The sequence below is a fragment of the Helicovermis profundi genome, assembly GCF_033097505.1.
Lineage (GTDB): Bacteria > Bacillota > Clostridia > Peptostreptococcales > Acidaminobacteraceae > Helicovermis > Helicovermis profundi.
The window spans coordinates 519,044-576,714 of the sequence record NZ_AP028654.1; the positions used below are offsets into that span (position 1 = coordinate 519,044).

61 protein-coding genes, 3 pseudogenes and 1 riboswitch (2 of these 65 running past the window's edge) are annotated in these 57,671 nt (G+C 27.3%); of the genes and pseudogenes, 46 read left to right on the top strand and 18 right to left on the bottom strand.

Going from position 1 to position 57,671, the window contains the following annotated elements:
* Together rlmN and AACH12_RS02205 are read left to right on the top strand one after the other, a co-directional pair.
* A protein-coding gene (gene rlmN, locus AACH12_RS02200) for a dual-specificity RNA methyltransferase RlmN (RefSeq protein ID WP_338536448.1) crosses the window boundary here: on the top strand, positions 1 to 203 show its 3' end. It extends 853 nt beyond the left edge of the window; 203 of the gene's 1,056 nt are visible here — the last part of the coding sequence; its start codon lies beyond the left edge, outside the window; it ends in the stop codon at positions 201 to 203.
* A gap of 134 nt (positions 204 to 337) precedes the next feature.
* Entirely contained in the window at positions 338 to 709 is a 372-nt protein-coding gene (locus AACH12_RS02205; protein ID WP_338536449.1) for a twitching motility protein PilT, read from the top strand.
* 22 nt (positions 710 to 731) lie between these two features.
* Here the strand turns inward: AACH12_RS02205 and AACH12_RS02210 are convergent, their stop codons facing one another.
* A complete protein-coding gene (locus AACH12_RS02210) occupies positions 732 to 971 on the bottom strand; it encodes a hypothetical protein (protein ID WP_338536450.1) in 240 nt (79 codons plus the stop codon).
* 246 nt (positions 972 to 1,217) lie between these two features.
* Here AACH12_RS02210 and AACH12_RS02215 point away from each other — a divergent pair, with 246 nt between their 5' ends.
* The 15 genes from AACH12_RS02215 to AACH12_RS02285 all read left to right on the top strand — a co-directional run bounded on the left by AACH12_RS02215 (position 1,218) and on the right by AACH12_RS02285 (position 11,310).
* The gene (locus AACH12_RS02215) at positions 1,218 to 1,625 is read left to right on the top strand and encodes a universal stress protein (RefSeq protein ID WP_338536451.1); all 408 of its coding nucleotides are present in this window, start codon (positions 1,218 to 1,220) and stop codon (positions 1,623 to 1,625) included.
* Between the two features lie 256 nt (positions 1,626 to 1,881).
* Positions 1,882 to 2,847, top strand: coding sequence for a 5'-nucleotidase, lipoprotein e(P4) family (locus AACH12_RS02220; protein WP_338536452.1), 966 nt, complete (start codon positions 1,882 to 1,884; stop codon positions 2,845 to 2,847).
* Positions 2,848 to 2,928: 81 nt separating this feature from the next.
* Entirely contained in the window at positions 2,929 to 3,876 is a 948-nt protein-coding gene (gene mnmL / locus AACH12_RS02225) for a tRNA modification radical SAM protein MnmL/YtqA (protein WP_338536453.1), read from the top strand.
* 111 nt (positions 3,877 to 3,987) lie between these two features.
* Positions 3,988 to 4,803 (top strand): GTP pyrophosphokinase, encoded by an 816-nt coding sequence (locus AACH12_RS02230; RefSeq protein WP_338536454.1) that lies wholly within the window; start codon positions 3,988 to 3,990, stop codon positions 4,801 to 4,803.
* A gap of 24 nt (positions 4,804 to 4,827) precedes the next feature.
* Positions 4,828 to 5,517, top strand: coding sequence for a metallophosphoesterase (locus AACH12_RS02235; RefSeq protein ID WP_338536455.1), 690 nt, complete (start codon positions 4,828 to 4,830; stop codon positions 5,515 to 5,517).
* Between the two features lie 13 nt (positions 5,518 to 5,530).
* Complete coding sequence (locus AACH12_RS02240; RefSeq protein WP_338536456.1) at positions 5,531 to 6,085, top strand: DUF6648 family protein; 555 nt, start codon at positions 5,531 to 5,533, stop codon at positions 6,083 to 6,085.
* Positions 6,086 to 6,262: 177 nt separating this feature from the next.
* The gene (locus tag AACH12_RS02245) at positions 6,263 to 6,688 is read left to right on the top strand and encodes a thioesterase family protein (protein WP_338536457.1); all 426 of its coding nucleotides are present in this window, start codon (positions 6,263 to 6,265) and stop codon (positions 6,686 to 6,688) included.
* Between the two features lie 52 nt (positions 6,689 to 6,740).
* Complete coding sequence (locus AACH12_RS02250) at positions 6,741 to 7,229, top strand: Na+/H+ antiporter subunit E (RefSeq protein ID WP_338536458.1); 489 nt, start codon at positions 6,741 to 6,743, stop codon at positions 7,227 to 7,229.
* Between the two features lie 59 nt (positions 7,230 to 7,288).
* Positions 7,289 to 7,543, top strand: coding sequence for an MrpF/PhaF family protein (locus tag AACH12_RS02255; protein ID WP_338536459.1), 255 nt, complete (start codon positions 7,289 to 7,291; stop codon positions 7,541 to 7,543).
* 34 nt (positions 7,544 to 7,577) lie between these two features.
* Positions 7,578 to 7,862 carry a cation:proton antiporter gene (locus AACH12_RS02260; protein ID WP_338536460.1) on the top strand — a complete coding sequence of 95 codons (285 nt, stop codon included), beginning with the start codon at positions 7,578 to 7,580 and terminating at the stop codon, positions 7,860 to 7,862.
* Position 7,863: 1 nt separating this feature from the next.
* Positions 7,864 to 8,397, top strand: a complete 534-nt coding sequence (locus AACH12_RS02265; protein WP_338536461.1) for a Na(+)/H(+) antiporter subunit B — start codon at positions 7,864 to 7,866, stop codon at positions 8,395 to 8,397.
* Between the two features lie 26 nt (positions 8,398 to 8,423).
* Entirely contained in the window at positions 8,424 to 8,696 is a 273-nt protein-coding gene (locus tag AACH12_RS02270) for a hypothetical protein (RefSeq protein ID WP_338536462.1), read from the top strand.
* Positions 8,697 to 8,918: 222 nt separating this feature from the next.
* A complete protein-coding gene (locus AACH12_RS02275; RefSeq protein ID WP_338536463.1) occupies positions 8,919 to 9,326 on the top strand; it encodes an MnhB domain-containing protein in 408 nt (135 codons plus the stop codon).
* Positions 9,323 to 9,667 carry a sodium:proton antiporter gene (locus AACH12_RS02280; protein ID WP_338536464.1) on the top strand — a complete coding sequence of 115 codons (345 nt, stop codon included), beginning with the start codon at positions 9,323 to 9,325 and terminating at the stop codon, positions 9,665 to 9,667. The genes AACH12_RS02275 and AACH12_RS02280 overlap by 4 nt, the downstream gene beginning before the upstream one ends.
* Positions 9,668 to 9,801: 134 nt before the next feature.
* Complete coding sequence (locus tag AACH12_RS02285; protein ID WP_338536465.1) at positions 9,802 to 11,310, top strand: complex I subunit 5 family protein; 1,509 nt, start codon at positions 9,802 to 9,804, stop codon at positions 11,308 to 11,310.
* Between the two features lie 63 nt (positions 11,311 to 11,373).
* Here AACH12_RS02285 and AACH12_RS02290 read toward each other — a convergent pair whose 3' ends face one another.
* Together AACH12_RS02290 and AACH12_RS02295 are read right to left on the bottom strand one after the other, a co-directional pair.
* Positions 11,374 to 12,054 (bottom strand): DUF554 domain-containing protein, encoded by a 681-nt coding sequence (locus AACH12_RS02290; protein WP_338536466.1) that lies wholly within the window; start codon positions 12,052 to 12,054, stop codon positions 11,374 to 11,376.
* A 95-nt stretch (positions 12,055 to 12,149) separates the two neighbouring features.
* Entirely contained in the window at positions 12,150 to 12,875 is a 726-nt protein-coding gene (locus tag AACH12_RS02295) for a YaaA family protein (protein ID WP_338536467.1), read from the bottom strand.
* 131 nt (positions 12,876 to 13,006) lie between these two features.
* Between AACH12_RS02295 and rlmD the strand changes: the two genes are divergently transcribed.
* From rlmD to AACH12_RS02310, 3 genes and pseudogenes are all read left to right on the top strand, one after another.
* Positions 13,007 to 14,371 carry a 23S rRNA (uracil(1939)-C(5))-methyltransferase RlmD gene (gene rlmD, locus AACH12_RS02300; RefSeq protein ID WP_338536468.1) on the top strand — a complete coding sequence of 455 codons (1,365 nt, stop codon included), beginning with the start codon at positions 13,007 to 13,009 and terminating at the stop codon, positions 14,369 to 14,371.
* Positions 14,372 to 15,080: 709 nt separating this feature from the next.
* Complete coding sequence (locus AACH12_RS02305; RefSeq protein WP_338536469.1) at positions 15,081 to 16,082, top strand: virulence RhuM family protein; 1,002 nt, start codon at positions 15,081 to 15,083, stop codon at positions 16,080 to 16,082.
* 78 nt (positions 16,083 to 16,160) lie between these two features.
* Positions 16,161 to 17,324 (top strand): annotated as a pseudogene (locus AACH12_RS02310) (IS3 family transposase).
* Between the two features lie 613 nt (positions 17,325 to 17,937).
* On the opposite strand, the gene AACH12_RS02315 reads toward AACH12_RS02310, so the two are convergent.
* From AACH12_RS02315 to dgt, 6 genes are all read right to left on the bottom strand, one after another.
* Positions 17,938 to 18,372 (bottom strand): GNAT family N-acetyltransferase, encoded by a 435-nt coding sequence (locus AACH12_RS02315; protein ID WP_338536470.1) that lies wholly within the window; start codon positions 18,370 to 18,372, stop codon positions 17,938 to 17,940.
* A 157-nt stretch (positions 18,373 to 18,529) separates the two neighbouring features.
* The gene (locus AACH12_RS02320; RefSeq protein WP_338534919.1) at positions 18,530 to 19,333 is read right to left on the bottom strand and encodes an ExeA family protein; all 804 of its coding nucleotides are present in this window, start codon (positions 19,331 to 19,333) and stop codon (positions 18,530 to 18,532) included.
* Positions 19,333 to 20,577 carry a DDE-type integrase/transposase/recombinase gene (locus AACH12_RS02325; protein WP_338534918.1) on the bottom strand — a complete coding sequence of 415 codons (1,245 nt, stop codon included), beginning with the start codon at positions 20,575 to 20,577 and terminating at the stop codon, positions 19,333 to 19,335. Before AACH12_RS02325 ends, AACH12_RS02320 begins: the two co-directional genes overlap by 1 nt.
* Before the next feature lie 64 nt (positions 20,578 to 20,641).
* Positions 20,642 to 21,109: a DUF6431 domain-containing protein gene (locus AACH12_RS02330; RefSeq protein ID WP_338534917.1), complete on the bottom strand. Its 468-nt coding sequence runs from the start codon at positions 21,107 to 21,109 to the stop codon at positions 20,642 to 20,644.
* Between the two features lie 290 nt (positions 21,110 to 21,399).
* Positions 21,400 to 21,843 (bottom strand): GNAT family N-acetyltransferase, encoded by a 444-nt coding sequence (locus tag AACH12_RS02335; protein ID WP_338536471.1) that lies wholly within the window; start codon positions 21,841 to 21,843, stop codon positions 21,400 to 21,402.
* A 150-nt stretch (positions 21,844 to 21,993) separates the two neighbouring features.
* Positions 21,994 to 23,070 carry a dGTP triphosphohydrolase gene (gene dgt / locus AACH12_RS02340; RefSeq protein ID WP_338536472.1) on the bottom strand — a complete coding sequence of 359 codons (1,077 nt, stop codon included), beginning with the start codon at positions 23,068 to 23,070 and terminating at the stop codon, positions 21,994 to 21,996.
* Positions 23,071 to 24,145: 1,075 nt separating this feature from the next.
* Here dgt and AACH12_RS02345 point away from each other — a divergent pair.
* The 12 genes and pseudogenes from AACH12_RS02345 (at position 24,146) to AACH12_RS02400 (ending at position 36,837) form a co-directional block, all read left to right on the top strand.
* Positions 24,146 to 25,093 carry an ABC transporter permease gene (locus AACH12_RS02345; RefSeq protein ID WP_338536473.1) on the top strand — a complete coding sequence of 316 codons (948 nt, stop codon included), beginning with the start codon at positions 24,146 to 24,148 and terminating at the stop codon, positions 25,091 to 25,093.
* 1 nt (position 25,094) lies between these two features.
* Complete coding sequence (locus tag AACH12_RS02350) at positions 25,095 to 25,922, top strand: ABC transporter permease (RefSeq protein WP_338536474.1); 828 nt, start codon at positions 25,095 to 25,097, stop codon at positions 25,920 to 25,922.
* A 49-nt stretch (positions 25,923 to 25,971) separates the two neighbouring features.
* On the top strand, positions 25,972 to 26,892 hold the full coding sequence (locus AACH12_RS02355) for an ABC transporter ATP-binding protein (protein ID WP_338536475.1): 921 nt from the start codon (positions 25,972 to 25,974) through the stop codon (positions 26,890 to 26,892).
* A gap of 16 nt (positions 26,893 to 26,908) precedes the next feature.
* A complete protein-coding gene (locus AACH12_RS02360; protein ID WP_338536476.1) occupies positions 26,909 to 27,820 on the top strand; it encodes an ATP-binding cassette domain-containing protein in 912 nt (303 codons plus the stop codon).
* Between the two features lie 50 nt (positions 27,821 to 27,870).
* Entirely contained in the window at positions 27,871 to 29,502 is a 1,632-nt protein-coding gene (locus tag AACH12_RS02365; RefSeq protein WP_338536477.1) for an ABC transporter substrate-binding protein, read from the top strand.
* A gap of 4 nt (positions 29,503 to 29,506) precedes the next feature.
* On the top strand, positions 29,507 to 30,316 hold the full coding sequence (locus tag AACH12_RS02370) for a DUF169 domain-containing protein (protein WP_338536478.1): 810 nt from the start codon (positions 29,507 to 29,509) through the stop codon (positions 30,314 to 30,316).
* A gap of 152 nt (positions 30,317 to 30,468) precedes the next feature.
* Positions 30,469 to 30,585 (top strand): annotated as a pseudogene (locus AACH12_RS02375) (cysteine hydrolase family protein); the annotation flags it as partial.
* 464 nt (positions 30,586 to 31,049) lie between these two features.
* The gene (locus AACH12_RS02380; protein ID WP_338536479.1) at positions 31,050 to 31,517 is read left to right on the top strand and encodes a MarR family transcriptional regulator; all 468 of its coding nucleotides are present in this window, start codon (positions 31,050 to 31,052) and stop codon (positions 31,515 to 31,517) included.
* 36 nt (positions 31,518 to 31,553) lie between these two features.
* The gene (locus AACH12_RS02385) at positions 31,554 to 32,171 is read left to right on the top strand and encodes an L-2-amino-thiazoline-4-carboxylic acid hydrolase (protein ID WP_338536480.1); all 618 of its coding nucleotides are present in this window, start codon (positions 31,554 to 31,556) and stop codon (positions 32,169 to 32,171) included.
* Between the two features lie 1,077 nt (positions 32,172 to 33,248).
* Positions 33,249 to 34,727: a Na+/H+ antiporter NhaC family protein gene (locus AACH12_RS02390; protein WP_338536481.1), complete on the top strand. Its 1,479-nt coding sequence runs from the start codon at positions 33,249 to 33,251 to the stop codon at positions 34,725 to 34,727.
* 59 nt (positions 34,728 to 34,786) lie between these two features.
* Positions 34,787 to 35,992, top strand: a complete 1,206-nt coding sequence (locus AACH12_RS02395) for an aminotransferase class V-fold PLP-dependent enzyme (RefSeq protein ID WP_338536482.1) — start codon at positions 34,787 to 34,789, stop codon at positions 35,990 to 35,992.
* Between the two features lie 80 nt (positions 35,993 to 36,072).
* Positions 36,073 to 36,837, top strand: coding sequence for a sulfite exporter TauE/SafE family protein (locus AACH12_RS02400; RefSeq protein ID WP_338536483.1), 765 nt, complete (start codon positions 36,073 to 36,075; stop codon positions 36,835 to 36,837).
* A 90-nt stretch (positions 36,838 to 36,927) separates the two neighbouring features.
* Here the strand turns inward: AACH12_RS02400 and AACH12_RS02405 are convergent, their stop codons facing one another.
* The gene (locus AACH12_RS02405) at positions 36,928 to 37,278 is read right to left on the bottom strand and encodes an ArsR/SmtB family transcription factor (RefSeq protein ID WP_338536484.1); all 351 of its coding nucleotides are present in this window, start codon (positions 37,276 to 37,278) and stop codon (positions 36,928 to 36,930) included.
* A gap of 498 nt (positions 37,279 to 37,776) precedes the next feature.
* Complete coding sequence (locus AACH12_RS02410; protein WP_338536485.1) at positions 37,777 to 38,238, bottom strand: pyridoxamine 5'-phosphate oxidase family protein; 462 nt, start codon at positions 38,236 to 38,238, stop codon at positions 37,777 to 37,779.
* Positions 38,239 to 38,623: 385 nt separating this feature from the next.
* Here AACH12_RS02410 and AACH12_RS02415 point away from each other — a divergent pair, with 385 nt between their 5' ends.
* Entirely contained in the window at positions 38,624 to 39,622 is a 999-nt protein-coding gene (locus AACH12_RS02415) for a sensor domain-containing diguanylate cyclase (protein ID WP_338536486.1), read from the top strand.
* 75 nt (positions 39,623 to 39,697) lie between these two features.
* On the opposite strand, the gene AACH12_RS02420 is transcribed toward AACH12_RS02415, so the two are convergent.
* The 4 genes and pseudogenes from AACH12_RS02420 to AACH12_RS02435 form a co-directional block, all read right to left on the bottom strand.
* Positions 39,698 to 40,249 (bottom strand): nucleotidyltransferase family protein, encoded by a 552-nt coding sequence (locus tag AACH12_RS02420; RefSeq protein ID WP_338536487.1) that lies wholly within the window; start codon positions 40,247 to 40,249, stop codon positions 39,698 to 39,700.
* 72 nt (positions 40,250 to 40,321) lie between these two features.
* Positions 40,322 to 40,528, bottom strand: a pseudogene (locus AACH12_RS02425) (Rdx family protein); the annotation flags it as partial.
* A gap of 173 nt (positions 40,529 to 40,701) precedes the next feature.
* A complete protein-coding gene (locus AACH12_RS02430) occupies positions 40,702 to 42,060 on the bottom strand; it encodes a PFL family protein (protein ID WP_338536488.1) in 1,359 nt (452 codons plus the stop codon).
* Positions 42,061 to 42,070: 10 nt separating this feature from the next.
* The gene (locus tag AACH12_RS02435) at positions 42,071 to 42,340 is read right to left on the bottom strand and encodes an ACT domain-containing protein (RefSeq protein ID WP_338536489.1); all 270 of its coding nucleotides are present in this window, start codon (positions 42,338 to 42,340) and stop codon (positions 42,071 to 42,073) included.
* A 112-nt stretch (positions 42,341 to 42,452) separates the two neighbouring features.
* A riboswitch (glycine riboswitch) is annotated at positions 42,453 to 42,545 on the bottom strand.
* Positions 42,546 to 42,820: 275 nt separating this feature from the next.
* Between AACH12_RS02435 and AACH12_RS02440 the strand changes: the two genes are divergently transcribed.
* On the top strand, positions 42,821 to 44,035 hold the full coding sequence (locus AACH12_RS02440) for an HD domain-containing phosphohydrolase (protein ID WP_338536490.1): 1,215 nt from the start codon (positions 42,821 to 42,823) through the stop codon (positions 44,033 to 44,035).
* Between the two features lie 23 nt (positions 44,036 to 44,058).
* On the opposite strand, the gene AACH12_RS02445 is transcribed toward AACH12_RS02440, so the two are convergent.
* Positions 44,059 to 46,758: a DEAD/DEAH box helicase gene (locus AACH12_RS02445; protein WP_338536491.1), complete on the bottom strand. Its 2,700-nt coding sequence runs from the start codon at positions 46,756 to 46,758 to the stop codon at positions 44,059 to 44,061.
* An 813-nt stretch (positions 46,759 to 47,571) separates the two neighbouring features.
* Between AACH12_RS02445 and AACH12_RS02450 the strand changes: the two genes are divergently transcribed.
* The 9 genes from AACH12_RS02450 (at position 47,572) to AACH12_RS02490 (ending at position 52,557) form a co-directional block, all read left to right on the top strand.
* Complete coding sequence (locus tag AACH12_RS02450) at positions 47,572 to 48,012, top strand: VOC family protein (protein WP_338536492.1); 441 nt, start codon at positions 47,572 to 47,574, stop codon at positions 48,010 to 48,012.
* Positions 48,009 to 48,452, top strand: a complete 444-nt coding sequence (locus AACH12_RS02455) for a hypothetical protein (RefSeq protein ID WP_338536493.1) — start codon at positions 48,009 to 48,011, stop codon at positions 48,450 to 48,452. Before AACH12_RS02450 ends, AACH12_RS02455 begins: the two co-directional genes overlap by 4 nt.
* A gap of 213 nt (positions 48,453 to 48,665) precedes the next feature.
* Positions 48,666 to 49,196: a GNAT family N-acetyltransferase gene (locus AACH12_RS02460; protein WP_338536494.1), complete on the top strand. Its 531-nt coding sequence runs from the start codon at positions 48,666 to 48,668 to the stop codon at positions 49,194 to 49,196.
* Between the two features lie 521 nt (positions 49,197 to 49,717).
* Entirely contained in the window at positions 49,718 to 50,107 is a 390-nt protein-coding gene (locus tag AACH12_RS02465; protein WP_338536495.1) for a hypothetical protein, read from the top strand.
* A gap of 135 nt (positions 50,108 to 50,242) precedes the next feature.
* Positions 50,243 to 50,428, top strand: coding sequence for a hypothetical protein (locus AACH12_RS02470; RefSeq protein ID WP_338536496.1), 186 nt, complete (start codon positions 50,243 to 50,245; stop codon positions 50,426 to 50,428).
* Positions 50,429 to 50,785: 357 nt separating this feature from the next.
* Entirely contained in the window at positions 50,786 to 51,301 is a 516-nt protein-coding gene (locus AACH12_RS02475; protein ID WP_338536497.1) for a hypothetical protein, read from the top strand.
* Between the two features lie 74 nt (positions 51,302 to 51,375).
* Positions 51,376 to 51,699 carry a hypothetical protein gene (locus tag AACH12_RS02480; RefSeq protein WP_338536498.1) on the top strand — a complete coding sequence of 108 codons (324 nt, stop codon included), beginning with the start codon at positions 51,376 to 51,378 and terminating at the stop codon, positions 51,697 to 51,699.
* Between the two features lie 19 nt (positions 51,700 to 51,718).
* Positions 51,719 to 51,847 carry a hypothetical protein gene (locus tag AACH12_RS02485; RefSeq protein ID WP_338536499.1) on the top strand — a complete coding sequence of 43 codons (129 nt, stop codon included), beginning with the start codon at positions 51,719 to 51,721 and terminating at the stop codon, positions 51,845 to 51,847.
* 77 nt (positions 51,848 to 51,924) lie between these two features.
* Positions 51,925 to 52,557, top strand: coding sequence for a hypothetical protein (locus AACH12_RS02490; protein WP_338536500.1), 633 nt, complete (start codon positions 51,925 to 51,927; stop codon positions 52,555 to 52,557).
* 238 nt (positions 52,558 to 52,795) lie between these two features.
* Here AACH12_RS02490 and AACH12_RS02495 read toward each other — a convergent pair whose 3' ends face one another.
* Positions 52,796 to 54,100: an IS110 family RNA-guided transposase gene (locus AACH12_RS02495; protein ID WP_338534762.1), complete on the bottom strand. Its 1,305-nt coding sequence runs from the start codon at positions 54,098 to 54,100 to the stop codon at positions 52,796 to 52,798.
* 349 nt (positions 54,101 to 54,449) lie between these two features.
* Here AACH12_RS02495 and AACH12_RS02500 point away from each other — a divergent pair, with 349 nt between their 5' ends.
* Positions 54,450 to 54,986 (top strand): hypothetical protein, encoded by a 537-nt coding sequence (locus AACH12_RS02500; protein WP_338536501.1) that lies wholly within the window; start codon positions 54,450 to 54,452, stop codon positions 54,984 to 54,986.
* Between the two features lie 132 nt (positions 54,987 to 55,118).
* Here the strand turns inward: AACH12_RS02500 and AACH12_RS02505 are convergent, their stop codons facing one another.
* The gene (locus AACH12_RS02505; protein WP_338537333.1) at positions 55,119 to 56,189 is read right to left on the bottom strand and encodes an HD-GYP domain-containing protein; all 1,071 of its coding nucleotides are present in this window, start codon (positions 56,187 to 56,189) and stop codon (positions 55,119 to 55,121) included.
* 292 nt (positions 56,190 to 56,481) lie between these two features.
* Between AACH12_RS02505 and AACH12_RS02510 the strand changes: the two genes are divergently transcribed.
* On the top strand, positions 56,482 to 57,024 hold the full coding sequence (locus AACH12_RS02510) for a GNAT family N-acetyltransferase (RefSeq protein ID WP_338536502.1): 543 nt from the start codon (positions 56,482 to 56,484) through the stop codon (positions 57,022 to 57,024).
* Positions 57,025 to 57,139: 115 nt separating this feature from the next.
* A protein-coding gene (locus tag AACH12_RS02515; protein WP_338536503.1) for an ornithine carbamoyltransferase crosses the window boundary here: on the top strand, positions 57,140 to 57,671 show its 5' portion. The gene runs 323 nt beyond the window's last position; only the first 532 of its 855 coding nucleotides appear in the window; it begins with the start codon at positions 57,140 to 57,142; its stop codon lies beyond the right edge, outside the window.

The window sequence follows — 57,671 nt, forward strand, 5'->3', positions numbered from 1 at the left end:
ATGTGAATCTTATTCCAATTAATGCAGTTAAAGAAAGAGGCTTTAAACCAACCCAAAATAAAAATATAGTAAATTTTAAAAAAACGTTAGAAAAATACGGAATTACTGTTACTATTAGAAGAGAATTGGGTAGTGATATTAATGCAGCGTGTGGGCAGTTAAGAAAAGGTTTTATCGAAGAATTAAATATTGAGAATATTTAAAATTTCATGAGAAAAATAAAGGAATTAAGCAAATTTTGAAGAATTAAATATAATAGTAGCTTAATTTTTACTTATGAAAGATTAATAGATGTTGTGGTTTTTAGTTGTCTTCAATTATAAGGGGGTAGATTGAGATGTTCAATTTAATTTCAGGAAAAAAAGGTAGCGGAAAGACTAAAGAGTTGATAAAAATGGCTAATGAGGATGTGGTTACTTCTGATGGAAGTGTGATTTTTATAGATAGAGATAAAAGTCATATGTATAATTTAAAACATACCATGAGACTTATAAATATGAATGAATTTCCAGTAAAAACTAAAGATGAATTTTTTGGTTTTTTATGTGGACTTATCTCAAATAACTATGATATAGAGTCGATTTATATAGATGGACTTATGAAAGTTATGGATATTGAAAATTCAGAGGTAGAAGAATTTTCAGTTAAAACTAAAGAACTTGCAAATAAATATAAAATTAAAATCGTATCTACTTTAAGTGAAGACTAAAACACACATAAATATCTAGGGGTTATAAGAATTTTTTCCCTAGATATTTTTTTATGTCTTCTTTACTTGAGAAATCATCAATTAAAATTGTTTTATCAGTTTCTTCAAAGTAAACTTCAATTTCGCAATCACCTTTTTTAAAGAATTTTGCTACCGTATCTTCACTTAGTTCTCTAATTTTATTTTTGTGATGCTTTATTTTATAAAATTCTTTTATAAAATAAAAACCTTTTACACCAATAATTTTTGTGTATTTATTCATAATAAATTTTTATTGATTGTGTGTACAATCAAAACTCCTTTCTAATTTTATATTATATTCTTTTCTACAGCTTAGAATATAATATAAAAAGCTTATTGTAAACAAAAAAAGTTATTTTTAATATAATTGGGTATAAAAGAAGTGTTAACAAAATGTTAATAGAATATTGAATTTTTTTGTAAAAAATTTGATATAATAAGTTTAGGCGAGTTAATACTATATATTCACCAGTGAGGTAAAATAATAATGAGAAATAGGAAAAAAATTATGGTTTGCGTAACGCAACAAAAATCATGTGAGCGCTTAATACAAAGGGGAAATGAACTTAGAAAAAATGATAGTGATGAACTTTTTGTTATTCATGTAGTAAAAGAAAATTGGAAATATTTTGGTAAGTTAAAAGAATCGGATGCTATAGAATATTTATTTGATGTTAGCAAAGAATATGGCGCAAATTTAACAGTAATAAAATCAAAAAAAATTGAAGAAACGCTTGGAAATGCAGCTGAAGAAAATAAAATTGATATTATAGTTATGGGTGAGTCTTTCGAATCAAATGCTCAACAAAATATGATTAATAGATTGCAGAAAAAAACAAAAAAAGAAGTAGTTTTTGATATTGTTAGTTATGAAAATATAGAAAATATAATTTAAATGATTTTTAAGTTATAAAATAGAATAGGATAAAACAAAAACACATTGATAAAAATGTGTTTTTGTTTTATAAAGAAGTTCTAATAAATTGGATATTATAACTTTTAGCCATTAGGTAAATGTTACAAAAAAAACACAAAATAAAAAAAGGAGTTTGGAAAATATTATTGAACTTTAACCGTGGTGACAAAAAAGAAATAGTATATAGATATAGCTATTAAAGTCATCAAAAAAATTTTGGGGAGGATTTATTTTAATGAAAAGAAGAATTTTGAGTTTAGTAATGGTATTAAGTTTAGTAGTATCGATCGGTGCTGTAAGTTTTGCAAATGATAATTACAGTATTCAGTCAGGAGACACTTTAGCTAATATTGCTAGTAAAACAGGTGTAAAAGTTGAAGATTTAGTTAAGTTTAACGATTTAAAAAATCCAAATATGATTTATGCTGGTGGAGTGTTAAAATTAGCTCCAGATTTTTCACAAGTTGATCTTAATGAAGAATATGTAATGGCCCTAGCTTGGGTTCAAAACTCAGGTGAATTTAAAGCTCTTAGTTATCAAGCATTTAACATGGCTAAAATGATGATAGATCTTGATTTAGTAAACAATGCTTCAGCTACTATGAAAGGTGCAGTAATAGTAGATGCTGATGAAACAGTAATTGACAATAGTGCATTTAACGCTTCATTTGTTGGAAATGCAGGTCATTATTCATCATCTTCATGGGGTAAATGGGTAAATGATGAACAAGCTCTTGCAATGCCTGGTTCAGCAGAATTTTTAAATTATGCTGCTAGTAAAGGCTATGATATTTACTATATTACAAACAGAAAAGAAACAGCAGGATTACTTGAGCCTACAATGAATAATTTAAAAGCTCTTGGTTTTCCACAAATCACAAAAGAACATATGATGCTTAGAACAGCAGAATCTAGTAAAGAAGCTAGAAGAGATATGGTTGCTAAAGATCATAGACTTGTAGTTCTAATGGGAGACAACTTAAACGATTTCTCAAATGTATTTGAAAAGAAAAACAATGCTGAAAGAAGTGCAGAAGTTGCTAAATTAAAAGCTGATTTTGGTTCTAAATTTATTATGCTTCCTAATCCAATTTACGGAGAGTGGGAACCACAATTGACTTCAGATTTTTACTGGGGACTTGACGCTAAAGGTAAAAGTGATGCAAGACAAAACTCATTAAGAAAATGGAATCAACAGTAATAATGAAATTAATTAATTAGAAAGGTGAGCCTTGGCTCACCTTTTTTTACATAGTAAAGTGTAAAATACATATTAAAAAAGGTGATTACTATTAAAAAACATTATAAAATATATTCAGAGTTTCTGAAAGAAAAATACCACGAAAAAGTGTATAAGCTTCCAATAAATATTCCGCTTACTTGTCCAAATAGAGATGGAAAAATTGGTTATGGTGGTTGTATTTTTTGTGGAGATCTAGGAGCTGGATTTGAAAATCTAAGTAGTAAAGTAAGTGTTAAAGACCAACTATCAATAAATAGAGAAAGAATCGAGAAAAAGTATAAAGCAAAAAAGTTTATTGGATATTTTCAAAATTATACAAATTCATATGAAAAATTAAGTGTTTTAAAAAAATATTATTTAGACGCTTGTATTGAAGATATTGTTGAACTTTGTATATCTACTAGACCGGACTGTATTAGTGAAGAATTTCTTAAAATGTTAAATGAAGTTTCAAATGAAAAAAATGTTCAAATAACTCTCGAACTTGGCCTACAATCAATTAATCATAAGACGCTTAAAATACTTAATAGAGGACATTCTTTAGCGGAATTTATTGATTCAGTAATTATGATAAAAAAATTTGATTTTGATATTTGCGTTCACTTAATAGGTAACTTACCTTGGGATGATTTAGAAGATTTTATTGAAACTGCTAAAGTACTTTCTGCTCTTAGAGTTGATTTAATAAAAATCCACTCGCTTTATATCCTTAAAAATACAAAACTTGGTAATATGTATAAAAATGGAGAAATTGAAATTTGCACGGTTAAGGACTATGTCGAAAGAGTTGTTGAATTTATTAGATACAGCTCTAAAAATATAGTTTTTCAGAGACTTCTAGCAAGAGCACCAGAGGAAGAAACTTTATTTTGTAATTGGTCTATGAGCTGGTGGAAAATAAATGATATGATTGATTTTGAACTTGATAGGCTTGGTGCTTATCAAGGAGATAAATGTGATTATTTAGGTGGAAAGAGCATAAAATAATATTTTGCAATATATTTTTACTTAAAAAAGTAATCAATAATTGTTTATTTTATAGTATAATGAGATTGTAAATGCACATTATAATTAAATGATTTGATTGGAGGTTATATTTTGGAAAACCAAATTAGAGAATGGAAAAAAGTTCTGATTCCTTATGAACAGGCTGTTGAAGAATTAAAAGTTAAATTTAAATCTATTAGAAAAGAATATAGGGAAATGAATGATTATTCTCCGATTGAATTTGTTACTGGTCGAGTAAAAAAAATATCCTCGATTATTGAAAAATCAAAACGTAGAGGAATACCTGAAAATAGAATAGTAGAGCTTATGGAGGATATTGCAGGAATAAGAATTATGTGTCAATTTAGAGATGATATTTATAAAGTAGTGGAATTAATTAGAGCTAGAAATGGTAAAGATCTTCAAATTGTATACGAGAAGAATTATATCAAAAACACTAAAGAAAGTGGATATAAAAGTTACCATATAATAATTAAATATCGCCTTCAAACTGCACTTGGTGAAAAAGAAATCCTTGCAGAACTCCAAATAAGAACTTTAGCAATGAATTTTTGGGCAACTATTGAACATTCTCTAAATTACAAATATAAAAAAAATATACCGGAACTTGTTAGAAATAGACTTAAAAAAGCTGCAGATGCAGCGTCTGCTTTAGATGATGAAATGTATGAAATAAGAAAAGAAATTATAAAAGCTCAGCTTCTGTTTGAGAGAAAATCAAATATTGTAACAGATATTACTAATAATATTAGGCTTTTAATACTAGCAGAAAGAGAAGATGAAGCAGTTCAGTTTCAAAAAAGATTTGATAAACTTTGGGAAGAAGGCATGATGGATGATTTTGAGGATTTATTAGTAGATATTAAGAATGAACTTCCTCGTTATAAAATTTTTTCTTCTGATTAGATATATAGGAATGATGGTGATAGAGTGGCTCTTTATGCAATAGGGGATTTACATTTGAGTTTTTCTGAAAGTAAACCAATGGATATTTTTGGAGAAAATTGGAACGATTACGAAAATAAAATTAAAAAAAACTGGTTAGAAAAAATAAGCGATGAAGATACTATTTTAATTCCGGGTGATATTTCTTGGGCGATAAAATTTAGTGGAGCTATGATTGACTTAGAGTGGATTGATAAATTACCTGGAAAAAAAATAATAATAAAAGGTAACCATGATTATTGGTGGACTTCACTAAAAAAAATGATAGGCAAGTTTGAAACTATTGACTTTCTTCATAATAAATATTTTGTATATAAAGACTATGCTATTTGTGGTAGCAGAGGATGGAATTCACCATCTAAAACAAATTTTACAGAAAGTGATTTAAAAATATATAAGAGAGAAATCATTAGACTTAAAATTTCTTTAGACAGTGCTATTAAAGATGGATATAGTAAGTTTATTGTAATGATGCACTATCCACCAACTAATGATTTAAAAGAAACAAGTGAATTTACTTCTCTTTTTGAAAAATATGGAGTAGAAAAAGTCATTTATGGACACCTACATACAGAAGCTTCTTTTTTTTCTAGTATACAAGGCGATGTAAATGGTGTAGAATATATTTTAGTGTCGTCTGACTATTTAAAATTTGATCCAAAAAAAGTATTATAGAATTGAGGTTAATTTGATTAAGAAAAGAAATGAAGTAAATGAACTAAGTAAATTTGTGGAAAATAGAGATATGCTTATTGATACTCTTAAAGAAGGTAAGATAAACAAAATTCAGTATATTGAAGCTTGTTACGAATTTTTAAAGGTGGAAAATATGAAGCCCTTTAAAATTAATGTTGATTCAATCGAAAAAAGTTTATACAATTACCAGTATTACAACACTCTAGCAAAATATACGCTTATGAAATGTGAAGAGTGTAGATTTAGAGATTCTACGAAGTCGCGTGAGTTATATGAATATGCTCAGGACTATTATGCTAAAAAAGATAAAGAAACATTAAATCTTTTAGAACTTATCAATTATAAAAATGTGAGTGCATATTTCTTGAAAATGAATTCGGAAGTATTAGAGGGAGAATTATTTGAAATAACAATTGATAATTATGATAAAGCCGTATTTCATTCAAAGGATAAAAGAATATTAAATAGGCTTAAAAAAAATGGAGTGTTTGATGAAGAAGCAAAGTTGTCAATAATTGATAAATATGTTAATACTAAATATGCATAAAAAATAAAACAAACAAAGTGGATACAACTTATTAAGATAAGTTGTATCCACTTTATTTGTATAAGAGCTTTAAAAGTCTCTTATTATGTTTAAATAGCTAAAAAAAAGGTAAATATAATGTATAAGCTACAATAAAACTGTGTTGATTTATATAATTTTAACGAATGGAGGAATACTATGTTAAATTTAAATGGCATTAAAGTTGGTGAAAGTTTTACAATTCAAAAGAAAGTTACTGAAGAAGATACTGCACTGAACTATGGTAGTGGTAAATTAGAGAAATTATTTGCAACACCATCGTTAATAGCATTAATGATAGAAGGAAGTTCAATGATGCTTGACGATAAACTAGAAGAAGGTTATATTACGGTTGGTAAAAGTATAAGTGCTTCGCATGATAAACCTACAGTGCTTGGAGAAACTGTTTCAGTTAAAATCGTAGTAGATGAAATAGTAGGTACAAAAATTAAATTAAAAATTGACGCATTTGATGAAATTGGCTTAATAGGTCACGGAGAACATGAAAGAGTAGTTGTAAATAAAAATAGTTTACTTCAAAGAGCAAATAAACGTGAAGAAAAATTAAAAAGTACTAACTATTAAAATAACTTTAATTTAATAGCAACCTACACTAATGATTGTAAATGAGGTATAGATGAATAAATTTTTTAAAATACTAATATTAAGTATATTTCTATTTTTATTTTGGATTATATTAAATGAAAGTTTAAATAAAACTACTATTTTATATGGTTTAGGTCTAAGTATAATAATTTCTTTTTTTACAATCGATTTGGTTTTTTTTAGTGAAGAAAAAAATTATATTACTATTAATCCAATTACAATTTCATATTTTATAATTATTGTTTTTGTTGATATAATAAAATCAACATATACTCAAATAATAAGAATTATTAATAATGAAAGTAAAGTTAGAAAAGTTAGAGTTAAACTAAAATTTAAAAATATTTATGCAAAAGTTCTTATTTCAAACGCAATAACGCTTACACCAGGAACAATTTCTTTGGAAATTGAAGAAAATATTATTAGTGTATTATGTTTCGCTGAAAATATAAAAAGTGAAAAAAAAATAGTTGATGATATAGAAAGATTACAAAAACCATTTACCTTATTTGAAAAATGAATTCATAGTGGTAATTAGTAAAATATTATTAATTAAATTTTAGGAGGATACTAAATTCTATGTTGATAATTTCTATGATAGTTATTATATTTTCAATGATAGTATTATTTACTAAGTTAATTCTTAGCAACACCTTGTTTAAAAGGTTGGTATTTTTAAATTTATTTTCTTTATTAATAACAATGTTACTGGTAACATACGCTGTATATTCTAACGAACCTTTTATTATGGATATTGCAATTGCATATTCTATTATTGGATTTTTAGCATTGGTATTGTTACTAAGATTTACTGGGAGTATAGACGAATCTTAATAAATAATACAATTTAAAGTTTCTAGGAGGGAATATGCTTTCAGATATTTTATTGATAATATCCATGAGTTTTGTATTAATTGGAGTTTTTGGTGTAATTAGATATGAAACTGTTTTAGCAAAGCTTCTTACAAGTAGTGTGATTGATACTGCAGCACTAATTATGCTTATGATTGCTTTAATTATTAAATTAGGTTTTTCATCTATGACCTTTAAATTAATTATTGTATTAATATTTGTTCTTATTACAAATCCTGTTATAAATCATTTAATAGCTAGAAATGTATATAAAAAAAATAAAAATAACAAAGAGGTTTGAAATGTATATCAAATATGTGCTTATGACTTTACTTTTATTTCTTAGTTTAATAATAATACTGGAAAAAAACAATTTTAAGTTAATCGTATTTTTTTCAGTATTTTCTTTAATTTCAGCTAGTTTATATTTTTACAATTTTGCGCCTGATGTTGCACTCGCTGAAGTTGCTGTCGGAAGTGCTTTTGTTCCTTTAATTTTTTTGATAGCGATTTCAAAGCAGAGAACATTTACTGTTATGAGTACTTTAAAAAAGAATTTTGAATATAATAAGATTTTAGTAGAATTTTGTATAAGGGAAAATTTAAAACTTAAGATAATTGATATAGATAGTGTAACAAATGATGAAAGTAGAACCATACATGGTGTCTTTAGAAGAAAAGATATAGATTTAATTGTAAATTATGATGAATATAATGGAAAATATGAGATGATTGGTAAAAAAACTAATATACTTTTAAATGAATTAGATAATTCTCTCATAAATTTTTCTAATATAGAACTAATAAGAATACTAGATGAAGAAATGAAAGACTAAAATATTGTTTTAAAATAGAGGTAATTATGAAAAGTTTAAGGAAAGTATTAGTTATAGGAGTATTATTAATATTATTTGCACAAGTATTAATATTATTTTCTAAGGAAAAAGTTGATATAAATACTTTAAGCAAAGATTATTATATTACAAATGGATATAAAGAAACTAGTTCGAAAAATCTTGTAACATCAATATATCTTGATTATAGGCTTTTTGATTCATTTTTTGAAGCAAGCATTCTATTAGTTGTTGTTACGGGTATTGCATTTATGACAATAAAAGATAAAGATTTAGAATAGTAAAGTGTTAAGCTAATACTTAAAGTGTGATGAATATCATGTGTAGATAGCTTTTATTAAAATAATAATTTATCCGATGCCTTAGAGTTCTAACCCCCCACTTCTTAAAAAAGTGGGGGATAAAGAACTCTAAAAAGGCCCTGGATTATGTTTTCTAAGATTCAGTGGGCGTAAAAACTCCCTCTAAATCCAAGAAATTCATTTATTAAAAAAGAGGAAAGTATGGAAAATTCTAAAATTTTAAACACTGTTAGTAGAATACTATTACCATTTATAATTATATTTGGAATATATATAATAGTAAATGGTGATAAATCAGTTGGTGGTGGTTTTCAAGGTGGTGTAATTTTATCAACAAGTTATTTAGTCTACTACCAAATTACTAATAAACACTTATTTTCTTTAAAAAAAATGTTGAAAGTTGATAAATATATTTTTATTATACTAATATTTGCAATTGGTTTTTCTCTTATAACAAAAGGGGAGCTGTTTACAAATTTTTTTCCAAGCTATTTTGATATTAGTATTAGAAGAACATATTTAGAATTATTAAATATAATTATAGGAACAAAAGTAGCTATAGGTTTTATTGTATTATTTTTAATATTTATTGAGGAGGGAGATAGTTGAATTTTGAAATTGGAATATCAATAATAATTATTTTAATAGGAGTATATGGAGTAGCTACTAGTAAAAATATTATAAAATCTATTTTATGTTTCAATATCGTTCAGGCCTCAATTATTTTACTATTTGTTATTGTAGGGTCTTATGAAGGCGATGAGATACCAATTTTAACAAATTTCACAAGTAGTATGGTTGATCCACTTCCTCATGCACTTATGATAACGGCAATAGTAATAAGCGCTTCTATTACAGCACTATCTTTAATGTTTGCAGTAAAAATATTTCACTACTACGGAACTCTAAATTGGAATGAACTTAGCAAAAAGGATGTGAAAACAAATTGAACATTATTTTAACATCGCAGGCACTAATATTTATTCCTATTGTATTTTCAGTTTTAATATATTTATTCAATAATAAGTTTGTTAGCTATATTGCATATGTTGCTCAGATTTTTTTAACCATATTTTCTTTTATAATGTGGAAATATTTAATTAAAAATGGGGTAATTACTATTTTGCTTGGTGGATGGAATAAATCAATTGGAATAGAACTTAGAATTGATAATTTATCAATGTTATTTATCACCATGACAGTATTAATTTGGTGGCTAGTGTTAATATACTCATGGGAGCAGAAAAAGAAAGATTATAAATTTTTATTTTTCTTATTGTTTTTAGAGGGTTCTTTTATAGCACTTCTTCAAAGTAATGATCTTTTTACACTTTTTGTGCTAATAGAAATAGTAACTATTCTTTCATCAATTTTAATAATATATAAAAAAGACGGTAAATCACTAAAATCAGGTTTATTTTATTTACTGTTTAATAGTTTTTCAATGATGATTTATTTATTAGGCATTATACTCATATATATAAAAGTAGGAACTCTTAATATGAGTCAAATTAGAGAATATATTTTAGCGAATTTATCAAGCAATCAATCAGTGTATATTAATGTAAGTTTTGCATGTTTTATTGTAGTTATGAGCGTAAAATCAGCAGTTTTTCCAGTTTATGAATGGCTTCCTAGAGCACATACAGCTTCCCAAACTTCAGTATCAACGCTTCTTTCAGGTCTACTCGTTAAAACAGGAATATATGGAATGATAAGATTTTTATATGTTTTTAATAATAATAATATATATGAATTTTTATTTTTACTGGGTGCATTTACAGCAATTACAGGTGCAATTTTTGCGATTAGTCAAAAAGATATAAAGGCTATGTTAGCTTTTAGTACAATTTCTCAAATAGGATTAATTGTTATTTCTTTAAGTACAAATTCTGATATAGGTTTTATAGGCGCATATCTACATATTTTTAACCATTTTTTATTTAAAAGTTTGCTATTTTTAGGAGTAGGTATTTTAATAAATGAATACGGCCTTAGAAGAATAAACCAAATAAAAGGAATAGGAAGAAGTCATCCACTTTTAAGCATATGTATGATAATTGGTATTCTTTCAATGACAGGTTTTCCGCTTCAGATAGGTTTTTTAAGTAAAAGTATGATTAAATATAGTTTTACTAGTAATGTTAAATTACTAGTATTTCAATTTTCTAGTTTTTTAACTATAATAGCTTTTATTAAGTTTTCAAGTATATTTTTTGGAAAACCAGAGGTAATTAAAACACTAAAAAAGAACCAAATATTTTCTATAACAATTCTTACTCTTATTTGTATATTAGCTTTTTTTATTGAACTCAAGTTTATTCCTAGTTTTATTAGAATAAATGGAAGTGATATATCTAGTTCTATGGTTTATATAATAAAAAAAATCAATTTAAATATTTATAGCAAAATGCTAATTAAAAATATAATTGATTATTTTATTATGGTAATTTTAGGATTTTATATCTACAAATATTTTATAAAAACCGAAAGAAGAGTTTTTTATAAAATTAGGAATTATAAAGTAAATTATCAAAACGCAATATTGCTACTAATGTTATTTTTGAGCGTTACAATTAAAATAGTAAATTAAATTTTTTTGAAAATATTGAGATAATGATTAAGAGGATACACTAAAAAATAATATTTTTACAAACTATTGAAAAAGAGATAACACCGCATAGTATATTCCAGGAAGAAATATTGCTGGAAGTAGATTTGCGGTTTTTATTTTACTTTCAAAAATCATATTAATTCCAATAGAAATAATTAAAAGACCACCGACTGCAGATATATCAGTTATAGCATTTGCTGTTAGAATATCTTTTAAGAATGAAGCTGATAGCGTAATAGTCCCTTGATAAATAAATACGCTAATAGCTGAAATAGCTACACCAATACCAAGACTTGAAGCAAAAAGAATTGAAATAGTTCCGTCGAGTATTGATTTTGCAAATAATGTTTGGTGATTACCAGTTAATCCGCTTTCAATAGATCCAATAATTGCCATAGAACCAACACAAAATAAAAGTGTAGCAGTCACAAAACCTTCTGATATGTTATTGCCCTTAAATCTTCTCTCTAGTTTATTTCCAAATATATTTAGTCTTTTGTCAATGTCAATTAATTCGCCAATAATGGTTCCAATTAACATTGAAAAAATTAATAACATAAGATTATTTACTTTTAGAGCATTTAAAAGACCAATTAACATAACTGAAAGACCAACGGATTTCATGATGCTACTATTTAGTTTTTCAGGTATACCGTGTTTAAATAGTATTCCAATTAATGAACCAATCAAAATTGCGATAGAATTTACTATAGTACCTAACATTTATTTTACCTCCCAAAATTATTATTATAAAAATATGATTTTATTTAATAAGAGCATAGAATTTTTAAATAATACCTTACACATGAATTAAAAAATCATCTTGAAAAAACAATTTTCAATTCATTTGAAAGTGTTTTATTATATTTGTAGCCATCTAAGTTATATTTTTTTATAGCTTCTATATGACTAATATTATTAGTAACTATATAATTGACCATTTTACCTCTTGCTATTTTTGAATAAGTTCCACTTGTTTTATAAGTATCAGTTAACGTTTTTTCCTTAAATTCAATACTTATAAATTCAAAATTCAACATTTTATTGAACTCATTTGATGAAAGACTTATAATAGGTTCCTTTAAATCTTTAGTAATCAATTCTCTATTTATTTTATTTTTCCAGTAAGCATAAAGAGTATTGCCGAGTACTTTCATATTCATATCAAGTCGATAATTTTTAATTAAATCAAAAGGTTTTAAAACTCCGTATAGAGCTGACAAAATTCTAAGATTATTATTTAAGTAATTAAGTTTATGACTATTATATTTTTCTATTTGAATTTCCTTAAATACTGATCCCTTGTAGCTTAATATTGCAGGATAAGACTTAGAGTTATTAAAAGATGAATATTCACTAAAGGTTCTATCTAGTATAGAATTTTTAATTTTCATAATTTTAGATAAATCGTCTTTATTAAATTTTTTAATAGTATTTGATAAATAATTTGCTTCTTCTATAAATACAGGTATTGAAGTATTAAAATTTAATGAATCAATTACATTGTAGTCTCTTGTTTTGCTTGGTGCGATAAGAATTTTCATATTTACCTCTAAATTATTTTGATGCTTTCTATTATACATAAAAAAAATGAATAAGGATATAGATTTTTTTCAATTTGATGATATACTAAAAAATAACGGCTGAAAATAAAAAATATAAGAAAGAGGACAAAATGAAACGCAATGATATTATAGAAGTAAAAATTGAAAAAATGATTTTTCCAAACAAGGGTGTTGGATTTTATGATGGTAAAAAAGTTATTTTAAAAAATGTATTATTAGGTCAAACAGTATCAGCAAGAGTTAAGAAAAAAAGAACAGATAAAATAGAAGCTAAATTGATTGAAGTAGTGAAAAGAGCGGATTATGAAATTAAATCTTTTTGCCCACATTTTGGACAGTGCGGTGGATGTCAAAGACAAACTGTACCCTATGAAAAACAAACTTATCTTAAAGGAGAAATGGTAAAAGGATTACTTGAAGATGAGGGAATTAAGGGTTATAAATTTGATGGCGTACTACATTCGCCAAATTTATACAATTATAGAAATAAAATGGAATATTCTTTTGGTGATGAATTTAAAGATGGGCCACTTACACTTGGAATGCATAAAAAAGGAAGACATCATGATGTAGTTAATGTAAATCACTGTAAAATAGCTCATGAAGATTCCAACATTATATTAGAGAATTCATTAAAATTTTTTACTGATAATGGATTTGTAAAATATAATAAAAGAAGTCAGAATGAAGGGTTTTTAAGACACTTAACTGTAAGAAGAAGTGTAAAAACGAAAGAGATATTAATTGGACTTTCTGCAACAACATTCACAAATATGTCAAAAGAAAAATTGAAGCCATTTGTAGATTGTTTATTAAACCTTAAATTACAAGGAAATATTGTAGGTATACTTTGGATAAAAAATGATGGACTTGGAGATTTGGTTAATGGAGATATAGAAGTACTTTACGGAAGAGACTATTATATAGAAGAATTATTTGATTTAAAATTTAAAGTTTCATTTTATTCATTCTTTCAAACTAATCCAATTGGTGCAGAACTTCTTTACGGTGCCGCATTTAACTATATGGACAATATAGACGATAAAACAGTATTTGATTTATTTAGCGGAACAGGAACAATAGCTCAAATAATGTCTAAAAAAGCGAAAAAAGTTGTGGGAATTGAAATTATTGAAGATGCAGTAAAAGCTGCAAAAGAAAATGCTAATTTAAACAATATAAACAATTGCGAATTTTTAGCAGGTGATGTTTTTGAAAAACTTAGCGACGTGAAACATAAACCAGATGTAATAGTAGTAGATCCACCAAGAGTAGGAATTAGCGAAAAAGCACTTAAAAAAATTATTAATTATAAAGTAAATGAAATTACCTATATTTCATGTAATCCAGTTTCTCTTGTTAAAAATTTAAAAACTATGCAAGATAGTGGATATGAAGTTAAAAATGTGGTTTGTGTTGATATGTTTGCGCATACGCCGCATGTGGAGACGGTGGTAAAGCTGGAAAGAAAATAAGGCTCTAAAGTATTGCAATACAAGAGTTTTGAGAAAATTAAAGATGAGTTTTAAATACAAATAATTGAGAAATTAGAAAAAAAACTAGTATAGGCAAACATATGTAAGGGGGATGGGGTTATGCTAAATTATTATATGCTTTAGTGTAACTGTACTTATGATAATTATTAGATTTTTTATTACGCTTCCTGCTACTATTGCTAGGATTGTAAAAAAGTTTAGAAGAAAATAGAATAAGGTGTTAATGAGAAGAGGCTGACTGACTATTAAAATAGGTGGTTGGTCTTTTTTTAATTGATAATGTATATTAATTGCAAAATGGAGAATTGTGTTTTAATATATAAATAGAATTTATATTTAATAGAACATTTAACACCCATTGAATATAAAACTATAATGTCTGATAAAAACTGTTTTAATTAAGGTTGACAATCCAGAATTAGAAGAACTATATGAGGTTCTTACGAATATAAAATAATATGAAAAGAAGATTGCAGAAAAAGAATTCATCAAAATCAAAGCTGAATTGGAAAGAAAATACAAAACAAAACGAGGTTTAAGTAGCACTTAATTATCTACTATGATAAAATGAAAATGACAATTAGGAACATATATTGATGAACTATCCGGAATTACCGGATAGTTCACTTTAAAAACGTTAGACAGTGTCTGAAGAATTATAAGAGATGTATAAAGAAGGAGGGTTATATTGGAATATAATAACGATTTACTCATATATCAGACAGAAGATGGAAAAACGAAAATAGATGTAAGACTTGAAAATGAAACTGTATGGATGACGCAGAAGGCGATTGCTGAACTTTATAAGAAAGGCGTTAATACCATAAATGAGCATATAAAAAATATTTATTCTGAAGGTGAACTTGAAAAAAATCGAACTGTTCGGGAAAACCGAATAGTTCAAACTGAGGGAAATAGAGAGGTTGAGAGAACAGTACGTTTTTATAACCTGGAAGTAATCATTGCTGTTGGTTATCGTGTACGCTCTAGCCGAGGCACTCAATTTAGAAGATGGGCAACAGAGAGATTAAACGAATACTTAGTTAAAGGCTTTACCATGGATGATGAACGCCTCAAGGATATGCGTAATATCGGTGATGATTACTTTGATGAACTTTTAGAAAGAATTCGTGATATTAGAGCATCTGAAAAAAGATTTTATAAGAAAATCACAGATATTTATGCTTTATCTATCGATTATGATGGGAAATCACAGGAAGCGAAAACGTTCTTTGCAACAGTTCAAAATAAGCTTCATTTTGCTATTCATGGTCATACAGCTGCAGAACTTATTGAAGAGAGAGCGGATGCTTTAAAAGATAATATGGGGCTTACTACTTGGAAGGGTGACAAAGTGCGTAAAGGGGATATCTCCGTTGCCAAGAATTATTTAACTGAAAAAGAGATAAAGTCATTAAATAGAATTGTAACTATGTATCTAGATTATGCTGAAGATCAGGCAGAAAGACGTAGTCCAATGCATATGAAAGATTGGGAAGAAAAGCTTAATGCTTTCCTTAAATTTAATGAGAGAGACATTCTTACTGGTGCAGGTTCTTTTTCGCATGCGGTGGCTAAGGAACTTGCTGAAAAAGAATATGAGAAATTCAATCAAAAACGTTTAAGTGAACCTGAAAAAGATGATTTTGATGTTTATTTAGAAGAGCATGAATGGACACATAAAAAGTAACTTGGATAGGATATACTTAATTAGACAATAAATATTCGGACATGATAAACTAAAAATAATTAGAAAGTGGAGGTAATCATGTCAAAAAAAAATAAGCATTATACAGATGAATTTAAAGTTCAGATAGTTAATTTAATTAAAAATGGTAAACCGCAAATAGAAGTTATAAATGAATACAATATAGCACGTTCTACTGTTTATAAATGGATTACAGATTATAATACTACTGGATCATTTAAAGCTAAAGATAATAAAAGTAATGAAGATAAAGAACTTGATAAATTACGAAAAGAAAACCAGCAGTTAAAAATGGAAAATGATATTTGTCCTAAAGGATAAGTTCCTCTAAGGTGCTAAAGCACCTAGAAATCACTTAAAAGCAAGCAGCACTGATAATGGGACGAACATAGCAGTAATAAATACAAATAAAGATAAGTACAGTATTATCGCCATGTGTAAGGTTCTTAAAATAGCAAGATCAACTTATTATTACGAAAAAAAAACAATAAAAATAGATAGTGTTTTAGAAAATAAAATTATAGAAATTTTTAAAGGTAATAGAAAAGTCGATGGTACAAGGGAAAAAAAGAACTCTCAAAAGTAAATATAGTAGTTTAAAGAAATAAAACAGGCAAAATAAAAAAAATATAATCTTATTTCATCATATACAATTAAGCAATATAAAGTAACAAAATCAAAAGTTAATGAAGATAAAGTTGAAAATTTAGTTAAAAGAGAGTTTGATGACAAAAAGTGTTTTGAGGTAGTAGCAAGTGATTTAACTTACGTCAATGTAAGTGGTAAATGGAATTATATATGCCTAATATTAGATTTATTTAATCGTGAAAAGTGTGATACGCAGCAGGTAAGAATAAGGCTGTAAAGCTTGTATATAAAGCTCTTACGAGAGTAAAAGAGCCATTACATAATATAGAAATTTTTCATACAGATCGTGGAAGTGAATTTAAAAATAAACTGTTAGATGAAGTATTAATAAATTTTAATATTAAGAGATCTTTAAGCAAGAAAGGTTGCCCTTATGATAACGCAGTAGCAGAAGCAACATATAAAATTATAAAAACAGAATTTGCATTTAATAGAATATTTAAGAGTTTTGAAGAATTGGAATTAGAGTTATTTGATTACGTAAATTGGTATAATAACAAGAGAATTCATGGGTCTTTAGATTATTTAACATCCATTGAATATATAACTATAATGTCTGATAAAAAACTGTCTTAATTAATGTTGACAATCTAAATTAACAAAAGTTGAAAAGCTATATTTAGATGAAAACATTATTAGTGATATAGATGCTTTGAGAAACATGACTAATCTAAAAGAATTATGTGCTAATCAAAACAGGATAGTTGATATTTCCTCAATATTCGAATTATCAAACTTAGAACTTGTGCAGTTTGCGCGTAATAATATTGATGAATTAAGTATTCCAGAGCGTCTTAAGAAAGTTTTATATATGTAAATACTATTTAACTTAATAAATGTAAATTTCACTTTCGTAGAGCGTTGTATACGCAATTGGGTGAGCCTTCTCACGTTTGAAATGAGACCTATTATTAATGCTAAGATAAATATAGACATAATAGCCGATGTAACTTTTAACATATTTGATAAAACATTATATAATTACTTCTGAATTATTGGGGAGGAGAGGTATAATGTTTGATGAAATTAAAAGAGATTTATTAATATTAATTTATGAAGTTCAAGGAGATAATGAAAGAGCGAGTATGGTACGGGTTTATTAAATATATCTCTGAGAAGGTTTGTTATAGGTTGTAAGAATCTAAATTTGATTATAAAGTAAGTCGTATATTCCAAACAATAGGTTTCTCTATTCCCCAATTTCAGCAAAATATATCGGATGTTGGGCTTCTATTTTGTAACCAAGTTTTTCAGCCAACTTTACTGAAACCTCATTCTCACTAAAACAAGACCAAATAGGAATAAAGTTATTCATTAGGCATTCCTCAATATAGGCACAAGCAGTAACATAAGCTAAACCCTTTTGCTGAAATGAAGGAAATGTTTTAATACCAACTTCACGCTCATTTTCAGACGCAAAAACAGAAATACAAATAGTAGAAAAATCATTATCATCAACTGCACAATATCCCAATCCTTTGTCAAAGTATTTATCAGTTGTTATCCAGAAACAATTTATATAATCGATAAATTCCTTATTGTTTTTTATTGAATTAATAATTTCTGGGCTAATTTTTTCTATGCTGAAGCCTTTTGGAATATTATCTCTCCTGTTGATTGTCAAATTATTTGATGTTGGATTCTTCAAATTAAATTACGTTAAAAATAGCTAAAAAAATAGCATATTCAAATTTATTGATGTAGCTTATTCATGTTAAATAATGTGTTTTAAAATGAAATAAAACCATGATTAAATAACTAAATCATAGTTTTATTATTTTTTATCCTAATTCAGTTTCATTAACCGCCATCATTACAATATCGTTATTAATATCTGTAATATTTTGATTATTACCTATTAATAAGCATGCATTACATATTTTATTAATAATTCTTGGTATACCATTTGAAGAGTTAATTATGCCTTCTAAGGCTCCTTCACTAAAAATATTTACATGACAATTAGCTCCGATGAGTTTATTTTTTATATAGCTTCTAGCTTCTTCTTTATTTAGTCCATCTAAATGATAATTCATAGTTATTCTTTGTCTTAGCGGTTCGTGTGATACTAATCTAAGAGTATTATTTATATTTGGAAGTCCAACTAATAATACAACTGCACGATCTTTTGAATCCATTTCAAAATTGAAAAGAATTTTCAAATCATTTAGTATACCATTATTAATGTAATTTGCTTCATCAATAATAATAACCGGAGTTATGCGTTTTTCAACAGCGTATCTAGTAATTTCATTTTGAATTATCTTAAAATTATCATTTTTTCTCATCATTGGCTCTAAACCTAATTGCTGAGCTAAATTTTTATAAAATTCAGCTACAGTTAGAGTTGATAATGAACTATAAATAACCTTAAAAAGTGAAGGATTTAGTATTTTAGACCAACTTCTTATAATAGTTGTTTTACCTTTTCCAGGTGATCCTGTAATAAGACCAAATCCTCTAGTTTCAAGTAGTATATTAAGTCTTAACAAAGTTTCTTTGTATTCAGATGTTTCAATTATTATTTCTTTACTATTTTTTATAAATGGGTTAAAATCTAACCCAAAACGACTTGTATAATCCATTAATTTTTTCCTCCTGTTAATTTAACTTTTTCACGTTTGATTTTAGAATTTTCATGCTTATTTAGTAACTTAATAGGCGTTAAATCTCCTGTATATTTATCTAATATAAAAATATTTTTCATATCAGGTGAATACCTTAAAGTAATTCTTTGTTTAGAAAATCTATAATGCACTTCATATTCCACTTCATTAATTACAACTACATTATCTGTTGAAACTCGCCGCTCTATTTCAAGTAGAAAACTTTTATAAATATGATCTTCACTTAATCTTTTGATAAGCGCTGATTCACTAAAAAAACGGTCCATTGGTGATAATCCGTTTAAAGAACTATGAATCTTTTGATTGTAAGATTTTACATATATTAAAAGTGATAAACGAAGATCCTCGAGTGATGAAAAATCATTCATGTTAAGTCCACTCATCCACTGTTGTTTAAGGGTTTTAAAGAACCTTTCTACCTTAGCTTTTCCAGTTGGTGTATAAGGTGGATTGTAGTTAAGCGTTGAACCAATGCGAGCAGCAAGTAAGGTGATTTGCTTATTTTTATATGAAGATCCATTATCAAAATTTAGTCGTTTTGGTCTTCCATATTTTGAAACTGCAGATTTTAGTACAGACATTACATTAACTGTATTATCATTAAAAAATACGTCAATACCAGTTATCATACGTGAAGCATCATCTAACATAGCAATAATCCACACTTTATGTTTTTTCCTATTAATCATTAAGTAAGGTCCAACACTGCTGTCACCACACCATACTTCATTGATATGAGGACGCTCATATCTTCTCATATCCTTATTATTGGTATAAAGATTATTTTTATTTAATTGATTTACATATCTATTAATTGTTGAAAGTGAAATTTCACCTTTGTTAATAGTGCCATTACTAATTAACTTTTGATGAATTAATGTAGCAGGAATTCTTGGATATTCACTTTTAAGATAGTTAATTTGCTCTATCATATCATCATCAAGTTTTCTTGATTGACCTGTATCATTACGCCTTTTAGGCATTAGACCATCAAAACCATATTTTTGATAACTATAGTACCAACGCTCTATAGTTGTAGCCGAAATAATAGTATCCATGCCCCTCGGATTGGTATAAGTGTTATGAGAGGCATCACGAAAAAAAGCCTTATTAGATTTCGAATCATCACATGTTCCGCTAATTAATGGAGCAAGAATGCTATACCTAAAAAGTGCAATTTTTTGCTTATCATCGTTATTCATTAAAAAATCCTCCTGTATTTATAAGTTTATTAGGAGTATAAATCATTAAAAAGTAAGCGTAAAACTAAGTTATGTGGGTGTTATTAAATAAAATATTTGAAGTGCTTTTAATTTGCATAAACTGTCTATTATATTTTTTAAAAGACATAATAGTTGTAAATTTATGATTTATTGGTATCTTAAAAACAGCTAATCGCTCTCTCCAGTGCCGATTGAACTGACGAATAATATATCTAATGTTACTTTCATCAATAAGTAAGTTGTTGATCATAATATTTTCGAAAGGTAATTTTTTTAAATAAGTCTGAATAACTGTGATAATATCCTTTAATAATATTTGAGAATAAGGAACAATCCAACTTGGTAGAACTGATTCAGTTTTACCACAACATTTACAGATTAATCTTAGAATTTTTAGTTCGTATAATTTACCAGAAATTTTAATAAAACGTTTATAATAGGCGTGTTTAATAAGACAGCCCTTTTGGCCACAGCTACAAGAAAGGCGATGAAACGGTAAATGATCAATCATCGTATTATAAGAATTTTGTGAAAAAGACTTGATTATTGTAGAAAAAATAGTTATCATAATATATGTCTTACTTATGAAAATCCTATGGATTTACGTAAGCATTTAGAAAGGCAGAAGAAACTTTCGAAGGGCTCTTCTGTCTTTTTTCCTTTCTTAATTATTTTATGATAGCATAACATAAAAAGGGCCTATATTAAATAATCTGATTAAAATTTAGTCAATTATTTAATGTAGGTCCTTTGTTTATTTTGAAGAATAATAAGTGTTATAATAGTAAATAAAATGCCTATCTACACTCTCCAGTTTTTATTGAAACGTTTTTCCTCAAAGTTAAAATAAGTTTTACCAGATTTTGATAGATTCAAATTTGAAAACAACTCTTCAATTTTTTTGCACCACTCATCAGTATCAGGGTAAAATGCAAACCCTGTATTATTATTGGTCTTAACACATTCCGGGAAAAATTCATTTTCTAGGAATTCTACTAATGAAGAGTTGAAGTAATTATTCTCTGATTCACCAGCTAAATAATAATAAGCCCATGAATTAAGAATAAAAATACTTTTAGGGTTCTCTGGATTATCAACGAACAGTCGGGCTTCATTTTTATTATTAAAAATCGATTCAATAGCTGCATTTGTTTTTAATTTGGTAAATAGTTTTTCTGCTTTTGGGTAATTTTTTTTATTTAATTCATAAATCATTTTAATACTTCCTTTTTTAATATTAGTCAATAATTTTCTATAACGTTACCGCAGTTTCCGTCGTACCCCTATCTTTGTATCGATATATATTTTAAAATCATATTTAAGTAACTCAATATCTCTTTAGTCACAAAGGATATGAAGGGAACTGATATGTTATGTGATGCTCAAATATGAATATTAAATTCTATTTTTATAATTATTTAGCACATACTCAAAATTATTATCACCAAGCCATTGAATATAATCCACAATTGTCCTTTCTATACCAAAATTTTTTGTTTTAAATTGATTATCTTTATTTTTTGGAATTAAATTTTGATGTTCGTACAAAATATGATACATTTCGAGTACCATTTCTTCTCCAAGTTTATCTGCTTTAATCACTTTTTCATTAGAAAGAATTTTATAGTTCAAAAACTTTTTAAGTTCTTTATAAGGTACTTTTATTTCATCACTATAATCAACAAATTCTTTATTTATAGAGTTACTTATCAAATCATTAATAAATGTAAAATACCATTCATTAAAATCAATATTACTAACATTATTCCAAATTTCAACTACTTCATTTTTTGCGAACATTTTATTTCTTATTCCATCATCTAAATCATGAAATAAATATGCTAAACTATCACATTTATTAACAATTTGAGCTTCTAAAGTACCTTTTGTTTCTGGATGAAAACGACTATATTCATCAATATTTGTTTCAATTTTTGTATGCTTTAACATACCTTCTCTAGTTGCGTATGTTAAATTTAATCCACTAATTAATTTACCGTTTATATTTCTATATTGATTTACTCTCTCTACAAGCCATACAGACTGAGCATTATGAGAATAACCTCCCAATTCTTTCATTATATTATTCAAAGCTCTTTCTCCTGCATGTCCAAATGGAGTATGTCCTAAATCATGACCTAAAGCTATTGCTTCGACTAAATCTTCATTAAGTTGCATCGCTCTAGCTACTTGCCTAGATAAGTGCGAAACTTCATAACTATGAGTCAATCTAGTACGATTATGTAAATCTAGATTATCATAGATAACCTGATTCTTCGTTCTAAGCCTTCTAAATGGATTAGAATATAATATTCTACTTACGTCCCTTTGAAAAGCAGTTCTAAACTTATCTGGTTCTTCATCATATACCCTATTCGCCTTATATTTTGAATCTGAAGATTTGCAAGACTTTGACGATAAATACTCATCTTCCCATTTTTCTTTGTCAATTCTTGAAAAATAATTATTCATATTTCTTATCTCCTTAAATAAATTTTATATGTACTAGTATTTGAATTTCGCCTAACTAGTAGAGTTACGACATTCGCAAATTTAAGATATGTATATATCAATATTATTTTATCATATTGTTATATAATCAACAAATTACAATTGTGAGAATTTATTAATTGTAAGAAATCAAATGCTAAGGATTTTAAAAAATAAATATTAGTGTCCTATGGAGTCAATGAGATAATTATAGCTTACTTGTCCCTTGCTTCGCAAGAAGAGCGATAGAGAGTATCACCAATAAATCAAAGTAATTAAAAAAATTCATTTACCTGACTTCTATTTCGGCGTATAACTAGGGGGATTTTGTATCCATAAATAGAAAATTTCGTTAAAATTAATGCAAAATTCTGGACAACCCAAAATTAACATTACGTTAATAAAAATTGTTAGAAAGACTTAAAAAAACTCAGAACATAAGTATAAAATACCCTATAAACTTTAACACTTTTTTATAGTGTCCAGTCTATAGTGTCCATTTTATAATTGATTTACTGTTTTTGTTTTGATGAGTTTATAGAGTAGTGTATTATTTTTTCAGTTTCAATCTGTGAAATATTAATGAAGGTGTAAGAGCTAATACCATTCTGTGTATAATCAACATAGTATTACACAAAATCCACTTTTCAGCTATAAGAATTCCCTATTAGCAGTTTTGGTGTACTCTTCTTGATTCTCTGCTGTATTTACAACGCTATAATAAATGTAAATATTTTTCTTTAGAAGTTCACTTCTGGATAAAAGTTTACTAAAGATTTTAAAACCACCTTTCCGAGCTGATGGGTTGTATGGCAATCAAAATTTTTGTGAAATCTTGATAAAAATTATCATTAAATCTAGTTAATGCAGACTTTAGCTTTAATTTAAACTATAGAGTTATTTTATGATTGTACTGGTAATCATTGAAAAAATTAATGCAAATTGTAATTAGAAATACACCGTGTTATACTTTTGAAAGTTTGAAATATTTAGTTTAATTTATACAAAAAAAGAGTTAAGAATATGAGAAAGGATTGCAAATATTTGCATTAATATTATGTTGAAGTTTATTTTAAAAAGATTGATCCAATCTATACCAGTTATAATAATAGCAGTTACGTTTTCTTTCTTTATTACACATTTTATGCCTGGTGATCCAGTCAGGACGCTTCTAGGTGATAAAGCATCAGAACAACAAGTACTTAGTATGAGAAATGAATTGTTTTTAAACCAACCATTACTTACTCAATTTTCAATATGGGCATCAGGTGTGTTAACGATGGATTTAGGTCAATCTATTTTTTGGAAAGAACCTATTTTAGATCTTATTGTAAAACGTATAGAACCGACCTTTATTCTAGCCTTTATCGGTATAATCTTTAGTGTAATCATTGGTGTACCAACAGGATTGAAAGCAGCAGAAAAGAGGGGTAAAGTATTTGATAAAAGTTTTTCTGTAGCTACTCTATTATCTATATCTATTCCAGGATTTTGGCTAGCGATTATGGCGATACAAATCTTTTGTGTTCGAATTCATATTTTCCCAGTAGCAGGATATGACAGTATCGGTAAAGATGGTTTACTAAATGCATTGTATCATTTAGCCTTGCCAGGCATGATACTTGGCGTGATGTATAGTGGTCAAATAGCAAGAATGACAAGAACAACCATGTTAGAAGTAATGAGTCATGATTATTTAAGAACTGCCAGAGGAAAAGGTGTTAAAGAACGAAAGGTGCTTTATGTACATGCATTTGTAAATGCTATGCCTTCGATTATAATGGTTGTTGGTTTTAGTTTTGGTAGTTTATTAGGTGGTGCTGCAGTTATTGAGCAATTGTTTAATATACCAGGACTTGGAAACCTTTTGATTAATGCAGTTTTAAAAAGGGATTATCCATTGATACAAGGGAGTCTGTTGTTTATTTCAATGATATTCATCCTTATAAATACTTTAGTAGATATTATCTGTATATTGATAAATCCAAAGGAAAGATTAGAATAATATGAAGAATATAAATAAATTTAAATGGCATACAGATTTAAATATTGGCTTGATTATGCTCCTTATTCCAATTGTATTAGGTGTATTTGCACCACTTATTTCAAATTTAGATATTGATTTAGTAGATTCGGCAAATCGCTTAAAAAGTATAAACGCGCTAAATTGGATGGGCACAGATAATTTAGGACGAGATGTTTTTACAAGAACCATCTATGGTATAAGGGTTTCTTTATTTATAGGTGTGTTAGTAACAGCATTAAGTTTAGTGACAGGAATAATTATTGGTATATATGCGAGTTATTTTAAAAGAACTGGTGATATGATCATGAGATTACTAGATGGTATTATGGCTTTTCCAACGATTATATTAGCAATTACAATGGCAGGTATTCTAGGATCAGGGGTACCAAATATTATTATTGCTTTGACTGTATCATACTTTCCAACTTTTGTGAGAATAACCCGAGAACGTGTTATTGCAGTAAAAAAGACAGACTATGTGGAATCAGCAGTAGCGATTGGTAAAGGAAACGCCTATATTATTAGAAACTATATAATACCAAATATTATTGCTCCATTAATTGTGCAGGCAACATTTATTTTTGCAATGGCAATACTAAATGAATCCATTTTAAGCTTTTTAGGAGTCGGTCTAAAAGTACCAATGCCTAGTTTAGGTGGTATGGTAAGTGATGGTCGTAACTACATGATGATAGCACCTTGGATCATAATGTTTCCAGGACTAATCATATCATTGATTGTATTTTCAATTAACCTAATTGGTGATGGTCTACGTGATGTATTAGATCCGCAAAGTGAAAGCATTTAATTAAGGGGGCATTATGAAAGAAGTATTGATTGTTGAAAAATTACATATAATGGCTCGAGATAAAAATGAAACGGTTACCATCGTTGAAGATGTCTCGTTTTCAATCGGTGAAAAAGAAATCTTAAGCATCGTAGGAGAATCAGGCTGTGGTAAAAGTATGACCGCTTTAGGACTGATAGGTCTACTTAAAAAGAACCAATACATCAGCGAAGGGGCAATACTTTTTAAAGATAAAAATTTTACAGATATGACTGCAAGTGATATTAGAAAAATATGTGGTAAAGATATTGGAATTATATTTCAAGAGCCGATGATGTCATTAAATCCATTTTTTAAAATTGGAAAGCAGATTGAAGAACCCTTAGTACAGCATCTTAAGATGTCTAAAAAAGAAGCACGAAAGAGAAGTGTTGAATTATTAGAGGAAGTTGGTATTCATGATGCATCAAAGGTTGCAAAATCGTATTCACATGAATTATCAGGTGGTATGAAACAACGTGTATTAATAGCTATTGCGATTTCATGTAACCCAAGTTTGATTATAGCTGATGAACCGACAACAGCACTTGATGTGATTATACAAGCTCAAATTCTAGATTTGCTGAAAAAATTAATTTTTGAAAGAGAGATGTCTTTACTTTTGATATCGCATGACTTTGGAGTTATTTCACAAATGGCAGATAAGGTAGCGGTTATGTATGCAGGTGAAATTATAGAAATAGGCACAATAGATAAGATTATGTCGTATCCTAAACATCCTTATACTAAAGCATTATTACAAGCTGCTAATGAAATTAATACAAATTGTTCAAGACTTTCTATAATAGAGGGAAATGTTCCACGACCAGGTGATTTAATAAATGGCTGTAAGTTTGCTAATCGATGTTATAAAAAAGAAAACAAGTGTATGAAAGAAAAACCGCATTGGTATTATCATGATGGTCTGAAGACTAAATGCTGGTATGCTTAAATTAGGAGTATTACAGATGAAAGAACAGTATTTACTAAAAGTAAATAATCTAAATAAAACATTCAAATCAAAGGGGCATAAAATTCATGCTGTTAATAATGTAAGTTTTGCTTTGAAAAAAGGAGAAACATTAGCAATTGTAGGTGAGTCAGGTAGTGGTAAATCTACAACGGGTAGATTAATTCTAAGACTTTTAGAATCTGATAGCGGAGAAGTGTGGTTTAAAGATAGAAACATTATTGATTTGAATAAAAAAGAGATGAGAAAACTACGAAGACAAATGCAAATTGTTTTTCAGGATCCTTATGGATCTTTAAATCCTAGGATGACGGTAAAGCAATTACTTTCAGAAGCGATTAATAACAATGTTAAATATTGCAAAAGTGAATTAAATAGAAAATTGGAAGAACTTATTGAAGCTATAGGCTTAAACATAAATGATTTAAATAAGTTTCCTCATCAATTTTCAGGTGGACAACGCCAGAGAATTGGTTTAGGAAGAAGTATTGCATCAAATCCAGATTTAATTGTATGTGACGAACCTGTTTCAGCGCTGGATTTATTGATTCAAGCACAGATCTTAAATCTATTAAAGGATTTACAAGAGGACTATGGTTTCTCATATATTTTTATATCTCACGATTTATCAGTTGTGAGACATATGAGTGATCGTATTGCTATTATGTATCAAGGTAGAATTGTAGAAATAGGTACATGTAAAGAAATATTCGAGAATGCTCAGCATCCTTATACGCGGCTACTTTTAAACGCTGTACTTAAGATAGGCAAGCATGAGGAAAAGTCATTAACAAATGATTCAGTTAAACTTAAATCTGCCTCAAATGATGTCATGTCAAAGTACAGTAGTAATGATGGATATTATAAAATTAGTGAAACTCATTTTGTAGTTCGTGAACAGGTAAGCTAAAATATAAAGCATTAATTGGGAAGTAATTAATAAAATAATGGAGGGATACAATGAGAAAAATACCTAGAAAAGTAGGTGTAATTTTATTGATTTTGATTATGTCAATATCAATTTTACAGGGGTGTACTAAAAATTCAGAATCAACAACAGATCAATCAACTTTTCAAGCAGGAGATTCATCAACTGAACCAGTTGTAGGTGGAGAAATTACTGTAGCATTTCAAGAAGCACCAGAACATTATGATACAGATAATACATATGCATTTGTAACAACTGCAGTTACTAATCATGTGTATGAAGGTTTATTTGAATTTAATGCTAATAATGAAGCAGTTCCTCAATTAGCAAAATCATATAATGTTATTGATGAAGGAAAAACATATCAAATTTTTTTAAGAGAAGGTGTTAAATTTTCTGATGGTGAAGAAATGACTGCAGAAGATGTAAAAGCATCATTAGATAGGTGGTTTGAAGTGAACGCTGCAGGTGTTGCTATTGCAAAATCACTTGTTGAAGTTGAAATTGTAAATGATTATGAAATTTTAGTTAAGTTTGATAAAGTATATGCACCATTTTTAAATATATTAGCTTCTCCAGTTTCTTGTCAAAAAATGACTGTAAAGAAAAAAGAAATCATAGAAGAATTTGGTACTTCTATAATTACAAAACATATAGGAACTGGCCCATACTACTTCGATGAAATTGTATCGGGTCAAAAGGTAGTGCTTAAAAGAAATGATAATTATACACCACTAGAAAGTGATGCAACAGGTTTAGCTGGTAAAAGAGTAGCTTACTTAGATAAAATTACTATAGAATTTGTACCAGAAGAAAGTGTTAGAATTGCTGGATTACAAAGTGGAAAATATGATTTTATTGATGAAGTATCAACAGATCGTTATGCAGAATTAGAACAATATCCTGGGATCATGCCAGAAATAAGTGAGTTTGGCACGATCAGTGTACTTGCATTTAACTGCGGGGCATTACCTTTTGATAATGTTAACTTAAGAAAAGCAGTAGCTTATGCGATTAATCCTGCTGATATGGCAACAGCTCAAATTGGTGATAGTAAATTTTGGACTGCAGATGATGGTTCTTGGTTTAAAAAAGGTACAATTTGGTATGATGCAAATGCTGGTGAAGGTGTTTTCGATAGTCAAGATTTAGAAAAAGCTAAAGCACTTGTTGAAGCTTCAGATTACAATGGTGAAATTATCACAATCTTAGGTATGAAATCTAATCTTTGGTCAAGTAATGGTTCTTTAGCATTACAAAGTCAATTATCTAAAATTGGTTTAAATGTCGAAATTGATTTATATGACAGGTCAACATATTTTGATTATTTAAAGAGTGGAAAATGGAATATCATGCTATCTAGATGGAGTGATATGAGTCCAGATCCACAAGTATTTGAACCATGGACAGGTACTGATGGTTGGATTACAAGATGGCAAGGCAAAGATGCTGAAAGAATGGATGAAATATTTGATAGAATGGTTGTAGAATTAGACCAAGAAAAAAGATATGAAATTGTACAAGAATTCTATAATGAGTTCTGGTCAAGCTTACCATACATGAAATTATTTAATGATAGTAAAGTATATGGTATTCATGACAATGTAAAAGGTTATGCAGGATATGGTCAACCATTCTTCTGGAATGTATGGATTAGCGAGTAAGCATATGAAAGAAAATAACGTAAAAAAAGCGACCATCATTTTAAATTTAAAACATCATATTATAGGTGTGAAACTTGTAGATTTCAAAGAAGATTTTGATGTTTTAAAGATATCTAGAACAACAAAGAAAAATACAATATGTGGTCATAGTCGAAACGCTATGGATGGGATGTTATTTAAAGCAATTCGAGAAGATGTAGTTTGTGATTATGGTAGTTATGCTTTAGGTTTAGAAAAAGCTGATAAAACAATACTTGAAGGCCGCTCATTTCAATACTGTGGTCTAAGTGAAAACAATACAGTTGGTAAAGATATAGCACATAGTATGAAATATGTAGATATGGATGTATACGGGTTTGTTATGGGACCATTAGAATTAATGGATGATGCAGATGTTGTAATCATTGCTGATTATGCTGAAACGATTATGCGTGTTATGCAAGGATATGCATTTAAGTGTGGCAGTGCTAAGAACCTTAGTTTCTATGGTAATCAAGCCGTTTGTTCAGATCTTATTTCAAAGCCTTATAATAACAATGATATAAACATTTCATTGATGTGTAAAGGTGCAAGAGCCTATGGTCGTTTTGATAAAGGTGAACTGGGCATTTCTGTACCAATAGGTATGTTTGATGCACTAATTGATGGTCTTGTACAGACTATAACCCCGGTATCAAATGCAAAAGAGAAAAGACGTATTTTGGAAGCTTTAGATACTCCAGATGAGTTAGGTGTAAATATTGATATTACTTATACTTATGGAAAAGGTTTGATTGAGTATGATGAACACGTAAAAAATTTAAGAAATAAATAAGAAGCTTATTTACTTATTAAAACCCTTCAGTTCATGAACTGGAGGGTTTTTAAGTGTAAATAATACTCAAAAAAATATTTTATGAAGCCTTAAAATAATGTTGATTTTCTTCTTATTAAATAAAATTCAACAGCACCAAATCTTCATATGAATCAGATTGCATTACCAGTTATGATAAAAGGAAAATTGACGAAATGCTACGTTATTATGAAATTAAAGGTAGTAAAATCATTAGTTTAAATGACTTGTTACCTAATCACATCTTATAAACACAAAATTATCTTTAAAAAATATAAAATATACTTGGAGAGATAGAGTAAAGCGGTATAAAGCACTATCTTCAAAGATATCTTCATCATAAAGAACTTAAAAAGAGAGGACTTTAAAATTTTGATAGCCGAATAGTACGATTTTGTCAAATGATATTGAGTTTAGAACTTACTTCAGAAGGAACAGGATATAGAATAAAAAATAGATTTACTAAATTTGTGAATTTGCTGAAAGTGTTGAAAAATTGGAGGTGGAGAAAATCCTAGAATTAATAATATGCTTTAAATTATGAATAAAGCGAGATTAATAGGACTAGACTCAAGAATATTAGACCCAGTTGCACCTAATGATGAAAACTAAAAAGTTAATAGATGTAGTATATATTGACAATATAGTATACCTGTATTACTATATTAAGTATACCAGTATCACAAAAACGGAAAAATACAAAGGAGAACTAGTGATGAAAATAGTGATTAACGAATTCGTGGAAGTTTCAAAACTATATATTGAACTTATGAATAAAACTGAAAAAGTAAAACGAAATTTTAATGGGATTGACTTATATCCCTCTGAAATTCATACTTTAGTTTTTATTCAAGATAATAAGGAATTCAATATGACAACAATCGCTCAAAAGCTAGGTGTGACAAAAGGTGCTATTTTTAAGATTATCCTAAAATTAGAAGAGAAAGAATTGCTAAAACGGTATAAGAAAATTGAAAATAATAAAAATACATATTTTAACTTAACTGAAAAAGGTATATTAGCATATGAAGGACATAATGATTTTCACAAGTATTTTTTTGAGAATCCCTCAGAACCATTAAAAGATTTTGTGTCAGAACATGAGGAATTGATATTGGATATGTTTAAATTGGCAAAAGAATATTTGCAGAAACATATAGAAAAAATAGAAATAGAAAAATAAATTAATAGGAAAAAATAAATAGAAAGGATGAGTATTGTGTTAAAGAACAGTAATGAAAATATTGCAAAACCATCTAATATGTTAATTATAATAGGTGTTCTAAAAGGATACATTAGAAGACCAACCATATTTTTTTTAAGAACGATTTTTACATTTAACAAATTTAAAAGAACTATAGTATTAGATCTACCAAAAGATTTCATTAATTCAAGTGGTTTAATCGCATGGATGTACATAAGGTTAACACATAAAGTTGGACGAAACAAAGCTTATGAAATAATAAGAGCTGCAATATTGTGCTCCGGATTGGCGGTTCAGCAGGCAAATTTTAGGAATGTAGAGGATGAAAGAACTTTCAAAAACTTAATAAAATATCAAAAGAAAGCTAAGGAGAGTGGGTCAACAAAACTAAATGAAATGGAAATTATTGAAGAATCAGACAGAAGGTATATTTTCAAAGTTACAAAGTGTATGTTTTATGAATTATTTAAATCGCTGGATGTACCTGAATTAACAAGATTGATGTGTAGTATTGATAATGTCATATTCAACTCATACTTACCAGAAGAAATTATTTTTCATCGGAATGGTGTAAACAATCGGATAGTTGATGGATCTCCAGAATGTATGTTTGTAATAGAAAAGAAAGATTAATAAAGTAAGATAAATATTTATCCTATTACAAGTATTAGTAAAAACCAGCTAGTAATAATCAAGCAGGTAACTTCAAACTGGTGTTAGATGTAATTAATTATTGGATTAATGAAAGAGTATCCAATAGTAAAAATTAATTATTTTATACAAACTTTATTATAGTAATTGAGAAATAAAAAAAAGCTTAAAAGAAAATAGAATCAAGTGTTAAGGAGAAGAGGCTAACTGACTATTGAAAATAGGTGGTTGGTCTTTTTTAAATTTATAATGTCTATTAATAAAAAACAGAAAAAATAGATATTAAATTGATAATAAAATTACATATGCTAGATGATTATAAATAAGGTAAAAATAGCGAATGTTACAAATTTGTCTTTGACAGTTGTAAGGTAGAAAAAGCGTTGTAACTATTGCAAACAACGGCTTATATTAAATTTCTAATTTAGTAAAAAGTGCGTACCTTTTTACTTTTTTCTTTGAGTTATCTTTATATATTTTATCGTAATTATAAACAGTTTGACAATTTTCATCAAAATTTTTTTAATTCTTTAGCTACATAATATTTCATATAATATTTTCTTGTTTTTTACGAGACTAGTATAAAAGATTTATGCATATATCGGTGCACTTTGAAATTTTAATTTTTGATCATTTTCATTATATAATTTACACTGGGCAATTGTTGATAGCCAAATTCTAAACTGTTTAATTATAGATGAGCACTAAGAAAGTCAGATTACATATTCTTTTCTGATTATTACAAATCAGTTCATATGTAAACTTAAGAAACGCCTTATACGATAACCGTACCTACGGCTATGTGGAAGGTTAGAGAGATTATTCAATCTTTAATTCTATCTTATTTTTTCTCATTTTCTAGATGAACTATTTAGATAATATGATTATATTTTCTAGAAAATTAATAAGTGTACATCAGAAAAAATAATAAATAGTTTTAGCTATTGACAAAGAAGAATTGAAATAATATAATTTGCATATGAACTAATCCGGAAATGCGCATAAGGTAAAAGTTCGATTTTTTAATGGATTCATATTTTAAGTATTGGGGGAATTAAAATGAAAAAAGATCAATTTAGTTTGAAATTTTATGGTTCGAGATGGATTGCAATAATTCCGTTTTTAGTTTTTATTGGTTCACTGCTCTATATGGCTACTATGAGGAGGTCATCACAAGATGCTTTGCTTGGACTTACTTTAATGTCTGTTGGCGCAGTATCATTTTTGGCAAAAGATAAACCTGTTTTTTGGAATACTCTAGTTGAAGGAATGACAAAGCGATCAGTAGGAATGTTTACACTAATATTTACATTGGTAGGCATATTTGCTACATTACTTAGTTCTGGTCATATTGCTGGAGGAATTATTTGGCTGGCTTCAATAGCTCATCTTAAAGGGGTTTATTTTATTGGTTTTACATTTATAGCATGTGCAATTTTATCTACAGGTTCTGGTAGTTCTATGGCAACGGTTCTTACATTAGGTCCAGCACTTTATCCAGCAGGTATTATTTTAGGTGCAAATCCATTTGTTCTTGCTGGTGCATTAATTAGTGGTGCTAATTTTGGAGATACGCTTGCTCCAGTATCAGATGTCACTATTGCAGCAACTTCAAATCAATTTTTTAGAAAAAATGAGAAATCAGCAGATATTGGTGGAACGGTAAGAAGTAGATTTAAATATTCAATTGTAGCTGGAGGGATATCTTTAGTAATATTAATGTTACTTGGTGGCGGAGGAAGTTATTTAAGCCCTGAGCAAGCAACTAACCTGATAAATACTTATTCAAATGCAAAAGGGTTACTAATGTTAATACCTGTTGCAGTAATAATCTATTTATCAGTAACTGGAAGGCACATAGGTACTTGTCTTTCTGCAGGTATATTTACAGGAATGATCGTTGCAGTTGGAGCTGGATTAATTGAACCTAATGCAATTATTGGAGTTAAAATGGTAGGTTCAAGTATGAAAATCACAGGCATTATATCTACGGGTGTTGTTAAGATGATAAAATTAATAATAATTTTGAATGTTTTAATGGGAGCTGGTCATTTATTATTAAAAGCTGGAGTAATGCATTCAATTGTTGAGAAATTAGGGAAAATAGCTAAAACACCTAGAAGTTCTGAAGTATTAATGGTTTTATTATCATCTTTTATGGGATTTTTAGGCGGATTCGCTGTAATGGGTATAGCAGTTGCAGGACCTTTTGTTGATGTTTTAGGTAAAGATAAAAAAATACATCCATATAGAAGGGCAAATTTTTTAAGTACATGTACGACTTCAATGTGTCATGTTGTTCCTTGGAGTAGTCAATTATTTGTGCTTGCAGGATTTTTAATGTCAATGAAAAGTACATTTGATTTTATCCCTGATATATCTACCACTGACTTTTTCCTTTATTGTGTACAACCATGGGTATTGATTTTAGTGATGTTTGTTGCAGCAGTAACTGGATGGGGAAGAATATTTGAAGGTAATGAAGGTAATATTATTAAAGGAAACCGTATTAATGAGATACCGAAGGAGATTGCATAGAATATTATCTTGAATTTTATATAAAAACATAATGACATAAATTGAGAAGGAGTTTTAGAATGAAATATATTGATGATGACGAAAAACTTAGATTAATACGAGATCAAATGCCTGCTACGAAAAAAGTCTACTATTTAAATAATGGAACAAATGGTCCGCTTCCTAAAATTACTGCTGAGATAATTCAAGAAGAAGCAAGGAAAGAATATGAAGAGGGTAGATATCTTCCATTTCTTAATGAATTATACGAAAATATCGATATAACGAGAAAACTTCTTTCAAAGATTATGGGAGCTTCATATGAAGAAATTGCATTAACTCAAAGTACAACAGAAGCTATTAATATTGTACTTTGGGGATTGAACTGGCTCAAAGGAGATGAAGTTATTACAACTAATATTGAACATACATCAGTATTAGCTCCTCTTGCGCAAATTAAAAATAGAAAAGGTATAACAGTTAAATATATTTCAGTAAATTATGCAGATGAATATAATGAGAAAGAATTTCTAAAAAATTTAGAAAACATGATTACGCCACGCACTAAATTATTTGCTGTATCACATGTGTCTTTTGCTACAGGTATGAAATTTCCAATAAAAAAAATTGTTGAAACCTGTCATAAATATAATGTGCAAGTTTTAGTAGACGGTGCGCAAGGAGCGGGAGCGGCTTTAATTAATTTACATGATGTTGGTGTTGATTATTATGCTATTGCAGGTCGAAAATGGTTATTAGGTCCTGAAGGTATTGGAGCATTATATATTGCTAAAAATAGAATATCTGAAGTAGATCCAACTTTTATTAGCCCTTCATCGATAAAAAATCGCCATGATATTGATATCAATTCACCATATATTATACCAGCTCCATTTGCAGCAAGATATCAAATTGCTACTGCAATGTATACACCAACGTTACTTGGATTTCAAAAATCTCTTGAATATTTTATAAATGAAATTGGTGTAAAATGGGCAATTAATAGAATAGAAATGCTAGCAAAATATGTTAGAAATTTGATCGTAGATATACCAGGAGTTAAAATAATTACACCTGCTGGAACAGAGGCAGGGTTTATACATTTTAAAGTTGATGGATGGAAACCGGAAGATATTTGTAAAGTAATGAATGAAAAGAAATTTATGATAAGACCAGTTCCAAAAAATCATTTACCAGCTCCAATTAGAATATCAACAGGATTTTATGTAACTGAAGAAGAACTTAAACTGTTTGCAGATGAATTAAGAAAAGTTATTGTAGGTTAGAGTATTAAGGATCTTACGAGATAATTTTGTAAGATCCTTTTTAAATTTAAAAAAGATATATTGGATTTGGAGGAATATTCATGTTACTTATAGTTATTGGTATTATTACATTCGTATTTACAATTTTACTTACTATAGCCGGGGAAGGATCAGCGATAATACTGATACCAGTATATACTGCACTTGGATTTGATATAAGGGTTGCTATGTCTACTGCACTCATGTTAAATGCCATAGCTATGATATTTGCATCTATTCGTTATTATAAACATAAATTGATAATGTATAGACTAGCACTGCCTATAATAATTGTAGCGTCACTATTTTCTCAATTGGGCTCTAAAGTAAGTAATTCAATATCGAGTACGATGTTAAATGTGTTTTTTGCCATGTTTTTAATAGTTGCGGCATCGATGATGATTTTTTATAAACCAAAGGAAAAAGAAACTCATACAAATAATCAAAATGGGAAAAAGGAAACGTTTCTTGGTATGGCTATTGGAACAATTGCTGGTTTTTTAGCTGGACTTTTGGGAATTGGAGGAGGTAATTTAATATTACCGGTATTAGTTGGCCTTGGATTTGATTCAAAAAAAGCATCAGCAACTACTGCATTTATTGTTATTTTTTCCTCATTATCAGGTTTTTTCGGCCATTTGGAAAATGGAGGAGTGGATACAAATTTAGTTATTGTAACAGTTATAGCAACTATTTTAGCTGCTCTAGTAGGTTCTTGGTTAATGACCGCAAAATTAAAATCCAAACATGTTAAAAAAATTATTGCTGGAGTATTGTTATTAGTGGCATTTAAAAAAATATTTAATATTATAAAAGTGTTTTTTTAAAAAGTACAATCTATAATAAATGAAAAGACATTATTTGAAAATATTTATTTTCAAATAATGTCTTTTTATTTATTAGGGTTTACTTATTGATCATTTTGTATCTAAATTAACAATATCAGAGTTATTTACTCGATTAAGTAGATTATCTTTATCTTTTTTTATTTGAGGATATTTTGTAATATTTAAAATTATATCATCAATTAAATCGCATAAAATAGGATCAATCAACTTGAGAGAATAATACATATATTGTTCTTTTCTTTCAGAAGAAACAAAATCTAGATCTTTTAACTTTGATAAATGCTTTGATACTTTAGATTGAGGTAAATCAAGTATTTCACAAATTTCATAAACACACAATTTTTTTTGTTTTAGTAATATCATAACTCTAAGTCTTGTTTCATCTGATAAAGCTTTAAATACTCTTAGTAAATGGTTCATTTAATTTTCTCCTTATTTATACAATAATTTATTAATTAACATACAGTTGTCATATCAAATAAATTTGTTTATAAATTGTTAATTTTAAATATAAAGTTCTTATATATTATATTATATCGCAATATGCGGATAAATGTATATGTTTTTAAAAGTTTTTTAATTTTATTTATATAATCATTGGTATTAGAAGGATAGAATATATATTACAATTAATCTCCTCAAATTCTCTTGGTTTTCTTGCAAATGTATTTTAAGTGAAGATAAACTTTATGTTAGAAAATTAAATTAATACAAATCGTAATTATATATTTACACTTGAAAAATTGTGATGATTTTGGAAATGAAATTGAGAATGTAATATTATTTGATATCAATTTTTCTACCTTGAAGTCCATTTTTGTTGAATTTTGTGTAGTTAAACATAATGTCTTCATTATTTTGTTTGTTCTGCAATTTTACTTTTCTTTGTTAGAGTCTCAAAAAAAATTCAATTTAATATCACTGTCTTTTACCAGTTAAATGTTCAATATCAATTTTTATTACCTTTGTAGCATTGCTCGATTTCTTAATATATTCTTTTCCCTTTTCAATGAAATTTTTAGAATACTTTTGAATAAGTAGTAATAGAGCTTCATCTCTCTCTTTATCTTCAACAAGATGGGCTTTTCCAAATAGAATTACACTTTCATAACTTGTGTCAAATTTTTCAGATAGTAGTTTCACATTGCATGTTACACAAAAAGAAACTTTATTATTTAATTGAATATTGTCAAGTTTATGTCCGTTTAAAGCACTATGGAAATATATACATTTGTTAAGATAAACAAAATTTAAAGGAGTTAAGTAAGGGTAACCATCCTCACTTATTGTTGCTAGCATACCATATTCTGCGTTTTGAAGTATTTGAAAACTTAAATTAGTTGATAATTGTTTTTTTTCTCTTCTCATTTTACGAAACATTTAATTTCTCCTTAGTATTGATAATATTATCCTTTTAAATTTTCTATTATATTTGTAGTATACATTATTTTTCTTTTAATTTTCTATTATTACTATTTTTAGCATCTATTATTCCTTGACAAAATTCTATATCTGCAAAAAAATATCTCTTCGAATTAATAGATTGAAAGTATATTATACGATTTTTATATAAAGCACTTGAAAAATTAAAGAAAAAAATTAATGAATTTCAAAACTAGATTAATGAAGTACAAAATTGAAAATAAAAGGAATAAATAGATTCATACTATAGATAAATGATTTTTTCATTAAGTATTTACATTAAAAACGTGCTATAATTATTTATGGTTGTATACTGATGTCGCAAATATATATGAGGTAAAATATGAGTAATCAAAATGAGATTTTATTATTAGAACAAAATAAAAAAATTATTGATTTAAAAAATGAAGTTGCTGAAAAAAGTAATTTTATTTGGATAATAGGTGAAGTAGTCAAACATTCAAGTAAACTTAAAACAGAAAGTGAGTTAGCTTATTTAATTGTTGATATGCTAATAGGTATATTTGGATTAACAGAAGCGAAATTCTATATAAAACAAGATGATGATACATATACACTTTATAAAATTGATAATTCATGTGACAATAAATTTGTAGAATACAAAAATGCAAAGCTTGATATTGAAACAAAAAATACTTCTAAAACTAAATTAATAGTTAATAATTTTTCTCATTTAAGAGTTCCTATAATCGATTTTTTATCAACTGGAGTAATGGGAATTTTGATGGTAACTCATAGGCAAAAAGATTTTTTTAATAAAACAAAGTTAGATTTTTTTGATACATTATCAATTCAAATTTCTAGTGCACTTATAAATGCAAGGCTATACTTAAAGGTATCAGAACTTTCTAGTAAGGATATTTTAACAAATTGTTTAAATAGAAGATATTTAGATGATTTAATAGATTATAATGGGTCAAATGATATTACTTATGTAATATTTGATTTAGATAACTTTAAATTAGTAAATGATACATTTGGACATGGAAAAGGTGATCAATTATTAGTTGAAATATCAGATTTAGCTATTAATTTTTTTAAGGAATATAAAGGTAGAGTTATAAGATATGGTGGAGATGAATTTATAGTTATTTTAGAGAAAAATTTTGAAGATAGTATTAAAATTATTAATTTATTTAGAGAAAAGTTATTATCAAATGAATTTGTAAATTCTTTTCCGTTTAAGATATCTGCGAGTTTTGGAGTTGCGAATTATCCTATGCATTCCGATTCTTTGAGAGAATTACAGATAATGGCTGATCAGGCCTTATATAAAGCTAAGGAAAATGGAAAGGATCAAATAGTAAGTTATGAGTTATAAATAAATTATTTAAAGCCTCAATATTTTATTCAAATATTAAGGCTTTTTTTAAAATCAAGTAAAGTTACCTAAAGACTAATAACTATCAATAAGTTTTAGAACTCTTTTTTTTATGTTTTCAGGTATATTTTGTTCGAGCATTTTTTTTAAAATGCTAATATGTTGAGATTTATTTATTGATAAGTACTTTTCAATCATAGCGACTTTTGCTTCTCTATTTTTCATAAGTTGATATAAAAGATACCATTCTTCTAGAGATGTCATAGGAATACTAATACCATTTATAATATGAGATTTTGTAATCGATGATTTATCAAAATTATATTCGAATACTTCTTTTTCTAAATTAATACGAAGCCCTGAAATCACATCAATATCAATGCCATTAATAACATACTCGTAAAAATACCTTGATGAATATGAAGCAGACTTTTCCCATTTGGATTTTGTACCAAGTGATTTTAGTATTATATCAGCTTTTTCTATATCATCTAAAGAAATAATAATATCGATGTCATTTGGTTTATCGACTAGTCCATGGATACACAAAACCATTGAAGAACCAATAGCCCATGTAATATTAGCTTCGTTTAGTTTATCTGCTATTATTGATAATGTAGTAAACATTTTAATCACTCCCAAAAGTTTATAGAAAAATTAAATGATAAGAGAATTAATCTTTTTTAAAAAAGTAGTCTGTTAAAAAAGATTTTCGTGATTTAATTTATTTCTAACCATAGACTCAACTTCCGAAAGTCCAGGATAATCACCTTTTTCAAACTTAGAAAAAATTTTTTCGCTGTTAAAATAAACATCATAAATGCCACCTTCAGATGGAACTAATTTAACAGAAGTTATGTGTTTTTTATGTTCATTAAGAAGTCTTTCAGCTAGGCTCACGGCCCTCCCTAAATAACCTCATGATGTGCAGTATTCAATGGTAATAGTGTTATTCATAGAAACTCCTTTGTATAATAATTGTAAACTTAAAAATAATACTCTTTTATTAAAATTATATCATAATGATATAGCTTTTTTGTTTTGAGTTAAAGATAATTTTAAATTTTAATTGAAAATTATCAATTTTTAAAGCTATGAATAGGTGCAGGGATTCTACCACCTCTATTAACGAAATCTTCACTGGAAAATGTATTTACTTTCATGATAGGAGCCGTTCCAAGTAGCCCACCAAATACAGCTTCATCTCCCAGTGATTTTCCGTAAACAGGAATTATTCTTACTCCAGTTGTTTTATTATTAATCATGCCTATAGCAGCTTCATCTGCAATAATTGCAGAAATTGTACTTGACGGTGTATCTCCAGGTATTGCAATCATATCAAGACCAACAGAGCAAACACAAGTCATGGCTTCAAGTTTTTCTATAGTAAGTGATCCTTTTTTTACAGCTGCAATCATACCCTCATCCTCACTCACTGGTATAAATGCTCCACTAAGTCCTCCAACATGCTTTGCTGCCATAACTCCACCTTTTTTTACCGCGTCGTTTAAGAGTGCAAGAGCTGCTGTTGTTCCGTGTGCACCAACAACTTCAAGTCCAAATTCTTCAAGTATTCTTGCAATACTATCATTTACTGCAGGAGTAGGAGCAAGTGATAAATCGATTATTCCAAAAGGTACATTTAATTTTTCTGAGGCTTCATTTGCTACAAGTTGTCCAATTCGGGTTATTTTAAAGGCAATTTTTTTAATTGTTTCAGATACTATATCAAAAGAATCTCCTTTAACTTTTTCAAGTGCTGTTTTAACTACTCCAGGTCCACTAATGCCAACATGTATAACACAATCAGGTTCAGATACTCCGTGAAATGCCCCTGCCATAAATGGATTGTTTTCAGCAGCATTTGCAAATACAACTAATTTTGCACATCCAATGCTATTAGTGTCTTTAGTTAGATAAGCGGTTTCTTTTATAACTTTACCCAAATCTTTTACTGCATTCATATTAATTCCAGCTTTCGTTGTTCCTACGTTTACAGATGAACATACAATATCAGTAGATGATAAAGCCATTGGGAGTGATTTGATAAGAATTTTATCACCTTTCGTATATCCATTTTGAACAAGTGCCGAAAATCCTCCAATAAAATCTACTCCAACTTTTTTTGCAGCTTTGTCTAATGTTTTAGCATATTCAATATAATCTAGATCGTTGCTTGATTGCGCTATTAGAGAAATTGGTGTAACAGAAATCCTTTTATTAATTATTGGGATTCCATATTTTTCTTCAATTTCCTCGCCAACTTTAACTAAATTTTTTGCATATGTCGTAATTTTATTATATATTTTTTCTCTTGATTTTTTACCATCACTATCACAGCAATCCAAAAGTGAAATTCCCATTGTTATTGTTCTTATATCAAGTTTTTCTTTTTCTATCATACTTATAGTTTCAAGAATATTATTAAAATTATTCATATAGCCTCCTTTATATTTTATGCATTGCAGAAAAAATTTCTTCGTGTTGCACCTTTATGCTTAGTTCAAGTTTTTTTGCTGAAATAGATAAATCATTTTTAAGTTTTTTAAACTCAATTACCATATCTTTAAGATCCACTAGCATAACCATTGTAAAATATCCATTAACAATTGTTTGGTTTATATCTAAAATATTGATAGAGTGATCAGTTAAAATTGCTGAAATTTCTTTGATAATTCCTTTTTTATCCATTCCTAGTACTGAAATAAATGCATTCATAAAAATCTCCTTTTTGTGTTAGAAAACAGAAGAAGGTACAAAAAACAAAATGAGACTAAAACTTAGTCTCATAGAAAGCGTTATACGTATAAAAAGAATTATCTTTTTATAAAATGTTTCCTCTGTCCCTTGTACCTGAGAGTTTCACTGTAAAAACAGCTTTCCCCTTCGGTGCTCATAAATGAGTCTCTCCAGAGGTTCGTCTAATAACGGTCTTACTAATTCGTAATTCCACTACCTTCATCCGAGCCATATTAATTTAATAATGATGTTATCATAGAAAATTGATAATTGTCAAGTATAATTAAAGAAAAATAAAATTATTACAAATAGTAATAATTTTATTTAAGAAATCAAGCAAAAAAATGTATAAATAATTATTGTAAAGGTTAATTTTTAAAGGTATAATTAATCGATTTGAAACAAGAAAATTTACATGTTTATTCTATTGAAAAGTGTATAAAGGGTGTGGAGATAAAGATGAAATTAAAAAGTAAATTGATTGTAATAGCTATTGTAATTTTATTTATTTTAACAGCTGTAGCATATAAGGGCATTAGCTCAATTAATAAAGCAAATAATAATTTAAATACGTTTTACGAAGATAGATATATTCCAAATCAAATTTTAACTGATATTCAAAAACAAGTATTTTATATGGAATTGAATTTACAAAAAATGGTGTATGAAAAAAAATCTTCTTTAACGGTTGATGATTCTAATGCTGAATGGAAAGCTATTGCTGAAAGTATTCAACTAATTAATAGATTAATTAAAGAATATAAGAACAAATATTTAGTATCAGATGAAGTCCAAGTACTTAAAAAAGTTGAAATTTTAAGCACCGAGTATGAAAACATATTAAATGAAATTTTTTACTATAGGGAGTATAAAGGTGCAGATATATTAATATCTAAAATTGAGTGGTTAACAAAACTTAGTGAAAATTATATAAATGAATTAGAAACTATAAACATTGATATTGCAAAAAAACTTAAAAATGATAGTAATGCTAGTGCAGTAAAATCAAGAAATGTTTTACTTTTTTTATTATTTATTGTTAGCATTATTTTATTAATTCTTTTTATTTTGATTGATAAATTTACAAAGAGAAGAATAAGTTTGGAAAAGAAAATCTCAGAGGAATCAATTTCTATTGTTTCGAATATTCTAGAAATGCATGATGAATACACTGAAGGACATTCTAAAAGTGTAGCCAATATTAGCAGGTTAATTGCTGAAAAGTTGGATTGTAAAGATTGTGAAAACGATTATATTTATATAGCAGGGCTTCTTCATGATATTGGAAAAACATTTATTGGTGTCGATATATTAAATAAAAAAGGAAAATTAAATGATGAAGAATATGACGAAGTAAAAATGCATACTATTAAAGGTCATGATATATTAATTAGGACAAGTGAATTAAAAGTAATTTCAAAATACGTACTTCACCACCATGAAAGGTGGGATGGAAAAGGGTATCCAAGTGGACTTAAAAAAAGTGAAATTCCTTATGTATCAAGAATTTTGGCAGTTGCTGATACTTATGACGCAATGACAAGCAATAGGTCATATAGACAAAAACTTAGTAAAAAAGAAGCGCTTGATGAAATAGTTAAAAACGCTTGGACGCAGTTTGATCCCAATGTTGTAAATGCCTTTATAAAAGTCTGCGCGGATCAGATGATTTAGTTGTATATAATAAATTGAACTATTTACGGAGTAAATGTAAATAGTTCAATAAGTTCTTTGTTATTCATTTTTGTAATTATATTTGTTTTATTGTTAGAAATAATTTCTTCTGATAATTTTGTTTTATCTTCAATCATTAAATCAATTTTCTCTTCTATTGTTCCTTTTGTTATGAATTTGTGGACAATAACATTTTTTCTTTGTCCGATTCTAAAAGCTCTATCAGTTGCTTGATTTTCGACTGATGGATTCCACCATCTATCAAAATGTATAACATGGTTTGCGGCTGTTAAATTTAGACCGATTCCTCCAGCTTTTAAGGAAAGTACTATAAAAGGAACATATTCATGAGTTTGAAATTTTTCTACAAATTCTTGTCTTTTCTTTATAGGTGTTCCACCGTGAATTACTAATCCTTTATGTTTAAAGATACTCTCTAAAAATATTTTTAGCGGATTTGTAATTTCTTTAAATTGTGTAAATACAATAACTCTTTCTCTTTTTTCATATATATTTTCGCAAATAGCTCGTAGTCGTTCGAACTTGCCACTATCTTCTTCTAGATAAGTATTTTGAGAAAGATATTGATCTGGATGGTTGCAAATTTGTTTGAATTTTATTATTGAAGAAAGAACAATGCCTTTTCTTTGAATGCCAACTTTTGAATTTTCTATTTGTTTTTTTAAATCTTCAACTAAGTTATTATAGAGTACAGTTTGTTTCTTTGATAAATTTGAATATGTTTTCATTTCAATTTTATCTGGTAAATCTAAAATGATTGATTTATCAGTTTTTAAACGTCTTAAGACAAAAGGACTTATAACTTTTTTTAGATTACTATAATTATCATCACTGTTCTCAAATTTACTAATAAATTTTAAAAACTCTTTAGTTGTACCAAGGAGTCCTTTATTTAAAAAATCAAATATTGACCACAAATCAGTGAGTTTGTTTTCAATTGGTGTTCCTGTCATTACAACTCTATAATTTGCATTTATTTTTTTTACTGCTCTTGTTCTTTGAGTGGTTGGATTTTTTATTGCTTGTGCTTCATCTAAAATTATAGTATTCCAAAGAACTGTATTAATCCATTCAAATTTGTTTAACATACCATAAGAAGTTATATAAATATCGTAGTCTTGATTATAAATATTTATAGAGTTTTTTATATTTTTATTTTCACTTGGATGGAGAACCGTGTATTTTAATTTAGGTGCAAATTTATCGAGTTCATTAGTCCAGTTACCAATTAATGAAACGGGCAAAACTATTAATGCTTTTTCTTTTTGTATATCTTTTATATAATTAAGAAAAGCGATTACTTGTATAGTTTTTCCAAGCCCCATATCATCTGCAAGACAAGCCCCAAGACCTAAATTTTTCATGAAATATAGCCAGTTGAGACCTTTTTTTTGATAGGGTCTAAGTGTACCATTAAAGTTTATACCACTATCTATATTTTCTATACTATCGGGATGTGTCAGTTTTAATAGAACAGAATTAATCCATTCACCATTTGAAACTTCAACGTAACAATCACTTTCAATAATATCGAGTTCCTTTTTAGCATCTAATTGAAAGCGAAGTGCACTAAGCATACTCATATTGCTAGTGTTGTTATGTATAATTTTATTTGCATTTTCATATGCTTTAAGAGTCTCATTTAATTTTTTGTGATTTACTTCAACCCATTTTCCTTTAATAAAAGTTAATCCTTCAGCTTCGAGTAATAAATTTTTTAATTCTATAGAGCTTAACTTGTCTTCGCCTAAATATAAACTTGCATCGAAATCTACAAGCGAACTAAGGCTAACTCTTGAAATGTTATTATTTCCAATAGTTAAAGAAAGTTTCAACGAATTAGAATTATTCTTCCACCACTTTGGAATTCTACAAACTATACCGGCATCTTCATAAAGCGGAATTTCTTTTAAAAAAGTATAAGCACTTGATTCATCTAAATCTGTTTTTAAAAAAATCTCTTTTGTTTCGAGCATATCAAACATAAGAGAACTTTTTTTACTTATTATTTTTAAGGGTTCAATTAGTTCATTTAGCTTTATATCATCATATTTATATTCAGTAAGTGCATTTTCAAGTGGTAAATATTTTTCGTTTCCATCTTCAGATATATATGCAGAATATGTAGCTAAAAAAGTAAATGGAAGATTACTATTAATATCATTTTCAACCAAATGAAAAAAAATACGGCCTACCAAATGAATATTAGGATTAATAGAAATAATAAAATTTTCTACACTTCCATTATAGTTTTTTATCATCTTGCAAAATGAAATATTAAGTTCCTTCCAAATTTTTTTGATCCAATCATTGTTAAGGTTTTCAATACCAATTATGTATGGAGCTTTTAATAATATACTTACAATATCTTCTTCTTTTATTTGAAGTTTAATTCTATCTCTAACAAATTCTAAATCAGCTCTTTGAAGTAGACGTTTTACAAATATATTAGAAATACTTTTTAAAAATTTTAGCGATTCTGAAAAATTGATTCTTTTTTCTGATAATCCAAGGAGAAGTAAGGTATCAAATTCGTTAATATAAAATTGACTATATAATTTTTTTAAAGCATCATTATGTTTTTGATTAATAATTTCATTGGTTTCTTGCCAATCTATTTCAAAGTATCCGTTTGGTTTTATTATTACAATCAATTGCTTGTTAATATTTTTAGTCTTGGTAGAAACCGTAGTAATATTCATTATTAATCCTCTCATAGTACTTAAATTAGTTATTAATAGCCTACACTCAATTGTATCATATTTGTAGTAAATTTAGGCTTAAAAGATTCTTATATATTATATTTTTTTAAATTTACGTATGTAAAAGTTTCTGAAAATAAAATAATTAGATATATATCATGGTTTTTTATTTTCGGTGGAATTTTTCTTTGTAGCTGCTTTACTTTCAATAATAGTTTATTTTAAAGATATTTTTTTGAAGAAGGTTGAAGATTAAAAGCTGTGTAGTTAATATCTTTCAAAGGATATTCTGTAGTAGGAAATGATGAATTTTAACATCAATTTATTTAAAAAAACAATTTAGAATAAAAGACAAAGCTGTATTAATGAAAATACAATTATATATTTTAAAATGCTTCAATGGTTATATGCATACATTAATTGCTACTATAACTTATTGAAGTATTTTTTTGTATGCTTTATGAATTGAGTTTTAAACTTAGGCTTATAAAAATAGGAGTATTAGAACTCTTAAGGCTGAACTGACTCTTGTCAATTAAACAAGTAAATAAAATAAAATTTATACAAATTATTAGAATGTTTTTAGAGGTTAGTAACTCATGATTTATTGTATAAAAAAATAGAATGTTATAATAATTTGTGTTACAATTAAAGTGCTATAGTATAATAAAATTCGCACGAGGAAAAGGTGATCATTGTAATAAAAGAGAGGGATGAGGTAAGAGTTATAAATGAAAAAATGATTACTACTAATAGCATTATTCTAAACATTCGAGAATAAAGGAGTGCACTAACAATATTTAGGAGGTCGATGTGATAGAACGAGTAAATATGTCTAGCAGTTTATTTACTAAGGTTGATTGCTTTAGGCTATATATACCTGATTTAGAAGAAGGATTAAGCTATTATAGAGATTGCTTAGGCTTGAGTTTGATATGGCGAACAGAGACAGCAATCGGACTTGGAATGGACAATGACGTAACGGAAATAGTAATACATAACGAACGAAAAGGTCAAGAAGTTGACTTAATGGTCAAATCAGTAGAAATTGCAGTAGAAATTATAAAATCATCAGGTGGTCGTGTGATAGTAGAGCCATTTGATATAAAAATTGGAAAATGTGCAGTGGTACAAGATCCATGGGCAAATCAATATGTAATACTAGATTCATCAAAAGGAACATTCATAACAGACGAGAATGGAAATGTAGTTGGGCAAAATTTTCAACTAAAAAGTATTGGAGAGTTTATATGAGTGATATTATTGAAAGTTACAATGAATTATCAAAAATTAAAACAATAGGTGTTGCAATATTATTGAATATAATTCTTAGTATTGTTGAAATTATATTATTGATCCATGTTTTTTCTTTCGATGTAATTGTTAAATTATTAGGTATTCAAATGAGCATTGTTTCAATTGTTCTAGCATCGAAAATTAGAAAGAATAAGCATATCTACATAATTACATCATTTACATATGAAGAAGCGAAAGAAATGACTCCTGAAAATAGAAATAAGATTGCATTAAAAATTTATAAAACGATTGCGGTTCCAATGACTTTTATTTTTATTTATTCAATGATGGGTATTGTATTTAGAACGTCTAGCATTCTCGATATATCAATAATTATTTGTACATTGTTTGTTATGGGTGTTTTTGTTGATATATCGCTATCAAAATTTAAAAAATAGAATGTTGAAGTTATCTAAAACCCTTGAAACTAATGTTAACACGCCAGTTTTCTTCATATATTCGTGTTAAAATAATTGTGATTTGTTTGTAAATTAACTTAAAGAAGATTTTGTTATTAAAGTAGGTGGTGGTAGAAGTACTGCTTATAAAAAGCATCTTGATTTAGCAAAATAGTCAAGTCAGTAAATTGTGATATTAAGGAGACAAAAAAAATGTATATCAGTAATAGAAATATTGGTAATAATAAAAATTATACACTTAGATTATTAAATGATGAATATTTAGAAGAAATCCAGAACTTATGTAATAATTGTTCTGATTATTATTTGTTGGATAAAGGTAGTGTAGCAGATTCAGACGCAGCACAGAAAATTCTTGAAGCTTTGCCAAATGGTAAAACTTATGATGATCAATTTAATTTAGGTATCTTCAATAAATCTAATAGTCTTATTGGGTTAATTAATATTATTAAAGATTATCCTTATTCCAATGTATGGATGTTAGGATTATTAATGATTGATCCAAGTGAACGCAATAATGGTTTAGGAAAATTAATACATAAAGAAATTGTTAATATTGTTAAAGAAGAAAATGCTAATAAAATTCGAATTGGTGTATTAAAAGATAATATAAATGCTTTGAAATTTTGGAATTCAATTGGATACAAGTTAGAAAAAGAAACAGAAATAGACAGAGGAAATAATATAATTAAAAAAGTTTTAGTTTTCAATTATAGTGTTTGAATTTTAATTGTTGAATTTGCCTTACGCCAGTTCAACTAATTTACTTTGCGATTAAAGGATATTAGTTGAATAAATGATATATGAATCTATTTACCTAGTTTATTAGCACTTTTGTCTATTTCCACAATTTATCGAAGAATGTCACATACTCAATTTTTATATTATACATTAAGTATTGTTGGCCTTGTCGTATATATGATTACTTTAGTAGTTAGAATAGGGTCCATTTTATTAGCAATATTCTTTTCATAACATGACTGTGGTAATATTAGTTGTTTTTAAATACCATTTATTGTTTTACATTGAAATCTATTTAAGTTATAATAAAGAAAGCAAATTGCACTTTATAACAAAGCAAAAACTATAGTGAGATTAGGAAAACCGGTAAATTATCATCATAAAATGGAAATTTATCTAAGATATTAGTACATAAGTTAACACGTCGTAAACTGGTGGCGTTAGAAAAAAATTTTTTATTTATTTTAAAAGTAAAATATTATATTGATATGGAGAGTTGAAACATGGATAAATTAATAGATATACTTATAAGTTTGGGTTTAACCATATTCGCATTGTTAATATTAGTATATAAAATGATGGTTACAAGTGCTATACCAGTTATAATGCTTCAAAAAGATGTTTTAATAATATTATGCTTATTAACTATATATTTTGTAATATTCAATATTAATTATAGGAAAACAAAATTAATATTATTTAATACTGTTCAATTTTTTATACAGTTACTATTATGGTTTATGACTATGTTGCATTCTTTATCTTATCAATATAATAAATATGATACGTTAGTTTCAATAATAGGTTTTTCTGTAATGCTAATTATGTTTATACAACTTGTATATAAGAATATGAGTATAAAAAATAATAAAAATAAAAATTTTAGTATATAGTGGATCAATCAAAATCCTTCATTGGTTAATATGCCAATTTTATTCATGTTCTCATAATAAGAATCATTGTGATTTGTTTTGGGAACGAATGTTAAAAATAAAACGAAGTGAAAACAAATAAGAAATGTGGATAGAATGACAAAAAAAGAAAAGTTGTTTCCATCATTGATGATTCTTGGTGCATGTGTATTACTATTTCGTACTGTTAAATTGTTAATATTTGAAAAGGGACTAATAATATTATCGATGTGGTTAAATATGTTAACAATTATAGAAATGATTATAGACATGGCTTGTATACTTTTTCTTTTCGATGGCTAAAAAATTGTAATGAAATCAATAAAGCCTTTTCTTTACGTATCGGAGAATTAGCAACAATATTTCATTTCTTTAGGGTTCTAATATATATACTAGGTAGAATAGGACCGTTGAAAGAATTTGATAAAAATCCTAAGTATCGTCAATCTGGTGATGTAAACTTATTTTGGGTGAATTTTGCGGGAACATTATCGGTCACTGGATTGATTGGGTTCTATTAATTAGAAAAAGAATAAAGAACGTTAGCTACCTAATTTAGAAAATCTAGATATCGAGAATTTGCTAATGGAGGTTCACAAGGGCCTATAAGTGAGCTAGTATTATCAAATCAAGAAGGCAATATAAAAAAGGAGAGTAATTTTGAGTGATAAAATAAATACGTTGTATTTATCGAAAATTATAATATTGATAGTTATTTTCTTAATAAGCTTAATTAACGTTAAAAAAATATTAAATGACAATAAAAAAATTAAAAATTTTACAACTTTATTGTTTCGAGGTAAAAAAAACAAATGGTCTATATTGAATTTAATATATTTAGGATTTTGGTTAGTATTTATGATACGAATAATTGATAATAATATTATGAAAACAATACTTTTATTAATTACATTAATAATCGCTATAGTGTATTTTATTCGTTTTTATAGAAACTTTGAAATCTATGAAAATGGAATTATTACGTCTAATCTTGTATTTAACTGGAAAGATGTTGTTAGTTATAATATATTTGAGAAAAAAAATCATAAAATACTTGAATTAACAATTAGATTTGATAATGCTTTTATTGAGAAAGAAAGATTTTATTCAATAAAATTAAAAGATGAAGAATCACGGATAGTTGAAAAGAAACTAATCGAATGGAGAGACAAATAATTTTAGTTATTTAAAACCATAGGTTTATTCTAAAATATGATAGTTACATTCAAAATTAAAAGAGGTGGAAAATAATGAAGTTTCAATTGAATAGAAAAAAAGTGATTTTACGACCTTTTATTTTTATAATTGTTGTAATGCTGTTAGACCATCTAATGCCATCAATAGATTTTTCATTGCTTAAAACATTTTCAATTGTTATAGGAGTTTCATCAGAATATTTGACATTACGAAGTCAATCGGAAGTATATGTAATAACTGATGAAGTTTTAATTTTAGAAAAAGCAGGAGTAAAAATACCATTGATAGAAATTGAGGAAATTATTAGAAGGTATGCTCCATTATTTCATTATACGGGTATTACAAGTGAAGGTTGGGGCTATCTTTTTAACTTTTGAAGGTTATGAGTACGAGCTAATGACGGCATGTAAGAATATAAATAATGAGTCAATTAACGAAGTGCTACATAGAAAATTTCAAAAAGAATATAGAGAAGTTAGAGGGAGTAAGTTAATAGTAAAAGCTAAGAAGCTTGATGAAAAGTAATAGATAAGCAAAATAGATTTTCATAATCATGTTGGTCTTGGTAGGAGTTTTGAAACTTTATCAAATGAGGTTAAATCATGAAAATAAAAGTAGTAATTGTAATATTGGCGATATTTTTGATTGTGTCGTTGTATATTAATAAAGATAAAAAAAATCTTGTGAAATACAATAGTGTTCAAAAGGAGCTTAAAATTAGTAAGTCTGATAATAAGCGAATGATTAAGGAATTAGAAAAACTTAATATAGAATTAGATGAACTAAAAAATAATATTGCTGAAAAAGAATTGAATATTGAATCGAAAGATAAAGAATCAGCTTTAACAATAAATAATTTTGACAAATATGAAACGCGAGTGTTTTCAACAAAAAATATTGAAGAATTATTTAAACTATATGGTTCAAATTTAGATGGGGCATATGCAGAAGCATACGGATCTAAACTTTATTATTTTTATAATACTATTGGAGAATTAGAATTTGCTGAAAAATTAGCAAAATATAATGCTTATAAAATTAATGGAATTATGTATTTACTAACTAGCGAGATGGCAATGATTTATTACAATGAAGGAGACATTGATATAAATGAATACTCGAAATCTTTAAAAAATACACTTGAAAATAATGAGTTGAATTATAGAGAAAAAGAGATATTATACCGAATAATTGCAGATATTGAAGAAATGCTAAGTAATAAGAACATTGATTGAAAAATAGAGTAGTAGAAGTTGGTATATTTATTGGTGACAAAATTTTGTACATCAGCATTTTAATTACAACATCAAATAATTAGATTTTACGCAAAAATTTTAATTTGAGGTTGATTATACAAGACCAGCTAGTAATAGTCAAGTAATTTAATAAAAAAAGTTCTTATTAAAAATGAGCATACTAAATAATGCTCGAGTAAAAATGAACATTCAATATTATTTACTGTAAAAATATTTATTAAGCAGCAACAGGATTATGAAGTTTAGATTCTAAAAACATCCTTTTGTGGACGAGTGGATTTCTAACTTCATATGGTTTTTGATTTTTTAGTATTGAAAAAATATAGCGAAGTAGTTTATTCATAACAGCTACAAGTTTAACTTTTTTCTTTTTCTTATCAAGGGCTATGTGATAATATTCATACAAAACAAGATTTATTGGCTTTTTATTTTTACTTGTACGTATTGAAGCAAGAGCGACTGTGTACAAAGCTCTTCTACCTATAGCAGTACCACGTTTGGACATTTTATTGCGATCACCGCTAAAATTGCCAGATTGATTAACGCTAGGATCTACACCGAAAAAAGCTACAAGTTGTTGAGGCTTAGAAAAATTATTAATATCACCCATTTCAACTAACAAAGTAATTGCAGTTATATCACCAAGACCTTTGAAACTTTTAAGAAGATTAATATTTTGTTTAAATACTTCTCCAAAAGAGGCATTGTCAATATATTGGTGAATTTCATCTACAATATTTCTAAGTTGATTTGTATAAAAATCAAAACTTTCGCTAAAACGTATTACTTTAGATTCAAAAAGCAAGGGAGTAATACCAATGATATTGGCACTATTAGCGATTTTTATAAGTTTGTTATATTTATTATTAGCCCAACTAGAACCACGTCTTGATGACTTTGTTAGAAGTTCAATAACAACTTTGGGCTCAGCGTTAAGAAGATGTTTAGGTGTTGGATATTTTCTAATAAATATTAAAGGTGTCTTACCTGTTATATTAGCAAATGCATTTTGAAGTCCTGGATAGTTAATATAAATATTATTTGAGAAAGTTTTTTTCAAATTTGCCTTTAAATCAACAACTTTGTAATACTCACGAACTAGGAGTTTAAGGTGTAAAAACTCCTCACTAGTGAATGTTGAAGTCTTTACATTATCAAATTTACAAATTTTTGCGATGGAAAGAGAATCTAATTTATCAGTTTTTACTTTTCTTATGTTCGAATTCTTGTTAGAATTAGTTATCAGAGGATTTATTACATGTATATCAATCTGATTTTTAACAAGAAAATGAAGAAGAGTAAGATGATATATTCCCGTGGATTCGCAAAATACTTTGGGACTATCGTTAAACTCTTCTTCAATTTTTTGTAGAAAAAGAAGAAGTTTATTGAAGCCCCCAAGTGTATGGCTAATTTTAAGGTTCTTACGGAATACGTCGCCATTAGGTTTTAAAGCAGTAACTACTGAAAAATTAGCAGCAACATCAATGCCTACAACAGGCAAATGGTAATAGTTAGACATAAAATAACCCCCATTTAAAATAATAAAGAGTAACAATAATTAGTGAGTCAATTAACCTTGTAAGTGACACGAATAATTCTCTAATAATATTTATGATCAAAGAGAAATTCAACCAGCTAAATCAAAGAATCTCACAATAATGCAAGCTTTGTTACGAATATAAACTCAAGAAATGAGTCATTCAAGGAGAAGACGCATATACTCTTTATGAGATAACTATAATAGAAAAATTACAGTATGTTAAGTGGTTGAACTTATTTTTAATCACAAACAATATAAATGAATTAGGTAAGAATATTCGCAAGAAACTTAAGCAATATTTCTAACCTAATTATACAAGGAGAATTAAATGAAATTTAAAAGACAAATTGTTGTCATTTTTTTAGCTATTTCAATACTTTTAAACATTCAATTAATTGGATTTATTTTAAAAACAAACCATAATATTGATAGGAATCTTATGTATTCTAATTTAGTATTAAGTAGTTTTATTAATAATTCTATGGATAATATTGAAAATGGTGTAGAACTTTATAGAAAAAATATTTTTAGTTATAAAGAATTTAAAAAGACATTAGAAAAAGAGTCAACAAATTTATTTTGGTATGATACTCTTCTTGAAAAAACAAGATTACTAAATCCTAAATTTGATGTGAATTTATTTGAAACAAAGGCTTACTTAAATATGATTCATAAAAAACAAGTAATAACTAACGATGATTTAGAAAACATTGAAAAGCTAGCACATATACATATTTATGCGAGTTTTGATGATTTTTATATATCAAAAAAAATAACTGGCTCTGAAATAAATCCATATTATATTCAAGGTTATTTAGATATGGAGAAACTTTCAGAACAATATTTGAAAAACGAAGAAAAGTAAATTAAATATCGAAATCTAATATCGAGATATAAAACAAAAGTTCTCAATTTGTACGATGCCTAAGAGTTCTAATACCCCCACTTCTTAAAAAAGTGGGGGATAAAGAACTCTATAAGGTACTGGATCATATTATTATTCAAAATTGTACACTTCAGATTCAATAATAATTGAATTATGTTCAAGTAAATTTATTGGAGTATAAACGAATTTTTCATTAATTTTTGATATGATTCTAATTGAAGGTCGAAGTGAAAAGCCTTTTGGAACTTGATCTACAACTGCAATTCTTCCATCGTTTAATTTTACAAGTGATCCTCTTGGGTAAGGGTCAATTTTATCAAGAAATGTACTTGCAATATCCTTAGGAAAATGAGTACCTGAAGTACCAATAATATATTCTATGGCTTCTTTTGGACTTCCTGCTTTTCGATATGGTCTATCGGATGTCATGGCATCATATATATATGCAATTCCAATTATATAAGCATAACGATTAATTTTTGAAGAATCAACTCTATGAGGGTAACCAGAACCATCTAAATGTTCATGATGTTGAAGTGTTATTGCTTTAATATAAGCATTAATATAGGTTTTATCCTTCAAAAATTTATAGCCTTCTAATGGATGCATAAGTATCATACGTTTTTCATCCATAGTAAGTTCTTTTGACTTGTTAGTTATTTCATTAGGAAGAAAAGCTAGTCCAATATCGTGGTAAATACCTCCTAAAAAAATTTGTTTAACCATATCTCTTGATATTTTTAGTTCCCATGCAATTAGCATAGAAAGTATAGCAGTGTTCAAGGAAGAACTATATAAATAGTCGTCAACATTTTTAATATCAATATATTCAATTTGTTTCTCTTTTACAGAAGATGTTTCATATAGAACATCTTCCGCGTATTCTGATAATTGGTTGTGAATAGTAAGTAAACTGGCTTCGTTATTTATAGCTTTTGCAAATAAATCTTTGATTAAATTTATGCCTTGAAGTCTAAGTGTTTGTTCTATGACTCTATTGATGTCTTTGTTACTATGCTCGTCTTTCAGATAAACAGTGAAAATTCTATTGCTGTTTATTTTTTCAACTAAGATATCAGTTAATGTTGCGCCGCTTTTAACTAATATTTGCCCTCTAGCATTATAAAGTGTTTCTCCTAAAATTGGAGAACCTTTAATAAATTTTGTTGGAACAGCTCTCATATATAACACCCCTATTTTGGATAGAATATAAATTGATTTGAAACTCGCCTAAAAATATAATTGCAACATGAGTCACGTCTTGCAACATGTTGTAGTATTTATACCCAACATAATATTTAAAAATCGTATAGAGTTAATATTTATAAAATGATTAAATATTAATTTTAAAATTTGAATTTATTATTGAAAATGATTTTCTTAGTGTATAATAGTAATTGACAGATTCTTGAAGAACTAGTTAATAATAAATAACATTATAGAGTTAAAAAAGGTTTTAAAAAGGAGATAGTAAATGTATATTGGAAAAAAAGTTGAATTAAGAGAATATAGAATTGATGATATTGAAAAAGCGCAAAAGTTTATAAATGATTCAGAAGTAAAGATGTTGTTACATCCAGGAATTCCATACTTATATACTTATCAAGATGAACAAAAATGGTTTGACACTATAACAGCGACAAAAGACGTATACAGTTTTGCTATTGAAACAATAAAAGAAAAAGAATATATAGGTGGGTGTGGAATAAATAATATTGATTGGAAAAATAGCGTTGTAGAAGTAGGTATATTTATTGGTGATAAAAACTTGTGGGGTAAAGGTTATGGAACTGATGCTATGAAAATCTTAATTAGATTTATATTTGATCAGATGAATATAAATAAAATAAAACTTAAAGTATTTTCATTCAATGAAAGAGGAATCAAGAGTTACGAAAAATGTGGCTTCAAGAAAGAGGGTATATTGCGACAAGAGATATTTAGAAATGGTAAATACTATGATGATATTCTGATGGGATTACTTAGAAATGAATATATTCAAGGATTGCAAAAATAGAATTAGTTGTGAAATTCATTATTTGAAGAGGCAAAAAAGTTTTTGGAAATACTAACTAAGAAGCAGTTTCTACAGAGATATTATATTTTTAAAAAATATTTGGAGGCTATAGAAAATGAATTTACTGAAGATAAACAATTTAAATGAGAAACAAATAATTGAGATATTTGAATTAGCAGATAAATTAAAGGAAAAACCAAACCAAGAATTATTGAAAGGAAAATCATTTATACTTTTTTTCCCTGAATCAAGTATAAGAACAAGAATTTCGTTTGAGAAGTGCATAACTGACTTGGGTGGAAATTGTATACTATTTCCACCGACAACTCTTGATAAGAGAGAAGAACTTGAAGATGTAATAAAATATATTGAAAACTGGGCTGATTCAGTTATTATAAGACATTCAGATTATAACAAAATTTATGAAATATCAAAACACTCCAAAATTCCAATAATAAATGCAATGACATCAAAGAATCATCCTTGTGAGATACTTTCAGATTTATATTCAATAAGTAAAATAAGGGGAAATTACAAATCTTTAATTTATACGTTTGTTGGTGAAAATGGAAATATATCGAATTCATGGAGAATAGCTGCAGAGGTACTTAATCTAAATTTAAATCATGTTTGTGTTAGTGGTAATG

What these genes read in the sequence shown, in the direction of transcription:
- AACH12_RS02325 (WP_338534918.1), bottom strand. Translation starts at nt 20,577, where the DNA reads ATGAATAACGATGATAAGCAAAAAATTGCACTTTTTAGGTATAGCATT.
- AACH12_RS02480 (WP_338536498.1), top strand. Translation starts at nt 51,376, where the DNA reads ATGAAGTTTCAATTGAATAGAAAAAAAGTGATTTTACGACCTTTTATT.
- AACH12_RS02285 (WP_338536465.1), top strand. Translation starts at nt 9,802, where the DNA reads ATGTGGAAATATTTAATTAAAAATGGGGTAATTACTATTTTGCTTGGT.
- AACH12_RS02260 (WP_338536460.1), top strand. Translation starts at nt 7,578, where the DNA reads ATGCTTTCAGATATTTTATTGATAATATCCATGAGTTTTGTATTAATT.
- AACH12_RS02505 (WP_338537333.1), bottom strand. Translation starts at nt 56,189, where the DNA reads ATGAGAGCTGTTCCAACAAAATTTATTAAAGGTTCTCCAATTTTAGGA.
- AACH12_RS02440 (WP_338536490.1), top strand. Translation starts at nt 42,821, where the DNA reads ATGAAATTAAAAAGTAAATTGATTGTAATAGCTATTGTAATTTTATTT.
- AACH12_RS02490 (WP_338536500.1), top strand. Translation starts at nt 51,925, where the DNA reads ATGAAAATAAAAGTAGTAATTGTAATATTGGCGATATTTTTGATTGTG.
- AACH12_RS02460 (WP_338536494.1), top strand. Translation starts at nt 48,666, where the DNA reads ATGTATATCAGTAATAGAAATATTGGTAATAATAAAAATTATACACTT.
- AACH12_RS02350 (WP_338536474.1), top strand. Translation starts at nt 25,095, where the DNA reads ATGAAGAATATAAATAAATTTAAATGGCATACAGATTTAAATATTGGC.
- AACH12_RS02390 (WP_338536481.1), top strand. Translation starts at nt 33,249, where the DNA reads ATGAAAAAAGATCAATTTAGTTTGAAATTTTATGGTTCGAGATGGATT.
- AACH12_RS02360 (WP_338536476.1), top strand. Translation starts at nt 26,909, where the DNA reads ATGAAAGAACAGTATTTACTAAAAGTAAATAATCTAAATAAAACATTC.
- AACH12_RS02270 (WP_338536462.1), top strand. Translation starts at nt 8,424, where the DNA reads ATGAAAAGTTTAAGGAAAGTATTAGTTATAGGAGTATTATTAATATTA.
- AACH12_RS02445 (WP_338536491.1), bottom strand. Translation starts at nt 46,758, where the DNA reads ATGAATATTACTACGGTTTCTACCAAGACTAAAAATATTAACAAGCAA.
- AACH12_RS02405 (WP_338536484.1), bottom strand. Translation starts at nt 37,278, where the DNA reads ATGAACCATTTACTAAGAGTATTTAAAGCTTTATCAGATGAAACAAGA.
- AACH12_RS02220 (WP_338536452.1), top strand. Translation starts at nt 1,882, where the DNA reads ATGAAAAGAAGAATTTTGAGTTTAGTAATGGTATTAAGTTTAGTAGTA.
- AACH12_RS02245 (WP_338536457.1), top strand. Translation starts at nt 6,263, where the DNA reads ATGTTAAATTTAAATGGCATTAAAGTTGGTGAAAGTTTTACAATTCAA.
- dgt (WP_338536472.1), bottom strand. Translation starts at nt 23,070, where the DNA reads ATGAATAATTATTTTTCAAGAATTGACAAAGAAAAATGGGAAGATGAG.
- AACH12_RS02265 (WP_338536461.1), top strand. Translation starts at nt 7,864, where the DNA reads ATGTATATCAAATATGTGCTTATGACTTTACTTTTATTTCTTAGTTTA.
- AACH12_RS02365 (WP_338536477.1), top strand. Translation starts at nt 27,871, where the DNA reads ATGAGAAAAATACCTAGAAAAGTAGGTGTAATTTTATTGATTTTGATT.
- AACH12_RS02250 (WP_338536458.1), top strand. Translation starts at nt 6,741, where the DNA reads ATGAATAAATTTTTTAAAATACTAATATTAAGTATATTTCTATTTTTA.
- AACH12_RS02500 (WP_338536501.1), top strand. Translation starts at nt 54,450, where the DNA reads ATGAAATTTAAAAGACAAATTGTTGTCATTTTTTTAGCTATTTCAATA.
- AACH12_RS02430 (WP_338536488.1), bottom strand. Translation starts at nt 42,060, where the DNA reads ATGAATAATTTTAATAATATTCTTGAAACTATAAGTATGATAGAAAAA.
- AACH12_RS02210 (WP_338536450.1), bottom strand. Translation starts at nt 971, where the DNA reads ATGAATAAATACACAAAAATTATTGGTGTAAAAGGTTTTTATTTTATA.
- AACH12_RS02320 (WP_338534919.1), bottom strand. Translation starts at nt 19,333, where the DNA reads ATGGATTATACAAGTCGTTTTGGGTTAGATTTTAACCCATTTATAAAA.
- AACH12_RS02205 (WP_338536449.1), top strand. Translation starts at nt 338, where the DNA reads ATGTTCAATTTAATTTCAGGAAAAAAAGGTAGCGGAAAGACTAAAGAG.
- AACH12_RS02290 (WP_338536466.1), bottom strand. Translation starts at nt 12,054, where the DNA reads ATGTTAGGTACTATAGTAAATTCTATCGCAATTTTGATTGGTTCATTA.
- AACH12_RS02435 (WP_338536489.1), bottom strand. Translation starts at nt 42,340, where the DNA reads ATGAATGCATTTATTTCAGTACTAGGAATGGATAAAAAAGGAATTATC.
- AACH12_RS02495 (WP_338534762.1), bottom strand. Translation starts at nt 54,100, where the DNA reads ATGTCTAACTATTACCATTTGCCTGTTGTAGGCATTGATGTTGCTGCT.
- AACH12_RS02380 (WP_338536479.1), top strand. Translation starts at nt 31,050, where the DNA reads ATGAAAATAGTGATTAACGAATTCGTGGAAGTTTCAAAACTATATATT.
- AACH12_RS02400 (WP_338536483.1), top strand. Translation starts at nt 36,073, where the DNA reads ATGTTACTTATAGTTATTGGTATTATTACATTCGTATTTACAATTTTA.
- AACH12_RS02510 (WP_338536502.1), top strand. Translation starts at nt 56,482, where the DNA reads ATGTATATTGGAAAAAAAGTTGAATTAAGAGAATATAGAATTGATGAT.
- AACH12_RS02415 (WP_338536486.1), top strand. Translation starts at nt 38,624, where the DNA reads ATGAGTAATCAAAATGAGATTTTATTATTAGAACAAAATAAAAAAATT.
- AACH12_RS02395 (WP_338536482.1), top strand. Translation starts at nt 34,787, where the DNA reads ATGAAATATATTGATGATGACGAAAAACTTAGATTAATACGAGATCAA.
- AACH12_RS02255 (WP_338536459.1), top strand. Translation starts at nt 7,289, where the DNA reads ATGTTGATAATTTCTATGATAGTTATTATATTTTCAATGATAGTATTA.
- AACH12_RS02470 (WP_338536496.1), top strand. Translation starts at nt 50,243, where the DNA reads ATGACAAAAAAAGAAAAGTTGTTTCCATCATTGATGATTCTTGGTGCA.
- AACH12_RS02370 (WP_338536478.1), top strand. Translation starts at nt 29,507, where the DNA reads ATGAAAGAAAATAACGTAAAAAAAGCGACCATCATTTTAAATTTAAAA.
- AACH12_RS02485 (WP_338536499.1), top strand. Translation starts at nt 51,719, where the DNA reads ATGACGGCATGTAAGAATATAAATAATGAGTCAATTAACGAAGTGCTA.
- AACH12_RS02345 (WP_338536473.1), top strand. Translation starts at nt 24,146, where the DNA reads ATGTTGAAGTTTATTTTAAAAAGATTGATCCAATCTATACCAGTTATA.
- rlmD (WP_338536468.1), top strand. Translation starts at nt 13,007, where the DNA reads ATGAAACGCAATGATATTATAGAAGTAAAAATTGAAAAAATGATTTTT.
- AACH12_RS02410 (WP_338536485.1), bottom strand. Translation starts at nt 38,238, where the DNA reads ATGTTTCGTAAAATGAGAAGAGAAAAAAAACAATTATCAACTAATTTA.
- AACH12_RS02275 (WP_338536463.1), top strand. Translation starts at nt 8,919, where the DNA reads ATGGAAAATTCTAAAATTTTAAACACTGTTAGTAGAATACTATTACCA.
- AACH12_RS02465 (WP_338536495.1), top strand. Translation starts at nt 49,718, where the DNA reads ATGGATAAATTAATAGATATACTTATAAGTTTGGGTTTAACCATATTC.
- AACH12_RS02355 (WP_338536475.1), top strand. Translation starts at nt 25,972, where the DNA reads ATGGCTCGAGATAAAAATGAAACGGTTACCATCGTTGAAGATGTCTCG.
- AACH12_RS02330 (WP_338534917.1), bottom strand. Translation starts at nt 21,109, where the DNA reads ATGATTGATCATTTACCGTTTCATCGCCTTTCTTGTAGCTGTGGCCAA.
- AACH12_RS02215 (WP_338536451.1), top strand. Translation starts at nt 1,218, where the DNA reads ATGAGAAATAGGAAAAAAATTATGGTTTGCGTAACGCAACAAAAATCA.
- AACH12_RS02420 (WP_338536487.1), bottom strand. Translation starts at nt 40,249, where the DNA reads ATGTTTACTACATTATCAATAATAGCAGATAAACTAAACGAAGCTAAT.
- AACH12_RS02455 (WP_338536493.1), top strand. Translation starts at nt 48,009, where the DNA reads ATGAGTGATATTATTGAAAGTTACAATGAATTATCAAAAATTAAAACA.
- AACH12_RS02295 (WP_338536467.1), bottom strand. Translation starts at nt 12,875, where the DNA reads ATGAAAATTCTTATCGCACCAAGCAAAACAAGAGACTACAATGTAATT.